Genomic DNA, 57074 nt, shown 5'->3' on the forward strand with positions numbered 1-57074 from the left:
GCCGATCTTGCCTTCAAGTTCGTCAACGCCAAGGAGCTTTCAGAAGAGGATCTAGCGGAGGCCATGGCGGCAGGAAAAACCGGCAAGGTGCTCATCTTTGAGAAACTCAAAGCCAGCGGCTTTGACGACGAAATGCTTCCGGCTAATGCAGCGAAGGCCGTGCAGGAGCAGACCAAGTTTCGGTTTTCGGTCAGTGACTTCACCAAAATGCGCCATAGAGACGACGTTGGCCCGCAAAAGGGTCAGCGGCCCTCTGCCAGTTTCGCCGACGGGTCCAAGTGCATCTACAGCACGGCGCACAAGAACCACGTCTACACCAAGGCATACGTCGCTTCCCTCATTCAAGAGCTATCCGATCCCGAGAAACATGAAAAAGCACTGGGTCGAACACCCGAGCCGCCCGGCATCTGACGCAAATGTTTGGCACTTCCATTGCGGGAACCGGTACCGGGCTGGCGCCGTTCCTTGGGGTCGCTCTGAGACGATCAGCCCTTGGCGCTGATCTCGGCGGCGAACTCCGTATTCCCGGACGGATACACACCCGGTGAGTGGCGAGAATGGAAGGGGCAACATCCGCAGAACTGCTGACGACAACTGTCCCCGCGATCAGTCCGCGACCCTCGCTCACACATGGCTAACAGCCGCACTGCATGCTCCGCCGATCGACCTCACGCGAACAACGCCGACCTGTTGGGTTGAATCTTGTACCGGAAAGTCATCTGATGCTGGCCGTCGACCGCCGATTCCCGGGTAACAACCCAGTCGAGTAGAAGAACAGCGTAGTAACCAGCGACGTTACGCAGAATGGCTGCATCGCCCACCTTGATCGTGCGACTTCTGGACGAAGAATCGAACTGACTCGCGTCCTTGACGCCCCCAAAGTTCGTAGCTTTCGGGGCCAACGCCACGGTCTGGATATCGGCCGGGTCTCGGTATACATGAACAGACCCATGCCCTGCTTCTGTCACCATGACGGTGAACGCCATATCACCGGCACCGATCACATAGTTGCCGCTGTTGTTCGTGTAGTCGAAGGTGACCTGACCGGAGGCAGCCGGTGACACGTAACGCGCAGGATCATTCCGCAGCGCGTGGGACACCTCGGGGGGTGGGACTAGGCCGAATGGGCTCGGCCCGAGCGGGGGCACTGCCTGGATCTGTCGCCCATGGATGTCGTGAATCAGCTCGGCGTAGTTCTGCTCGTGGAAAGTATCGTCCCGAAAGTCGACATACTTAGCGGCTCCCAAGAAGGTTGGCATCTCAGGACTGGAAGTCCTGTGCCTTATGACGGGTATTACGAGCTCCGAGTTAAGATCCTCCATGAGCCTAGGTGTCAGCATTTTCTTCTCATAACCCACCCCACCCTTCGGTGCATTCGCCCTTGCGATGTACTTGTCGCTGCACACGACGATGATGCGATCCGCCGAGGAAACGCCCTCCTCCATGAAGCGTGCGAGGTCCGCCCCCAGCCTCGTGTCCCAAACATCAAGGACGACATCCACTCCGTTACTCCGCAGTCGGGTAGCAAGCTGGAGCACCCATGCCTGGTGCTCATCGTCATCCCATGCATACGACATAAAAGCGCGGGGGGCAGGAGTGGTTTCGGTCATGACTATCCAATTCTGGTTCTGACTACTAGAACTCCATACTGCACTGCCGCCCCGCCTCGACTCGAACCGCCGCGGCCCTTGACCCCTTCGGCTCAGGTCTTACGGGGTTTGGGCACCCCACGCAGAACGGCCAGCTGCCACAGTGGAATCATCCTCAAGCGCTACCCTTTCCAGCACCAGGAACGGCCGCCGCGTCCCCCGGTTCCTGTATCGCTTGGGTCCACGCAAGCCGCGCCCCAAACAGATCTCTCGATCGGAACTCCATCTGCAACCGACCGGGATCTGGCTCCGCACCAGGCTCCAAGCAGTCCTCTGCCGAAACATCGAGGACCAAAGAGATGCCGCCTTCATGCGCGGCGGATGGATACCGAATCCCCCGCACGCCCTCGCGACCCCAGCGTATGCGTAGAAGATATTCGCTCATGACCTGAGTAGGAACGTAATCAATCTGATCGCGTCCTGTCTCGATTGGCTCCGACAAGCGGTCCACGAAGGAGCGGAGGAAGCCAATCTTCCACCCCTGTTCGCGCCGGTCCCGGTCGAACGGACTCGGCAAAGGCGGAATCTCAGTCAAATCGACTACTCGAAAGGGAATTGTCGAGCTGAACTTGCCGACAGAGGCGCTCCTATGCTCCGTTCGCACACTCACCTCATCAAGAACAACATCGGCGGATTCGCCCGCGTAGAACATCGGGATTCCTGCTGGGCTCATGCGGTTTCCCTGGAGGGAGGCACCTACCGGCGGTGTCCCCAGGCTCTTCGCGCTCGACGGAACATCCTGCTTCTTCGCAAATGTCCTCGTCCGGAAGAAGACCTGCCCACGGTTGTAGTTCTTGAACAAATCAAGCTCATCGATCATGTCGCCAACACGGCGCAGGGCCGTTGCCGGTTCAATCTCCCAAGGCCGACGGTTCTCGGCTTTCTCATCAACTGCTTCACGTTGGAGCCAGAAGACATACCTAGTCTCGTGCTTGATTACGCGGCAGAACTCCAGCCAAGCGGCGTCAAGCAACGCCGCAGGCCCGTAGTCGGGGTCCGTTCTGTCAACCCAGTCTCTCGACTCCATCCGAGCACGCAGCTCTTCGATAATCTCGGGACTCGCCTCGTCCTCGAACACATCGTGGAAATCCTCAAGAAGGTCCCAGGTGTCCCACGTCTCTGCTCCCACAAAGCCGCCCTCGGAGGACACATAGGGGACGGAATTCAAGGCATCGTCATAGAGGAAGTGAACACCGTCGACAAATGCATCAAGGAGTGAATCGAACGGAGCCGAGACCGCGTGTCCGCACGTAGTGCATGGACCCTCGCCTTCAATTTCCTCGGCCTCGACCACTGCTTTCAGCGCATAGTCATTGATACAAAAACTGCAGATCCGTTTCTCGCTCGACGACCAACCGCGCGCCCATTGCTCCTCCAACTGCCTTTTTGCTCCACCCATGTGATGAGCATAACGACCCCAGGAAGCCGGGTTGGCTGTCGCGACGTCATACACCGGACCATGCAGTTGTCACACTGGCTCACATCAGCGACGCTCGTCCCCACCGGCAACACTCGTATACAGGGCTCGGGACTAGACGTGCCAAACGTCCCGAGGAATGGAGCACCCTGCCCGATACGCCCGACAATGGTCAGATACACGGTTCGCCCAGACAAAGCCTCCACGACACCGCCCACTCCGACGACCATCGACGAGCCGCCCAGCCTGGAAAGGAACCTCCAAATGGCCAAGCCCGAAACCCTCCCGCAGTCCCAAAGTTGGACGCGACAAAAGCCCCATGCGGTTCGAACCTTGCCACGGCTGCGCCGCGCAGGCCACCTGGGGACACCAGCAAAGCCTTTGTCGAATCAAGCTTCCGTGCGAGACCTCGCGGCTAGACAGCGTCGCCCCACCATGCGCGGGCGCAGCCTGCCGATGTCCATCGTCGAGGGCTGAGGACTGCCAGGATCCACATGTCCGGTCTAACTCTGACGAATAGGCCATCTGCGCGGGGCAGGACAGCGAAGCCGCCGTGACCCCGCCGTCCACAAAAAGTGATTTGTGCACAGTCAGACGGCCAAAGGCCTCCTGGTCTGCGGAAGACGTGGCCCAAGTTGAGACTCGAGCTGGCTTCCGGGCCTTCCGAACACTGGGAACTCCCGAATACATAGCCAATCCCGAATTGGGGCCAGTCCGGCCGATATACTCCCCGGTCCGACGTGTTATTTCTCTGGACATGGTGACAGTTCTGTATCAGCACCTCGGCGACGCTTCCGGAGTCTTGGTGGTGACACTTCTGCCGTTCTGATGGGTGGATGAGTGGAGTTGAACATGTTGATCCTCGTGTCCGTTTAGCGATCTCGCAGTGGCCGGATGATCCGCCGCGTGATGCCGTGACATTGTTCTGTACCGAGCATGGCATCTCCCGTAAGACGTTCTTTGTGTCGTTGGGCCGGGCCCGGGCCGAGGGCCCGGGCGCGGCGTCGGAACCGCGCTCCCGCCGGCCGCGCACGAGACCGTCCAGGATCGGTGAGGCCCGGTGCGTTCTTCGGGATTCCGTTTCGGGACTCACGCGCATCTGCTCGTCATCGGGAAATTCCTTGATCAGCAGCTTCGAAATCTGATCCGGGGACCAGCGGGTGAGGAGCTTGGTTTTCACGTAGTCGTGCAGGTCCCCGGGTTCTGCCACTGACTGTCCTTCGGCCGTGCACGGGCCGCCTTGGCAGCCCGGTGGGCACCGTAAGGCCTGCCGATCGCCCTGCATGGAGGTCCGGTGGGAGCGCAGATCCGCGATCCTCTCCCGCTCCTGCGGGGAAAGGCAGCGGGCGCTGATGGGCTGCTCCAGAGCTTCCAACACCACCGCGGCGGGTGCGGGCTCCCGTCACGGAGGCCGGCAGCTCCGGCACCGCCACTGCCGTCAGCTCTGGTGCCGCTGCAAGGGGCGGAGGTTCCGCGAATGTAGTTCTCACTTCCTGTCTATACGGCAGATCCGCGGCTTGGCCCTGGGGCGCGGCCGTGTCCATGCAGCCTTTTGCAGGTCCCACACGTAGGAGCTCTGTGTGCTGGCGCCGACGGCGAGGGCGGCATCCCTCCGGCCAGCTCCTTCCCGACGCAGGCGCAGGTAGAGGCGCTGCTTTGCCGATGGGCCTCGCGTACCGACGGAGACCAGACCGGCGGCCTTGGCCCAGTTGTGGCAGGTGGAGTGGTTCAGGCCCAGTTTGCCGGGCTGCCGCGCTGACATTGCCGACTTTGCGCAGCAGACCCATGAACTCCTCATTCACCGGCGGTGTATGGCGTTGCGCAGGAGCAGGCTTCCCGGTTCTTACGGCCCGAGGTCTTCTCCTGGCAGGATTGACCTTGCCGGCCCAGTTATGCGCGGTGCTGATGTTCAATCCCAGCTCCTGGGCCGCCGCAATGATGGTGCCGGTCCGGTCCAGAACGGCATCGAAGTGATCCTTGTCCGCCTGGCTGTACTGGTGCTACGGCCTGATCCCGGCAGCGTTCGCCCACTTCTGGCAGGTACTCCTATTGATACTGAGCTCCTGAGCCGCCTCGGCGACAGTTCCCAACCACGCCACGGCGGACAGGAAATCCTGTCTTTGCGCACGGGTACGAGACTGCTGCTGACGCTTCACGGCAGCCCCAGACAAAGGCGCCGGTTCTTCCGGCAAAGGAGATTTTTCCTTAGGAGAGATTTTTTTGATGGCGATTCCATGGGTGTTGCGACTCCCGATTATTCGGGGGAGGGTGTTGCAACGTTCACTAGAACTCGCCCCAGCGGGCATTTTCGTGGCCGTCTATGGGCAGTTTTTCATGGCCGCTAACAGTAACACCAGTTCGCTGGTCAAAGTATCAACGAACCCTGGCCGGTCCCTTGCCACGGGCCGCCGGGCGCAGAGCGGAGTGGTCTCCCCTCGTCGATGGCACCTTCTCGCTTCCTTCGGCGCGCTCCGATCGTCGCACGCACTATCAACTTCAGTGAAGACTCGCACGCTAAGTGGCTTCGAGGTGATACTCTCATCAAAAAGTGAAGGAGAGAAACGAAAGTTTGCATTATACACCTGATTGTCCAACTTATGTCTAAAACACGACTTTTCTTAATCAAAAAGTTGTAATACGCTCACCATCATCTTCCGCGTCAAGGGAGACAGAATGGCCAGCATCGGCCTCGGACGATTGGAAACACATGGAGAAGCGCTGCAGCATAGTCGGTTGTGGACAGGCAGATGAGTTGACCTGGGGGATGTGCGGCAAGCACTTCCAACGCTTCCACCTACATGGACAAGTGGAACTACCTCCGGAAAAAGAACATCCAACACCCGCAACCGGCCTCAAGCATTCCTCTCCTGCTCTTGGCATAGGAGCGCAGGTGAGCACTCCCCCGAAGAAAAGATGTCGCATCGGCGGAGACGGCTGCACATCGGGCCAGTTGTACGAAGACGACGTCTGCGGTAAGCACTACAGGCGCAAGAAGGCCTATGGCACCTACGAGCTGCTGTGCTCAGTTGGGAAAGAAGAATGCGGCCCGCAGACGCGTCTCCACGGCGGGATGTGCCGACACCACCGCTTTTACGCGGACGCCCTCCCGTGCATCGAGCCGGATTGCGACGTCGTTCCAACGGTATCCACCAACAAATTCGTCGGGGGCAGGTGCCCCATGCACGATCAGCGCTTCCGGAAGGCACAGCGGGTTGCTGAGGCCGGCGAGGAAAAGTGCCGCGTCGGCGTCGACTGCGGCGCCCAGAACAAGCTCTACGAGGGTCTCTGCCGCAAGCACTGGAACCTCTGGGAAACCTACGGCTCATTCGAGATTCCAATCTGCTTGGAAGAAGACTGCGACGTAACGCCGGATACGGATCCCAGCAAGCAGTTCAAGGCAGGCCGCTGCAACATGCACTATCTCCGCTTCACCCGGGCACTGGCCCGCGCCCGCGAGCTCGGGATACGGCTATGTCCGCACTGCGGCTACGACATGTCGAAGGCACGCCGCAACTCGAAACATTGCAGCCCGAAGTGCACCCAGGATGCCAGCGCTGCTCGGAATATTGTCAACATCCGCATCCGCAGGCGCATCGGAGAGGCCCTGCGGAAAGCGCAAAAGCTGGAGAATCTCGGAAGCGTCCCCTTCACGGTCGCTGACTGGCTGGAGCTAGCTGAACGGCTCGAATACCGCTGCACCTACTGCGGTCGCGTCAGGGAGCCCGAAGACCTCCACATGGACCACATCGTTCCCCTGCACAAGACCAGCGGAGGACCCCATGCCCTCTACAACATCACACCCGCATGCTCCGCCTGCAACACCGCGAAGAAACACCGGCCCTTGTTGATTGAGTGGGCCCCGCCCCTCCTCGGAGGAAAGCCGCGCTGGGACAAGTCGGCACCCCGCGGCAAGAAGGGGAACCCTTGGGTGCCTTCGACCTGGCGGGACGCAAACGGCCTACTCCCCTCCGTTGTGACAGCCGCGCAACCCTACCCAGAACTGCTTCGGGCGATACACGTAAGCGAGGCGTTCTACGTCAAGAAGAACCTGTCTCCCTAAGAACTGCACGCTCTGGAAGCACTTTCCAGCGCACGCACGCTGAGCGACAGCAGCAGAGCAGTGGGCCTCGCTTGCGACGCCGCGGCCGCGGCCAGCGGGCGGGACCTACGGAATACCGCGACTGGATTATGGCCCTGCAAGCTTTTGACCAAGATGTCGAGTCGGTCAGACCTGTGGCCAAACCCGGACCCCGGGTCTGGCGGGAAGTCGGACAGGCCCACATCACCGGCTTGCAAAGAGGCCAAAAATAGCCCGCTTGGACTCGGAGCGAGCCCCGAACGCTTCACCAACTGCACCAGCGCAGCTACTTTTCCGAGTAACTGCGCTGGTGCCGTGGTTCATCAGGAAGCGGCAGCCGCCTGAGACGTACTTCCGGCGAGTCGCAGCCAGGTATCCACAACGGTGTCGGGGTTCAGGGAGACGGAATGAATGCCTTCATCTACCAGCCATTCGGCAAAGTCCGCGTGATCGCTGGGACCTTGGCCACAAATGCCGACGTATTTGCCGCGGGCCTGGCAAGCTTTGATCGCCATGCTCAGTAGCTTCTTTACGGCTGGGTTTCGTTCATCAAAGCCTCCGGAAACGATCGCGGAGTCCCGGTCCAGGCCCAAGGCCAGTTGCGTCATGTCATTGGAACCGATCGAGAATCCATCGAAGTGGTCAAGGAATTCGTCGGCGAGCAGGGCGTTGGACGGAACCTCGCACATCATGATGACCTCAAGGCCGTTGTCGCCGCGTTTGAGGCCGTTTTCGGCCAGCAGGTCAATGACGCCTTTGGCCTCGTCCAGGGTGCGCACGAAGGGGATCATCAACTTGACGTTCGTGAGGCCCATCTCGTTGCGGACAAAGGACAAAGCCTCGCACTCGAGATCGAAGCAGTCCCGGAAGGTAGGCTCCAGGTATCGTGAGGCGCCGCGGAACCCGATCATCGGGTTCTCTTCGTGTGGTTCGTAAGCGGGTCCGCCGATCAAGTTCGCGTATTCGTTGGACTTGAAGTCGGACATGCGGACAATGACCGGTTCAGGTGCGAAGGCCGCCGCAATGGTGGATACGCCCTCGGCCAGTCGCTTGATGTAGTAGTCGCGAGGGCCATCGTATGCCGAGATCCGCTCCCGGATCTCCGCTGCGATATCGGCAGGCTGGTCGGCGAGGTTCAGCAACGCCTTGGGATGGATACCAATCTGCCGGTTGATGATGAATTCCAGGCGGGCAAGCCCTACCCCGTGGTTGGGCAGCTGCGCGAAGGTGAACGCCTGTTCCGGGGTGCCTACATTCATCATGACCTTGACCGGCGCTTCAGGCAGTTGGGTGATTTCCGTTTCCTCAACGCTGAAATCCAAGAGCCCTTCGTAGATCATGCCGGTCTCGCCATCAGCACATGAAACGGTCACCTCGAGGCCGTTGCTGAGTGCATCTGTGGCATACCCGGTGCCGACGACGGCGGGTATGCCGAGTTCACGGGCGATGATGGCGGCGTGGCACGTGCGCCCGCCGCGGTTGGTCACGATGGCCGAGGCGCGCTTCATGATCGGTTCCCAGTCCGGGTCGGTCATATCGGCGACGAGGACGTCGCCGGTCTTGAAGGCGGCCATTTGGTCGATCGAGGTGAGGATGCGGACGCTGCCGGCGCCGATCCGCTGGCCGATGGCGCGGCCCTCAACCAGCACGCGGCCTTCGCCGTTAAGCCGGAACCGGCTCAGGCTCCCCGCAGCACGTCGGGACTGCACGGTTTCCGGGCGTGCCTGAAGGATGTAGAGTCCACCATCGATCCCGTCTTTTCCCCATTCGATGTCCATGGGGCGACCGTAGTGGTTTTCGATGGCGACGGCATGCCGGGCAAGCTGCTCGACGTCGTGGTCGCTGAGACTAAAGCGGTTCCGCAGCTCGGCTTCCACCGGTACGAAGTCAATGGTGCGGCCGACTTCAGAAGAGTCCGTGTAGGTCATTTGGAGGGCTTTCTCCCCCAGACCGCGTTTGAGAACTGCAGGCCGGCCAGCCTGCAGTGCGGGTTTGTAAACGTAGAACTCATCCGGATTAACGGCACCCTGGACGACGGCCTCGCCCAGACCGTAGGAAGATGTGACGAAGACGGCGTCCTTGAAACCGGATTCGGTGTCCATAGTGAACATGACGCCGGAAGCGCCAAGGTCTGAACGCACCATTCGCTGAACGCCGGCCGACAATGCGACGTCGGCGTGTTCGAACTTGTGGTGCACGCGATAGGCGATGGCCCGGTCGTTATAGAGGGACGCGAACACGTCCTTGATCGCGAGCAGGATGTTCTCGATGCCACGAATGTTCAGGAAGGTTTCCTGCTGCCCGGCGAACGATGCATCCGGAAGGTCTTCCGCGGTGGCGCTGGAACGGACGGCCCAGGAGAGGTCCTTGGAACCGCCGTGCTTGTCCACCAGCTTCTGGTAGGAGTCCCGGATCTGCGCCTCGAAGTCCGGCAGGAACGGCGTCTCACGCATCATGGACCGGATGTCCTGTCCGGCAGAGGCAAGGGCTGTCACGTCATCGGTGTCCAAGGCGACCAGCCGGTCGGCGATCTTCTGGTCCAGACCCGAATCAGCCAAGAAATTGCGGTACGCATCCGCGGTCGTGGCGAATCCGTCCGGGACCTGGACCCCGGCTGAGGTCAGGTTCTGAACCATCTCACCGAGCGAGGCGTTCTTTCCGCCCACCCGGTCCAGGTCCTTGAGCCCGAGTTCGGAAAACCACAGGATGTCATTCGTCATAGTTACTGCTCCTTTGCAGTTGATGGCATGCGCGGGTGCACCCAGCCCACGCGGGTAGGTGGAGGGCACATTTCTGTACACCATGGCAGGTTGTCAGTGTACTTTCCACCGGATGTGGGCCGTGACACATAAGGGTTGTACACGCTTTTCTAATGTTTCAGATTCATTCGCTGAAGGATGGTAGCGGCCATTTCCTCCACGGACACCGTCGCGGAATTCAGGTATGGGATTCTGTGGGATACATACAGTTGCTCGGCGCTGCGCAACTCGAAGCCGCACTGCCGGAGTGAAGCGTACGCTGAACCGCGACGTCGTTCGGTGCGGATCTGACTCAGGCGCAGCGGGTTGGATGAGAGGCCGAAACACTTCTCAACGAAGGGCCGGAGAGGCTTGGGAAGGCCCTCACGTTCAAAGTCTTCGTCCACCAACGGGAAGTTCGCCGCGAATATGCCGTGCTGAAGAGCCAAGTACATGGTGGTCGGGGTCTTACCGCAACGCGACGGCGCTACCAGAATAACTTGGGCCTTTTCCAGCGCCCGGAGGCTCTGCCCGTCGTCGTGTTCCATCGCGTACTCCACCGCGGCCATCCGGGACTGATACCGCTCCGCGTTGCCCAAGCCGTGGGCCCTGCCGGGTTCGCCGCTCGCCAACGAACCAAGCGCGTCCTCCAACTGCCCGAGGTGCGCCCCAATGAGGTCGACGATGATTCCCTTGCACGTCGCCAAGACATGGCGGATATCACTGCTGACCGCAGTCGAAAACACGATCGGACGCAGGCCAGCATCGGCGAGCCTGTTGATAGTACCGGCCACCGTCCTGGCCTGCTCAACGGACGTGATGAAGGGGACTGTGATGCGGTCAAAATTGTTCGCGGGGAACTGAGTCAACAGTGTGTTGCCGAGTGTTTCCGCGGTGATGCCTGTGCTGTCGGAAAGAAAATAGACAGGCCTGAGATCGTCATTGCTCATGAACGCATTCTTGCACCAAGGCGACGTGCGGTGCGGGCCGTCAACATGGCAAAGGCGTCGAGACCCACTCATCCAGGCGCCCGACCGCGGTGAGGTTGGCTTTGCTCCAAAGTCAGGTGGTAGAGCCCTGCAGGGTCGATGAACACATAGTCATCAGGAAGGCCGCAGCGCCACCCTTGCAGCAGAAATAAAAAGCAGACTTAAGTGTGCACAGGGTACACGCCATCTTTGGTCGGACAAATTCAGAAACGAGACCGGGGCCTCAGGCCAACAATTGAAGGGTGAATCCACAAAAACTTAGAAAAGTTCTTACACGTCATGTCATCAAGACAGCCCCCGCCCATGAATAGGTAAGCGGCCAGCCAGGCCGCCACACCATCACCGAAGGGAGACCCGACCAACCCCACCCCAGAGCAGGCGGAGGGCCCACCAGCCAGGGCAACTGAACCCGCCACCCACACACCTCCATAGGCCACCGCGGCGGCCAGGCCAAAGCCCGCGCCCCTAGCGTCAGAGGCACTTGTCAAGCTTTGTACACACGTTAAAGCAAAAACCCCCTCTGACGAGGGGGAATGCTGTGCCCGAGGTGGGACTCGAACCGGCTTCCAGGCCCTGCAAACAGTGGGAACTCCCGAAAACATAGCCAGTACGGCCCTATCCGACCCCGGTATGACCGAGTCCGACGGCCAAGGTGTGCACATTGTGCACACCCCGTTTTTTGGCCTTCGAACTCCCCCACCGACTGCGCATCAGTAACTCCGGGCCATCATCTGGGACCCTCTCCACCGGACCTACCGTCGAAACAGGTGTTTCTCGATCAGAGTGGCGCTGCGCTGCAAATCGATGTCACCGACGGCCACGCCCACAACAAGGTCGAAGCCCTCGTCGGTGTTGAAGTCGTGCCCGTAACCGTTGATCCACAGCAGCAGGACCATGAGCGTCCAGGCGGTGCGTTTGTTGCGGTCGATTAGCGGATGAAACCTGGCCACGGACTCGAGCAGGGCCGCGGCCTTCATGGCCAGTTGAGGATAGGCTTTCGGGCGGTAGCCGCAAGTGAGGCAACTCTGCTTCGGAGAGCGTGTGCGCCGGCGAAGCCTGGCTAGACCAGCGTTGCAGAGCGTAGGAGTTGCTCAGTGCGGGTTGAGGCGCGTTTGCCACCGTATTTCCCGAAGAGATCGATGACCGTTTGCGCCGACGCGCCGAGATCTTGGGCAGGGCGGGGACTGGCTCCCGGACCATCTGGCCTAATAGGCCAGTCCACAGCCTAGGTGTCATGGTCCTCAGATCGCGTTCCATACGCCACAGCGCTATGGCAACCCCGTGTTCGCAGCGGTTACCTGTCGTGTCGACAGTCACCACTGGGTACAGACGTCCGTCCATGTCAATCTCATTCAGGACCACCATGAGGGGGCCGAATCAGCACCACTTGAGCAAAGGTGTGCGCCGAATCGGTACCTGAGCGCCAGGAGGACCCGACGCCGAGGCGAGTGTTCACCAAACTATTGAATGGCGATGTTGCTTCGGCCACTTGACACTGCCGGTCATTCCATGGTTGGAAGACGGGTTTTGTTGTTTACTGGTGGTATCTCCATTGCCGGACGTGGAAAGAGGCAGATCACCGTGAATTCGGGCCAGCTGGTATGGATCATCGTCGTCATCGTCGTGGCACTCGTCATTGTTGGCCTGGTGGTTTTCTTCGGCCGCAAACGGAAGCTGAAAGCCGATCGGCGTAGGGCGGCCGAGATGCGCCAGCAGGCGGAGACAGATGAACTCGGCGCACGGGAGGGTGAAGCGAAAGCGGCCCGGGCGGAAGCGGACGCACAGCAGGCCGAATTGGATGCCGAACGGCTCCGTCGGGAGGCCCGCGATGGCCGGGAGGACGCCCGGACTGTTCGTGAGGGTTCACAGGAACGGGTTCGGGAAGCAGATGAACTGGATCCGACCAGTGATGCCCGCGGAGGACGGGACAGCCAGGCCGGTGAAAATCGGCCCGGCCCGGACGGCGGCACGGGCCAGCCCGACCGGCCTGCCCAGGGAACCGGGCCGGGGTAAGACATCCCGGCGATGGCCAGAGCAGCCGCATCTAGGGCGGGCCAGAGGATCCGCTGGGGCGGCCGCTCTGTTCCGCGATGGGTCAATTCCCACGAAAATGTCACCAATTGCGTTGAAGCGCCAGCACGATCCGGTATCGGAGGACGAAATGCGGGTCAGAATCGTCATCGGAATATTGGTGGTTGTCTGGCTTGCGATCGGAGTCGCTGCAGCCGCGCAGCGCGGTTATTTCTCCGGACTGCCGGCATCCTGCGCCTCGGCTGGAACTATCGCGCTGACAATCGGTGCCGGACCGCTGAACTACACGGGCCTGAACCCCAGAATCGCCTGTGACATTCCCCACCCATCGCCGTAACCCCGGGCCCGGAGCCCGGCGGCCGAGCCGCAACCGGGTCCTTGTGGAGAGCCCCCGGTGGGGGCTGGATTGCGGAATAGCCACCGGTGCCAACCCGGTCGTGAGTCATTGTTGAACATTTCAAAGAAAAGGCAGGTAACGGTTATGAACATTCTTCTCATCATCGCAGTGGTCCTTGCGATTCTGTTCTTCTTCGGAGGTGGGCTGGTTCCTTCGTTGAACTTCCTGATCTGGGTTGGCGTTATTCTGTTGATCCTCGCTGCCATTGGTTTCTTCGTAGGGCGCAGCAGAAGGACCTGAAAAACCCGGACCGCAAGAGTCTGCGAAGAATCGATTCGACTGGTCGGCCCTAACCGGCGGCAGTTCCGGACTCGCGCCCCTCACTCCCACCGGCCAAACGCCGGACGGGGCCGCATATCGGACGAATCCAACTCGACACCGTGCGGCGTCTGCCCTCCGCGACAGTTCCCGGTTGACCGTTCGACAGATTTCAGCGTCCGGGGCGCGTCAGGGCTACGCGCCGCTTTGTTCTGAAATCGTCTGCGGCCGCACGGATCTGGACCCCCCTGTGAACAGAGGCGTTCCGAATGATCTACACGGCTCCCGTCCGCATCGCGCAGATCACCCCGGGTACCGTCTGCCGACCTTCCCACGGCCGGCCCTTCGCCCGTCCGCGCTCCTGCGGCTGCCGTCCCGGGCGGGCCAGCCGTTCTCCTCAAGTCAACAGAGCAGGAGCCGGCCGCGTCGGCAGGCACCTTACATCCGCGCGAATTTGGTTTTCACCACCAGGTAAAGGCCGTAACAGATCAGACCGGCGCCGACCGCGACCAGCAGATAAACCCCGTACGGCTGATCACGCAGCGCCTTCAGCCCGCCATCCAGGCCGGTGGACTCCTGAGGGCGGGCGCTGGCGGTGGCTATGATGAACAGCAATCCCACCAAGAACAGTGCGACGCCCTCGGCTGCGTAACCGACCACGCCAAGCCCGGTCACGACGGACCGCGCGGTGCCCGGGGGCGGCAGCAGCAGATCCTTCTTGAACGATCCCTTAAGCCCGAGGACCACGAAGACGATGCCGACGACGGCGATCGCGGCGCCGATGATGATCAGCAGGAACGCACCCCCGGGTGCTTTGATGATTGAGACGGTGAAATCGCTGGTGGACTGTCCGCTGTTCTTGCTGGTTCCGCTTGCGGAGGCAGCAAACGTCAGCGCCATGAGGGCGAACACCACGGCCTTGCCGCCCGCCGAGAGTTTCTTTCCGACCTTCGTCTTGGCTTCCAACCGGCCGTAGCCGAAGACGGCGTTACCGGTTTGCCAGAGCGCCAGAGCCACACAGGCGGCGAACCCGGTCCACAGCAGCAGCAATCCTTCGGGCTGGCCGGCGAGCTGGGCGACCGCACCGCCCTGATCCGCTTGTCCGGCCTTGCCGAAGGCCAACTGGATGGCGACGGACCCTGTCAGAACGTGCAAGAGACCGCTGACGGCAAAGCCTGCCCGTGCAGCAATCACAAGAGCCCTGGAGTTCGATGCCTCCTCGACCGCGTTCGCGGCGTCCTTCAGCTCTTTCTTCATGACCGATCCTTAGTGCGAACGCACATACAGATGCAGCGGTGTGCAATACGCCTATTTTGTCATGAGAGTCCACCCTCATGCAGGCCTGGTCTGGCACTGCGAAAGACCCGGACCGGAGCCGGTTCCAACTCAGCACCGACGCGGACCTGCACTCAGCGCCGGAGAGTCACAACCAGATAGACGGGGCGAAATACAGAACCGAATCCATGCGCCGATCCTCCGGCCCGATGGCCACCGATTTCGTTCCCTCCCCATCGCTAATGCCTATCATCCATCGCACCAACGCTTCGACGGTTCTGTCCCTACAATTAACTGTCGGCCTCCACGGCATTCACGACGAGGGGGCGGCCAAGTAAGGAGAATCAGCATGGGTTTGGGTGACAAGATCCACAACGCCGCCGAGAAACTCCACGGCAAGGGCAAAGAGGCAGTCGGCGATGCCACCGGCAACGACCGGATGAAGGCCGAAGGCAAACGGCACCAAGTCAAAGCGGACCTGAAGCAGGCCGGCGAAAAAGTCAAAGACGCCTTCAAGAAACACTAAGACAAGCAGCCAGAAGGCAGGGGTGCGGTCCGGGCGGGCCGCACCCCTGCTTTCTCGTCGCAACATGTACTTTCCGACGGCCGATTGCCCTCCGATGGGCCACTGCGGGTGATGACTTGCTCCCAGGCGATGGGATCTTCACCGGACCGCTTCAGGGCCTCGACCTGGTCAGGGCACCCGGCCGTTCATCCAGTCCGCCAAAGTCCTCTGCTCCCGGATCAGAGTCGTTGGCAAAGACAGCCAGACCTTCGGCCTGGCAGGCCAAGCACCACGGGTACATTCGTCCTCGCAGGGCAACAGCCACGGCGCAAACAGGGAACGTCTGCCACGGCCCTGATCCGCCCGGCAACGGGATTGCGTCTTTTCGCGGCAAAGACACGGTGGGACCATGACTGTATGAGCGAAAATGCCGAACACCGTCCCGACCCGCCGGCTCCCGATGACACGGCAACACACGGGCAGTTTACGCACCTGGACGACTACGGAAACCCATCCACCCATCAAATGCGTATCATTGGCCGGCGCCGCACCGATGCTGAAGCCAAACTTGAGCAGCGACAGCGCGAAACCCGGACCAAACCCTCAGGCTAACGGCGCCGACGGGAGCCGGAAACCGAACATCAAACCTGGATTTGCCTTTCCACCGAATCCCTAGCGAGGGCGCGAATGGCTACCGTCAACCAATCCATTGAAGTCGATGTGCCGGTCTCTGTCGCCTACAACCAATGGACGCAGTTCGAGTCGTTCCCCGAATTCATGGACGGAGTCGAAGCGGTCGAGCAGATCGACGATACGGCACTGCACTTCACGACGAACATCAGCGGAATCAAGAACGAGTTCAACGCCCAAATCCTGGACCAGGTCCCCGACGCACTCATCAGATGGGCCAGCACCGACGGGCCCCGGAACTCCGGTGAAGTCAGGTTCGAGCCCTTGGACGTCAACCGAACGGGCGTCAACGTACATATCGAGTGGGAACCGGAGACATTGAAGGAGAAAATCGGCGCGGTCCTGCGCGCCGACGACCTTCAGGTCTCCGTGGACCTGGAGAAGTTCAAGAAGTTCATCGAACACCCCGGCCAGGAAACCGGAACCTGGCGCGGTGCCGTCTCCGGTGGTGAGGTCGAGGACGGCCGACCTGCGAGCACGGACTACCTCGACACAGGATCCGAGCCAGCCGCGGCTGTGCCCGCCACGGACGACGATACCTCTGCCAGCATCGAGAACGTCGCCCGCCCATCCGACGAACTCTGAGTATCAGCCGACAGAGCACGGCGTGAGCGGGAGATGTAACGCGGCCCGCTCAGGGCCACGCCGACGGTCCGAACCTGCTTTTGGGGTGCACCATAGCTGCGGCCGTGCTCATCAGAGGCATTGAAAGCCCGACCCTGCGCAGCCGTCAGCACAGTAAGGCGTCCCGTTCCGGCTTGGCCTCAGGTGCCCATGTCCTGGATCCGGTCCTAATACGGCCCAGGTCCGAATCTTGGCCAGGTAGTGATTCTGGCGGCGTCCACGGCGACCCGCGCGAGGTGACCGGTCCGCTCAAAAACAGCGCGTTGGCGGCGTTCCCCGGTCCCGCGCTCCCGGATGCGTTCCAGGCCTGCCTGGATGCTGAGCAAGTCGCCGTCGGCGGCCAGGGCAGGCCGCACATGATCCAACAGGGCCTCGATCACCCGCCCCGCCGGTTCCGGATGGTTAGTCAGCGGGTGCAGAAGAGTTCCGTTGATCCCCGACCGGCCCGCCCGCCAGGCCGCCATCCGCAGCACCGCAGCCGACGTCGGGACCGGGAGCCTCTTCAACTGCCAGTCCGTCGCCGACGTCTCGACCAGGGCCCGCACCAGTCCAGCCACTACAACGCTGTCTCCGGCTTCCAGACAAACGTCGGCCACCCGCACCTCTATCGTGGGGTGCTTCCGCGACAGACGGACATCGAAATACATCATCCCCTCATCCAGAGGGACCCCGGAGTCCAAAAGCTCTCCGATGAGTGCCCGGTAGCCACCAGCCGATCCGAAGATCTCCTGCGGTCCGGCGGTCGGCCAACGACTCCACGCCTGGGTTCGATAGCTTGCGAATCCACTGTCTGCCCCGTTCCAGAACGGTGAATTAGCGCTCAAGGCCGTCAGAACCGGAAGCCAGATGCGGATTCGATCCATGATGGCGACGCCTTCCTCCACGGACTCTATGCCGACGTGAACATGCAAACCGCAGGTCAGCTGCTCTCTGGCGGTCAAGACGTATCCGTCCATCATGGCCGAAAAACGCGCCGAGTCGGTCGTGTGGGTCTCCACCGGAACCGGGGATGTTGCCAGGGCAGCGACCCGGGCCCCGAAGGCTCTAGCCTCGGCGTCCGCCTGGCTGCGGGCACGACGGATACGATCCAGCAGCTCACCCAGGTCCGTACAGGGCTCGGTGAGCAGCTCGATCTGCTCCTGTTTGAACTCGGCCGTCATGGAAGGCCCGGAGCCTCCGGACCTTCGCGCCGCGGAGGCCTGCTCAAGAATCTTCCCTGCCAACGGCTCGGGACGGCCCGTGGACTCATCCACGATGAGAAGCTCCTCTTCGACCCCGACTGTGCGCACACCGTCATTATCGGCCTTGACGTGCCGCTTTGTCTGAAAGCGTCAACAACCGGGATCCAGCCATCGAGCCACGGAATGCCGGCCTCCGATGGCCGGACAAGTGAATCATTCGTGCCTGGGACTTCGTCCCCTCCGAAAGCCGGTCAGGACCTCGTCCGCCCCGGGCGGATTTCCCACCGCCGGTCATGGCCATCGAAACGGCCGAATCAGCCCACGGCCACGGAGGTCCTGGGGGAACACCACGGTCTGGAAGGTGCTCGAGTAAGCCGAAGGTCAAGGACGAGTCGAGAGTCCGCCGCCGGATCTCCGCATCCGGCAGCCGGGAAGCGACTCTTAAGTACGCCGCGGCAAGAAGAACCCGGTGACTACAAGACCTGGACCGCTTGCCACCTCGGATACCAGGCGTCAGGGGCACCGGCTCACCGGTACGGCGGACAGCAGCAGCCGGATTGTCTCGCCCGTCAAAAACCAAAGTGGCGCCGGCCAGAGACAGTGCATGCGGGACGACAGGCCTTCCTCCGGTAGCGCGGCGAAACTAGAATGAACGAACCGGTCCATGGAATTCAGATGCAGTCCGGCCAGCATGAATCCGATGTCGGTTCCAAGGAGCCAGCCATGAGCAAATACCCTCGCGAAGCATCGGCTGGTCGAAGGCGATGGCAACATCCAGGCATGCAGCCGGCGGCGCCCTAGCTCTCCATCGGCAAGCATTCCAGCGGTGGCCACACCCATGTCGAATGTGATTCAGCGGATACCCGTGGACGACGTCTCCGCAGCACGAACACCCCGCCGGTGGAAGGACCGGCACACAAGCATCATCGGCGCTTCACGCAGCTAACGACAGGAAGCCATTCATCATGACTGAACCAACTTCACCGGAGACCGACGCTTCAGATGAGGCCGCGGACGAAGACCGAGGCCAGTACACCGAGGGCGACTACGGGACCGCGGGCGAGATCCCAGACACCCCCGAAGAGGAGCGTGAAGGTGACTACACCGCAGGCGACTACCCCGAACCCGACGCCGCCATCCCGCCAGACCCGGCGGCGGCACGCGAACCGGATCAATTCCGTGAAGAGAACAAGGACGGAGCCGCAGAGAAAGCAGAAGCCGGCCCACCCAGAGCGCGACCCCTGGTGGGGCCCGCGGATGCAGAACCCGGGGTTCCTGCGCCCGGAACCTCCGAGGAGGCGGGGACGTCCGTCCCGTCGGCGGACGCCGAGCTGGACGAGACAAACACCGAGTATCCACCGGCATAGCGGTCGTTTTCCCCGGAAACCGACCGCGATGCCTCCGGATCGGTTCCACGCCGGAACCAAGACTGAGGCCAGCCGGCCGGCATGGGAGGACCTTTCCGGCAGTTTGGCCGGGCCGTCGCCTTCCTGCGCTGGGTCCGGGAGAAGACACCTGAGGGCTGGTCATGACGGTTCGGCCCGGGCGTGCAGGGTCGGACACGCGATCGTCGAGTCAGGAACCGTGCCGGATTGTCGGTTCCGTTCACCGCCGCATCCGGCGGTAGGGTTCCGCTGATTGCCGTGGCCGACCGGGCTCGGTGTCTTCGGCGGCCTCTGCCAGACTCTTGGAACTGGTCTGGGCTCATTGAATCCGCCGATGTACTCGGTCCCTATGGAGGCCGTCGGCACTGGCAGGCCGGGCGGCCATTCCTCAGATTGTGCATTCAGGGCCGGCGCCCCATAAGCATCCCGGCCTTGAAAAGGATTCGCCCGGTCAGTCGGGGACGTGCCAGCGATTGTTGACTTGGCATTGTTTGCCGCCGGTCAGGACGGTTCCTGTTCTGCACCTGTCATCGCCCGGGCCGTGGCCCCGCAATGAGATCCAGTATCCACACCACTCCTTTCACTGCGTCCCAAGCCCAGTAAATATGGACGCGGGCGGGGGTGACATGAGTAGTGAGTACGTATTTTCCGCACCAATTTGGGTCAAAGGTGGGACAGCGGTACTTGATCAACAGGACAGAGCCTATTGCCAAAGCAGCACAACGATATCAACAACCAGCACCCCGCGCGGTACCCCGATAACCGCAGGACCTACGCGATCAAGGCATGGAAATCGACCCCGAAGAGGGCCACTAGCGGCCAGAGCACAATCGCCAGCAGGCCTTCCAAAATGTTGCCGGGAATGTTCCATGCCACGAGATAGCCGTGGGTGCCAGCGACCAGCACCCCGACGGCCAGGTATATGAACCCAAACAGACCAATTCCACGTCTGCCCATTTTGCGCCTGCCAAATCCGCGTATCATCGCCCATCTCCCGCTGCGGGGTGAGAACTAAATTATAGTGGTGCCGCGGGTATTCGGGAGGCTCGGGCTCCTTCCGGTTTATTGTTCAGAGGCGCAGTTTCACGGCTTGCCCAGATGAGCGTGGTTAGGGTTGACGACGGCGCCGCGAGCGGCAGTGCTGGCAGGCGGCGCCGGGGCGTGGTGAGGCAAGAAGGATGTCAGGGCCGCGCCACAGGCAAGCCCAGGTCCACCGTGATGAGGCCCGGCGTAAGTAGAAGTCGTCACGCGCAAAGTGGCCCCTGAGGTCCCAATTGTGATCACCGGCCCCGCGGACACGCGGATTTGCCGCCCGGTCCCGGAGCTTGGTGGTGCAGGCGGATTGGCCCGCCATCCGCGATCTCACCACTCGCGCCAACAAGCCCGGTATCCCGCGGCGTCGGTCATGCCCCCACACCGTTGACGGGGCTGCGCAGATCAGCGTCTCTGCCGAGAACGCATCCATGCCCCCAGGCCTAACCCTGTGCCACCGCGCGCGGACGGACTGCTCCTACGTCGGCTCCTGCGCGCGGCCACGTGTCGTACGTCCAACAGGTTGTCGACGGATGGCCAGGCCCTCACCGGCCATCCCCACCCGTCTAATAGTTCATCCGATTTTGGAGCGTCTCGAGCCGTTCCTCGGCGTCAGCACCAATTTCTTCCAGTCGGCGTGCCAGCGCAGGATCGTCGTCGTATGCGATGACTCTGGAATAGGCCCTGTTGAACGCGGCGATGTCACGTCGAAACTCCTCCAGCGGGTCGTCATTAAGTCCCGGCGGGCAGGCATACGGATGAGCCGTCGCAATCGTGTTGGCGTATCCTGAAGGCCAGGGTTTGAAGTGCCGAATGAAGAGTGCCGCACTCGCCCGTGAATGGTTCGAGGCATCATGGACACAACACCGTCTCCCGCTGAAGGTCCGCAGCAGCGCCGGTCCCCGAACCAAGTGGTCAACAGCTACGTCATCCTCTTGAAACAGGTACGGGAAGCAGGTCTCCTGCGCCGACGTCGCGGTTTCTACATCGTGCTCTTCACCATCCTGATGGCGGCATGGGCAGGCACGTGGACAGGGTTCATCCTCCTTCAGGACACCTGGTTCCAGTTGCTGGTCGCCGCCGGCATGGGTGTGGTACTTACCCAGTTCAGCTTCCTGGCCCACGAGGCTGCGCACCGCCAGATCTTCGCCTCCCAGCGGATTAATGAATGGTCCGCCCGGTTGATCGGCACCGGTCTGGTGGGGATCAGTTACGCCATGTGGGCGCAAAAGCATACCCGTCACCACAACTACCCGAATGTGATCGATAAGGATCCCGATATCCACACCGGGGCGATCGCCTTCCATCCGCAAGCCGCGGCATCCCGGCGCGGGCTCATGGTCGCGGTCACGCGCAAGCAGGGATGGCTGCTGTTGCCGCTTTTGTTCTTCCTGGGCCTGAGCCTTCACGTTGATTCGTTGAAGTACCTGTTCCGCCGCGGAAGAGTGGACCACCGCTGGGTGGAAATACCGATCGTGGTGCTGCGTCTGCTCGTGGTCCCGGCCCTGGTGTTCTGGCTGCTGCCGTTGGGCATGGCATTCGCGTTCCTGGGCGTCCAAGTGGGTGTGTTCGGCTTCTACATGGGCGCCTCATTCGCACCAAACCACAAGGGCATGCCGATCCTGGCCGCCTCCAGCCGGGCCGATTTCCTTCACCGGCAGGTGGTCACCGGACGCAACATCAGCGGCGGCAGGCTCATGGATGCGTTGATGGGCGGACTGAACCGCCAGATCGAGCACCACCTCTTCCCGGACATGCCGCGGCCACACCTGCACCGCGCGGCCACGCTGGTCCGCTCGTGCTGCCAGGAACAGGGAATCCCCTATACGGAGACCAGCCTCGTCACCTCCTACGCGGTGGTCATCCGGTATCTCAACACAGTCGGCCTGTTTGCCGGCGGCCCGTTCGAATGCCCCGTCGTGGAGAGCAACCGGCCCCGCTGAGCAGGATCCGAACAACAAACTCCAAAGGGGTCAACCATCATGACGTCGAACCCAGCGACGCCTCAAGTGCCCGGAGAACAGCCTCAAGGTCCGGCGCCGACCAACACCACGCCTGGGACGGCAGGCACCTCGCAGCCAGTCGAGGCGGCGCCCCGGGCTGCCGCCGCACCAAAACCCCGAACAACCCGCGCCGGCGTCATTTGGGCCGCCGTCATCGTTGCCCTGCTCGCACTGATACTGCTAATCATCTTCATCCTGCAGAACCAGCAACCAGTCAACGTTCTATTCCTCGGGCTGGGAGGGTCGGTCTCCCTGGGCATGGCACTGTTCATCGCCGCCGTGGCCGGAGGAATCCTCGTGGCCGCGGCCGGTGCGGCAAGGATCATCCAACTGCGATCCAACGCCCGCAAAATACGAAGAACCCACAACAAGACCTAACCAGGGTGCCGCACGGCTGAGAAGAGAGTCGCCATGGGCTCGAGGACCCTGCCCACACAGTTCTGGAGGAACCGTAGATCGTTTGAAGTCATTTCCGGGCACGGTGGGCCGGAGCAGCGGCCGTAGGCTTGAAAGAAGGGATAGCCGTCCGCTTCGGTCACGAGGGCGCGGAGAGCAACTGCATCTTCGTCGACAGCCCAGCTCTTTGTCCCTAAGAGAGGCCAACCCCGCTGCGAAGGGCCAACGAGGAGCGCGGTGGCCCGTTCGTCATGACGGTTGAATCCATCGGACCACGGCAGCCTTGTTGGGGTTCTGTCTGCGCACCGTGGCCCCGCACTTCCTGTGCAGATTCCCGAGGGAGATACGCATGCAGACAGAGTCTGACGTGACAACGAGGCCCGCCCGGTCGGTGGCCGTGGAGGCAACCAGTACCCGTCTGGCCGATCGGGGACGTGCGATGGCCGTCGCCCTGGACCGGCTCACCCAGGAAATCATTGCCGACACCGACACCGGCACGGACCCGCGCCGTGATCCCAATGGCCTGGACGTATCGTTGCACGTCAACGCAGTGCCCACCGGCGAGGCCATCACGGTCCTCTGGCGAGGTTGAGTCCACGTCGAGGCGAACGAAAAAGAAGACGGTATCGAACACCAGCTGCAACGCTCCTAAGGTGAACGAATCGAGGCCGGATGGCTGGCGTCCTCCCTCCGCCGACCCGGCCGGCACACGGCCAACAAGCGGTCTGTCGCCCACAAGGTCCTGTCCCGCTCCAGCAGCCCCTTACGTTTAGAGACGGAGATTCTCCTGCCCCATGCCCACCAGTTCACGCCTTCGGCACCGCACTCCGCATCGCGCGGCTGCGCCCGGGAAAGAACGGAAAGAGCAGGACGTTCCCGGGCCTGCACATTACCGGACCAGCGGCAACGGACTAGAGCCCCAGCAGCAACCCCTGGGACGCCCCACATACAACCTGCCACAGGACCGACCCGGCCCCTAGGTCACTGGCGTGGCCGGCGTTAGCGCGCCTTCGGCATGTTCGCACAGCCTCCGCGAGGCCCAGGAAGAAACGCGCCAATGCCCGGTGTCACCCTTGTTCCGGGCATTGGCACAGCTACCGCCGAGAGCAGTTTTCAAAGAAACGACCCTCAAATAGACCTTATGCCACGACGCATACTGCCGCTTGAGGGTTGGCTACCTGTTTTCAACCGGAGGAACCGTTCGATACCTGCGTCGCCCCCTGCTCGCTGCGGGCACCGAATACATGACCTGCCCCGCGGGCGCGAAGTGGCGGGGCAGGGTGGGTATCTCCCCTGCCCGGGCATAGGTCGTCGGAGCCTCCTATGCTGGAGGAAGGTCCGCCCTCACCGGCACAGGCCAACACTCCGGTGCGCGGCTATGCCGGGCATGGGAGGTCAAGCCGCCCGCGCCGCAGTCCCCGTCGCGGCGAAATCATCCCCGGCCGTGAGGATGCTGAGTCTGCAGTTCGACTGGAACGGATCAATGTGCGCTGGCAGGTGATGCGACAGGGAACAGGCGCGCAACTGATCCAGAGCGTCAGATTCGACACTGGCATGGACCATATCGATTTCCACAGCCAACCCCGACATCAGCGCGTTGGCGCGTTTGACGATGACATAAAGAGCATCGATGCTCTGAGCCGTCACGCGGCCTTGGGCCCTTATCTGAGCGTGGGCGCAATCAAGGTCCACCCGGACAAGGACGTTGAGCTTGTCTGTCATGATGCTCCTACCTTCGTGAGCGGCCGCGACGCTGCGACCGCCCACGCTAGCCTAGGCATGAAATGTGACGAACGCAACAACTCCGCGCACCGACGCCTCGGTCCCACGTCGTCGAACGAACAGAACGGGCCTTGGAAGATCACCGCGGCGCGCAGACCACCCTGGCGGGCTGCGGCTTTCTGGAGGACCAGACCGCACGGATCACGTCATGCCCCATCCTTCCCGAACGACCATAAAGGACCGGAAGGTGCTTGGCTGTCGTTCTGATGCTCCATGGTCGCTGGGCGGGTCCTCCGCGCAACCAGGTGCCACGCGCCGGTCCCGATCCAAAACTTCGTTCGGCGCTTCTTCGTCGCTTATTTCCTCGCGAACTTTTGGATCGGTCCCGGTTCCCCAAGTTGCACTCCGGCCCCTCGGCCCAGCCGTGCTCCCGCTATCAGAACGCCGCCCGAATACGACAGACACGCGCGGTGTATAAGCGGGCAGTCGATGCAGACGGCCCCTTGAACAACAAGGCGGATGAGCGGTGACGTCCCAACGGACATTGCCTTTGCCAGCATCGGCCAGCAGGGTGGAGGCCATGTCCGACTCTCGGGGTCACCGGACCACCGAGCTGGCGGCAGGCCCACGCGGGGTCTGAAGACATTTGGACACGGGCCTGGGCCGCATCGAATTGCATTAGTCACTGGCTTACAGCCCGGGCTTTAGCTGCCCAACCCGCGTCTTGACCAAAAGTCCAGGCCACCAAAACCCTCACAGGTCATGTAGCCCCTTGTCGAGCCCACCATGAACAAGCAAGAACACAGAACCCTTGCCCATCCCAAGGAAAGGAAGTGCCCGGGCCCACAACCGGCCACGACAAAAAGAGCCCCCGAAGGGGCCCATAAAAGAAGACTTGTGCACAGCCAGAGGGCCAAAGGCCCCCTGACCTGCGGAAACACGTGCCCAAGGTGGGACTCGAACCGCATTCCAACCCTTGAAAAGACAGAGAACTCCCGAAAACATGCTGAGTACGGCCCAATCCGACCCCGGTATGACCGAGTCCGACGGCAAGAGTGTGCACATTGTGCACACGTTCTTTTGGGCCTTCGAACACCCCGCCGACCTCAGATCAAGAGTCATAGCCTTCAGCTTGGGATACGTCTCAACGGGCCTCCCGTCGAATCAGGTGTTTCTCGATCAGGACGGCACTGCGCTGCAAATCGATGTGACCGGCGGCCACTCCGACAACCAGGTCGGAGCCCTCTTCAGTGTAGAAGCCGTGGCGGTAACCGTTGATCCAGAGCACCAGGACCATCAGCGTCCAGGCGGTTGGCCTATTGCCGTCGATGAGCGGATGAAACCCAGCCAGGGACTTGAGCAGCGCCGCCGCCTTCATGGCCAGCTGGGGATAGGCTTCGGTGCCCATGACCGCCGTCGCGGGACGCGCCAAGGCGGAGGCGAGCAGGCCGACCTCGCGCATCTGAAACGCGTACTTCCTGTTTACCGTGCCCGGACCAACTAAGCCCGTGTATGAAGGGGAACAGCACGTCCTCGCCATCGATTCAAGGTGACAGCGAGAGCGATTTCATCTTGTACGGTCCTGCCGCCGGATATCGCCCAGCAAGTTGCCTCCGGGGAGTTCAATCGGTCCGCCTCCCCGAACGACACAAGGTGGCCTCCGGAGCACGCTGTGAGGTTGTACAAGGCTTGTCCCGGTTGTACCTTTCCACAGAGAGGGTTTCTTGCGCCAACCCTGTCACCGGAAGAGCCGGGCGGCGGGATCGAGCCCCTCACCGCCGAACTCATAGTTCGCAAGTCTTGTGGCTGCTGACCTTGGAGTCCAGGTAGCTTGCCCGCAGTTTCTTCGCCGCCCGGAGAGCCCCGGCCCGAAGCCAGGTCCGCCGCCGCGGGCCGACTGTGACGGACTTCGCCCGCGGTATGCGGTGCCCACTTGGGCCTAGCGGCTTTGGACCCTCGGCATTCAAGGCGGACAGAGCAGAGCCTTCTTACCGTTCGCTTCTTGTCCTCCTGATTCTCAGGGAATATTATCTGAGCATACTCAGTTATGAGTGCAATCACTATCCGTGGAGCAGCAGCAGGTCTCAGCGTCCACGGCGGCCGAACATCGGCTGTACGGCGGTGATGCTCTGAAACATCGAACGCAAAAGGACTAACCCATGACCCTTTCTTCACTGTGGCAACCACTGACTCTTGGCCGCCTTGACCTATCCCATCGGCTCGCGCTGGCACCCATGACCCGAAGCCGCTCCAACCCGGATGGTACGCCGGGCGACTTGGCGGCCGAGTACTACGGGCAGCGCTCCTCATTGGGATTGATCATCACCGAGGGCACGCAGCCGTCGGCAGACGGACAGGGCTATGCAAACACGCCGGGGATCTACACCCCCGAGCATGTCGAGGGCTGGCGAAGCGTCACCGGAGCAGTTCACGCCCGGGGCGGGGCGGTGTTCATCCAGCTCATGCATGCGGGCCGCATGTCCCACCCGGACAACACTCCTCACCATCGACAGCCCGTGGCGCCCTCGCCGATCCCCGCAGATCAGGATATTTTCACGCCGACCGGGCCTCAGAAGACGCCGACACCGCGAGAGCTGAGCACGGAGGATATCCAGGCCACCGTGGCTGACTTCCGCCTCGCGGCAGCTTTGGCCATTGCAGCCGGCGCCGACGGAGTTGAAATCCACGGCGCTAACGGGTATCTGCTGCACCAGTTCCTCTCCCCCAATGCCAACCACCGCACCGACGCTTACGGCGGGTCAGTAGAAAATCGGTCGCGGTTCGTGATCGAACTCGCCCGGGCCGTCGCCGATGAAATCGGCGCAGACAGGGTGGGTATCCGCCTCTCCCCCGCCATGCCGTTAGGTGGAATCAACGAGGGCGACACCGAGAGCGTGCGCGCCCAGTACCGGCACCTGATAGGGGAGCTCGCGACCCTGAACCTGGCATACCTGCACCTTCACCATGCAGGCGACGACGAACTGCTCCGCTCCCTCAGGGATATATGGCCGACCGCGGTGCTCGTGGTCCGCTACGGACGCAACCGTGAGCAGATAGCCGACGACGTCGCGGCCGGCCTTGCCGACGTTGCCCCACTGGGCCGTTTCGCACTGGCCAATCCCGACATCGTTGAGCGCCTGCGCTCAAACGCCCCCCTGAACGAGCTGGATCCCAGCACTCTCTACGGCGGCGGGGCAGCCGGATACACCGACTACCCGGCCCTTGCCCACGCCTAATCCCGCACCATCCACGCCGACCGGCGCGGACGGAAATCAACACAGGAAAGTTCGTGAAATGCACTCACTCAATGGAGCAGTCGTCCTCGTCACCGGCGCAAACGGCGGCATCGGAACCCACTTCGTCCACGGCGCCCTCGCACGCGGCGCCAGCAAGGTTTACGCCACCGCCCGCACCCCGCGCACCTGGGAGGACGAGCGCATCGTCCCGCTGACCCTCGACGTCACAGACCCGGACTCAATACGGGCCGCAGTCGAGGCTGCCGGCGACGTCACAGTGCTGATCAACAACGCCGGAGCGTCCGTTGCAACCCCGGGCATCCTTACCCACACCGACGCGGAAATCCGGACCAACGTCGAGACGAACTTCCTTGGCCCGCTGTTCCTCGCCCGCGCCTTCGCACCGATCCTGTCAGCGAAGGCCGAATCCGCAATCATCGACATCCACTCCGCCATGAGCTGGTACGCCGTCGGCGGCATTTACAGTGCCACCAAGGCCGCCCTCTGGTCGGCCACCAACTCGCTGCGCCTGGAGCTCGCCTCCGCAGGGGTACACGTGGTGGGCGTCCACGTCGGCTACGTCGACACGGCAATGGCCGCGCATGCCACCGACCCCAAGATGGACCCGGCCGATCTAGTCACCACGGTATTGGATGCCGTCGAAGCCGGCGACTACGAGGTCCTCGCCGACGAGACATCCGCCCAGCTCAAGGCCGGACTCAGCGCCCCCATCGAGGCGCTCTACCCCCAACTTGCGCCCAGCAAGTCCTAGAAACAGCAGAAGCGCCGTGGTGATGAATCAAACTCATCGCCACGGCGCTTTCTTCTACTCCTTGACATTAAACTGAGTTCAGTCATAATTGATTGTAGTCACTTTAGCCGGAAGTCGCACCACGGCGAAAGTGCCGTTGCCACCGGCGCCTACTACAAGAACATCCACCCGGAAGGAGCATCGCGGCATGCGGGCATTCGTGATCAACAAGTACAAGGAACCGCTGCGCGAAGCCGAGGTTGCTGAACCGACCGTCGGCGAACTGGACGTGCTCGTGCAGGTGCAGGCTGCCGGCCTGAACCAGCTGGACGAGAAGATCCGCCTGGGTGAGTTCAAACAGATCCTTCCCTACAAGCTCCAGTTAATCCTGGGCAACGACCTCGCCGGCACCGTCCTCCAGATCGGGACAAAGGTGCGCGGGTTCAAGCCCGGCGATGAGGTCTACGCCCGTCCCAACGAGGACCGCATCGGCACATTTGCCGAACGTATTGCCGTCGCGGAGGAAGACCTTGCGCTCAAGCCCGTCTCGGCCAGCATGGAGGAGGCCGGTTCGCTGCCGCTGGTGGCTCTTACCGCATGGCAGGCCCTCGTCGAGCAGGGCAATTTGCAGCCAGGTCAGAAAGTTCTCATTCATGCCGGCGCTGGCGGAGTCGGTTCCATCGCCATCCAGCTGGCCAAGCATCTCGGCGCGACCGTTGCAACCACCGCCAGCAGCTCCAACGCCGGGTTCGTGCGGGACCTCGGCGCTGACATCGTCATCGACTACCGCACCCAGGACTTCGAGCAGCTCCTGAGCGGATACGATCTGGTGCTGGATAGCCTCGGAGGGCAAAACCTGCAGAAATCACTGCGCATCCTCAAGCCCGGTGGGAAGGCGATTGGGATCGCCGGGCCGCCCGATCCGGCATTCGCCCGCAAAGCAGGCCTCAACCCCATACTGCGCGTGGCGATCACCGGGCTCAGCCGCAAGATCCGGAGGCAAGCCAGGAAGCTCGGCGTCAGCTATGAGTTTCTCTTCATGCGTGCCAGCGGCGACCAACTACGTCAGATCAGCGACCTCGTTGACGCCGGCGTGCTGCGCCCCATCGTAGGGAAAGTCTTCACCTTCGGCCAGGCTCCAGAGGCACTGCAATCCCTGGCCGCAGGGGGCTTCCGGGGCAAAGCAGTGCTCACAGTCACCAGCTGACCCGCCGCCAGCCACTATTCACGCAGAGAATCCAGGAGAACAACCGTCATGGACAACACCGCCCCCCGAACCAACCAGTCGTCACTTCGTACGCGAAGGCACCTGCCAGCACTATCACCGCCGGAGGCGTCAGCTACGCCTACCGCGAGCTGGGGCCCAAGGGCGGCATCCCCGTCGTGTTCTTCGTGCACCTGGCAGCCACAATGGATAACTGGGACCCCCGTATCATCGACCCCATTGCCAAGAACCGCCACGTCATTACCTTCGACCAGCCCGGCGTCGGCGCCTCCACCGGACGGGTTCCCGACAACATCGAGGCAATGGCCGACGACGCCTATACGTTCATCAAGGCCCTTGGGTTCGACAAGATCGATGTGTTTTCTTTCTCTTTGGGCGGCATGGTCGCCCAGGACCTGACCATCAAACATCCCGAGCTTGTCCGCAAGCTCGTGCTGACCGGTACTGGTCCGCGAGGCGGCAAGGACATCGATAAGGTCGTCGGCACCACCTACTGGGACATCCTCCGGGCAACCCTGACCCGGTCCGACCCCAAGGAATTCCTGTTCTTCAACCGGAACACCACCGGCAAACCCGCTGCGAAAGCGTTCATCAAACGCCTTCAGGAGCGAACTGAAAACCGTGACAAGCCAATCAGCACCCGTGCATTCCAAATGCAGCTGAAGGCAATCCAGGCGTTCGGCCGCTCCGCCCCTTCGGACCTGTCCACGCTCACGCACCCCACTCTTATCGCCAATGGCGACAACGACCGCATGGTGCCCTCCGCGCTCTCCGAAGAACTGCACCGCCGTATCAAGGGATCCGAACTGATCATCTACCCCGACTCCGGCCACGGTGGTGTCTTCCAGTACCACACCTGGTTCGCACCCGCCGTCGTCGAATTCCTCGCCCCCTGACCACCACGCTCGCGATAAGAAGGCATCAATGGCACCTCACCACCAACCACGCAACCGCCCGTGAAAAGACGCTTCTCCTCCTCGGTCCTGCTATGGGTGCGCAAGGAGCAGTCCCGCCAAACGGGCATGGACTACTGGAAAGGCCCACATTCCGGCATCATCGCCGCCACACCAGGGCTGGAGGAATACCGGCAGATCCACCTCGCCGAACACAACCCCGGCCTATGGCCCGCAACCACAGGGGTCGAGACCACCATCCCCGCGGACCGGAAGATCGACGGCATAGCGGAAGTCACCTTCCAATCCGCGCTTTCGCCGCTCAAGGGGCGCAAGCAGACCGCCTTGGCCTACAAGGACGAGGTCAACGTATTCCCCGGCAGAGACTGTCGGTGCTTGCGCGATCATCTACCTCCGCCGCCGTCCCGGTGTCCGCGCGGGCGAATTTAGGCGGCTCGTGAAGAAGGGGCTTGTTCCTGCCCTGGCTGACACTGGGATGGTGAAGGAATTGCGCACTCAGTCATTCATGCCATGGATTGAGAAGATGTGGGACACCCCCGACGTCGCCCACGACAACCCGGCGGACCAACGCTTCCACGCGTCAATCATCCTGGGATTTGCCGACTCTGCAGCCCGCGCTGCCTTCTTTGGCAGCACTGCTGTCCACAACCTCTCACATCAGCTGAAGCCAGTGGCCTCCGCCATCCATGCCTATGACGTTGAAGCAGCATTGACGTATGTCAAGCATGGGCGGATCCTCCCCCACTACGAAGAGTGAGGGCGCCGATTGGAGGGCCGGTTTCCGCGCGTCGATATACTCATTATTGAGTCGAGTCAGTTTATCTCCGGAGGAACCCATGCCCGTCACGTCCCCGCCGCTCGGACGGCGCGAGCGGAACAAACAGCAGAAGCTGGACCGCATTACCGCCGCAGCCAGTGAGCTGTTCGCCGAATACGGGGTCGAGGACGTCACCACCCAGCAGATCGCCGACAAAGCCGACATCGGCACCGGAACCCTTTTTCTCTACGCCAAAACCAAGGGAGAACTCCTCCTCCTCGTTCAGAACGCCGACTACGCCGAAGCTCTCGAGCGGGGCCGGGCGGATGCTGAAACCATCCAAGATGCCCTGGGTGCGGTGATGGCCGTCGTGCGGCCGATCGTGGAGTGCAACCGAACCCAGATCGACAACGGACGCTTCTACCTGCGGGAAATGGTCTTCGGCGACCCCACGGAGCCACAGCACAGCGCTGCTCTATCCATCGTTGGGCAAACCGAGGAGGCCATTGCCGCCATACTCGACAGGGAAGAACTGGCCGACGCGGGTGACGCCACGACGGCGGCGCGCATTGTCTCCGCGATCATGTTTGTCAGCATGGCCGCAAGCGTAAACGCTGGATTGGAAACTGAAGCACTGGTGCAGGACATCAGGACACAAATCAGCCTGCTCATACCCCGCTGACGCGGCCGGCAAACTCGATCTGGACGGCCGCCACTCGTTACGTTTGCGGTCGACGAGACAACCACTGGCCTCTGGCCATAGCACCTTGGCACACGAATCGCCCGAAATCAGCAGCACTGGTCGGCGAAGCCCCCTGCAGGAATGTCGGCGCCTTTGGGCGACGTACACCTGCTCGGTGGTTATCAGGAGAGGGCCCAGAGATCTGCGGGCCTCATCGAGGGAGCAAAAGTTGATTGACGCGAACGCGAAGAAGGAAGCCTTTCCTTGCCGCCCGCAAAGCTCTGGAGTGTTTCTCCGGCATCCCTAATCTGGCCTTCGACAGGTTCGTTGCCCCGAGCACGCCTGGCTCACCTCACGGGGCGGATGGATCGGCCAACACCGGCGTGTCTGGCGAGGCCTCGGCCCGATGATCGACTAGGTGACATTTCTGCCCTGACGACAGCGGCCGGCAGGGCAGATCAATGCGTGGGAGCGCGCCCCGAGGACCGAGACCAGGCCTCGGGACGCATTCCTGGCGCGTTGGTCTGTCAGGGGGTCGGACGTATTGCCGTGTCCGAGCTGTAGGAGGTGATCTGGGAGGCTGTCCCGCTGTCGAGCACTTTCGAGTGGGTGGTCGATGCGTCGAGAACGACGTGCTGCGAAGCGACGTCGCTGACCACGTGGTTGAGCGCGACCACGTTGGCGTCCCCTCCGGCAATCAGGATCTGGGTCGGTTGGGCGCCGGCGGGGGCGATGTTGGCGGGCGGGACGTTGTAGGCGAAGAGGTTGTCCGAGACGAGGTTGTTGTCTCCCGCGACGTGGACGACGCCGTAGAGGTCGTCGAGGCCGTTGCCGCGGCCGATGAAGGGCGGGTACCCCTCGTTGGTCCGGCGGATGTGGTTGGCCGTGATGAGGTTTTCCTTGCAGCCGTTCAGCAGGCGGAGCATGCCCGGGTAGAAGCCCTGGAGCTTGTTCGAAGTGACCGAGCACCGGTTGCAGCCGGTGAATTCGACGAGGCTGCGGCCCCGGGGGAAGAGGTTGTTGCCCGTGACGAGGAGGCCCTCGTGGTTCTCGGCCAGAAGCGTAACCCCGTCAGGACCGGCGCCCATGTGATTTCCGCTGACAATTGTCGCCTGCCCGGCCCCGGTGAGCTCGACGCAGTTGCCGCATTCGGCGATCATGTTGTCGTTGACGCGGAGCGCGTCCGCGCCGCGCACGATCAGGGCATGTTCGAGATAGACGAATCCCATGCCGGTGATGTGGAAGGAGTCGTTATCGGAGGCGACTTCGATTCCGGTCTTGCCGTTGTGGTAGCTGTTCTTGTCGGGGGTGAAACCGACTCCGTCGAGGCAGAAGTCCCGGAACACGATTCCTGAAAGACGCGGATCCCCCGCCCGCTTGACGAGGAATGCCTGGGGCGCGCTCGGAGAGGTCAGGACGCGGATGTGGCTGGCTCCGGGCTGGAGGTTCTGCCATCCGGTCGGGTTCGAGTTGTCGAGGATGCTTCGGGAGAAGAAGCCATGCCCGAAGCCTGCGATGGTCAAGTAGCTCACATCGACGACGACCTGGGTGTGCAGGTCGTAGTCGCCCGGAGGGATGATGATCGCGGCTCCGGGACGCGCGTCCGGGGACGACTGCCGCTGCTTGACGTCGGCGATGATGTCGTTGATGACCGCCCCGATGTCGGACTGCGCGGTGACGTCGGGGTGCGCCTTGATCCTCCAGGTGGTTACGTCGTACGTGTTGGGCGAATTGAGGGGTGCGCCTTGCTGGCCGTCGGCCGCATTAGCATCCTGCGTTGTTCCGAAAGTCAATGCAGCCGCAAGCGTTCCGGCGGCTCCCGCGCCGATCAGCCGGCGGCGGCTTGGATTCGCTTTTTCTAGATTCTTGCCAGTTATCACGGGTTCTCCTCTGTGAGATAAGACTGCTGCTGTTCAGAATCGGGCGCTGCCGGGTCGGCCGCCGAAGACTTGACTGTCCTTGTCATCTGCCTCGACGGCATCACGCTTTTGTTCCCGGGAAACGGCTGATGTCCCATCTGGACTTATGTCACAACTGATGTGCCAAACCGTTTGGGCTAACCAGAGATGACACTAGGAGCACGGCATGACGGCTGTCAACGCCAAAATTCAGACAGAAGTCTTTGGCACATCCGACGCGCCTACCAATGATTTGTGACCCTTGACACCCTCCGCGCCCTGCGCGTAATCTAATGCCAAGTCGTTTTGGCAAAACGGTTTTTCATCCTATCCCGTCTTCGTATTCCGTTCCCGAGAAAGGGAGTCGACAGCGATGTCCTCTCGAAAAACAATCTCCAGGCTTGCCGCTCTCGGCAGCCTTTCAACCGCGGTGATCCTGGCCGCGACCGCATGCGGCGCAGGGGGTCCGGCGACGTCCGGGGGCGCCGCCGGCAGTTCCATCAACGTCCTGGTGGAGGCAGGCGGACATGCAGAACTGCAGCCCATCGCCGACCAGTGCAAGAAGGACACCGGGGTCAACGTCAACTTCGTTGAACTCCCTTATGACGGCCTGTTCAACCGTCTCTCCAGCGAATTCTCCTCCGGCACTGTCTCCTTCGATGTTGCGGCTCTTGACTCCGTGTGGCTGCCCAGTTTCAAGGACGCCCTGCAGCCCATCGATGAGCTCTTCACGGACGAGGCAAAGAAGGACATCTTCCCTTCACTGGTCAAGGAAGCCAACGTCGATGGCCATTTCATTGGAATGCCGGCGTGGACCAACGCCGAGATAGTCCTCTACCGCAAGGACCTCTTTGAGGACGCCAAGAACAAGGCCGACTTCAAGGCCAAGTACGGTTACGACCTCGCCGCGCCGAAGACCTGGCAGCAGTACCAGGACATCTCCGCCTTCTTCACCAAAGACGGCATGTACGGCACGGACGTCAAGGGCGGCGTTGAAACCGAGTACCTCGCCCATGTGCTGCAGGCCGGATCGCCCATGGTCCTGGACGGCAACAATAACGTCGTCATTGACAATGCGGCCCACAAACAAGCGCTGGATTTCTACACCAGTCTCGTCAAGGACGCCCCGGCCGGAGCGGCCCAGGTCGACTGGGCAGCCGCGCAGAACCTCTTCAACCAGGGCAAGACAGCCATGACCCAGTTCTGGGCCCACGCGTACCGGCAGATCCCCAAGGACTCCCCCGTCTACGGGAAGGTCGGAACTGCCCCGATGATCGGCGGGTCCGCCGGTGTTGCCGGTGTTCCCGGCCCCTGGTACCTCTCGGTACCCAAGGCAACCAAGAACACGGACGCCGCGAAGAAGTTCGTCAAGTGCGCTTTCGACCACAATGATCTGGCCATCCAGTCAAGCCTTGGCCTGGCTGCGCGAGTCTCTGCCTTCCAGAAGTACCAGGACCAGCCCGGCTACGAGAGTTTCAAACCGCTGATCGAAACACTTAACGCTCCCGCGACGGCGACCCGTCCGGCAACGGCAAAGTGGCAGCAGATCGTCGACACCGTACTGGTTCCGATGCTTCAGAAGGCCGTCGCCGGCGGAGACAGCACGACCTTGCTGGCGGACGCCAAGTCCAAGATCCAGGCCCTCCTTAAGTAAGACTCCGCGGCCGGCAGCAGCCCATGGCGTTGCCGGCCGCGGCCCCAACCAGCGGAAGAGAATCCCGTGCGCATCCCTGATCGCCGCTTCGCCCTCTACCTGATGACCCCGGCGGCGTTGTTCCTCGCAGTCTTTGTTGCCTACCCGCTGTTCCGGTTGGTCACGGACAGCTTCTTCAAAATTTCCCCGATCGTCGGAGGCCCCCGTGACTTCGTGGGCCTGGACAACTACGTCCGCGCCTTCACCTCAGAAGCCTTCATCGGTGCCGGATGGCGGACCCTCGCCTACACCCTGATGGTTGTGACCCTCGAATTCACCCTGGGCCTGGGCATGGCCCTCCTGTTCACGACCCTGGGCCGGAAATCCCAGGTCTGGCGGACCATGTTCCTGTACCCGCTCATGATTGCCCCGATCGTTGCCGGTCTGCTGTGGAAGTTCCTCATGATCGACAACTTCGGCTTGCTCGGCACACTCTTGAGCCAGGCCGGCATCCTGCAGAACCCCAACCAGATCGGCTGGCTGTCCAACCCGGACATCGTGCTCTTCTCCGTGGCCGTCCCGGACATCTGGCTCACGACGTCGTTTATGTGCCTTGTGCTGTTCGCGGGCCTGCAGAACATCCCGGGAGACCTCATCGAGGCGGCCAGGCTCGACGGCGCCCGCGCACCGTCGCTGCTTTTCCGGATCATTCTTCCACTGCTCCGGCCCGTCATCGCCGTGGCGCTGGTGGTCCGCGGCATCGACGCAGCACGGGCTTTTGACACCATCCTCATCCAGACCAACGGCGGACCACAATCCGCCTCCGAAACCATGAGCCTGCTCATCTACCGGACGATGATCCGCTTCGGCGACCCAGGCCTCGCAAGCGCCATGGGCACCATCTACCTGCTGGCCATGCTCACCATCGCCTTCGTCGCCGTAACCACAATCTGGCGGCCAGGAAAGGACACCTGATGAGCTCGGCCCAGACCCCCGACGACAGCGGCATGCTGGCCGCCGCCGTCCCCGACCGGCCACGCCACGCCGGCATCGCATACCGCAATGCGCCGGCACCGCACCAAACGGAGAGCACCATGCCAAGCCGAACAGCGACTGCGCCTCAGACCACCACGGAACCGGCGTCGGCCGGCGGAGGCCGCAGGCGCCGCGGCGTCAATCGTGAAGGACTCGAAGCCGGCAAGCGCAGCACCAGGACCATCCTGTGGATCCTCCTCGCCGCGGCGCTCGTCCTCTACGGCTTCCCGTTCCTGTACCTGCTGTTCACGTCCTTCAAGACCCCGATCGACACCATTGCCGTACCGCCGACCATCCTCCCCAAGGAATGGACGCTGGATAACTACACCAACGCCCTGGGCCGCAATGGGGTGCCGGCGTCGTTCATCAACAGCATCCAGACCGCCGTCATCAGCACCCTGCTGTCGCTCGTCCTGGCCGTCCCTGCGGCCTACGGCATCACCCGCTACAAAACAGCCAGTGGCCGCGTGTTCATCATGGCCGCACTGGTCACCCGCATGGTGCCGCCCGTTGCCATCGGCATCCCGCTGGCGTCGATGATGGCCTCGGTCGGCCTGGCCGACACCCCGATAGCGCTGTCCATCGCGCACACGACCATCTCGCTGCCGCTCTCCATCTGGCTCATGTCCAGCTTCTTCGAGGCCGTCCCACAGGACTTGGAGGAAGCCGCGACAGTGGATGGCTGCAGCCGGCTCGGAGCCCTGTGGCGGGTGGTGATCCCGGTGGTCTCCGGAGGCATCGCCGTGACGGCGATCTTCGCCTTCCTTGCCTCCTGGAACGAGTTCCTGTTCGCGCTGCTCATGACCGCCGTCCGGTCCCAGACCACCCCCGTGGTCATCGCAAACTTCCAGACCCAGTTCGGACTGGACTGGGGATCCATGACAGCCCTCGCGGCCGTCTACTCGATCCCCGTCATCCTTCTCACTCTTCTCTTGCAGCGCAAGATCGTCGCAGGCATGACGCTCGGCGCCGTCAAGGGCTGAGAAACCAGAGCACAAAGGGAAGAACCTATGTCAAGCAACAACTGCTACGACGTGACTACGTGGCCCGTCGGCAATCCGTCCGAGGACGTCGGTGAAGTAATCAACAGCATCATCGCTGACATCAAGGACCGGCAGACGGCCACCGATGCGAACAATGGAGGAAAGCCAGGCGCGGTGATCTACATTCCGCCCGGAGACTACCGCCTTCGTACGCAGGTGCTGATCGACGTCAGCTTCCTCAGGATCCATGGCTCGGGACACGGCTTTACGTCGTCGAGCATCCGGTTCAACGTTCCCGAAGACGAATGGCCCGACTTGCATGAGCTGTGGCCCGGAGGGAGCCGCATTCTCGTCGACCTTCCCCCCGGCGGAGACGGGGAGAAATCCAAGGGAGCCGCGTTCTACGTTGAGCGAAGCGGAAGCCCGCGGATCAGTTCGGTCGAGTTCTCCAACTTCTGCATCGACGGGTTGCACTTCACCCCGGATGGCTCGGGGATGCATCCCGAGAACAGCTACGTCAACGGCAAGACCGGCATCTATGTCGCGAACGCCAATGACTCGTTCCGCGTCACCGGCATGGGGTTCGTCTACCTTGAGAACGCTCTCACCATCTACAACGCGGACGCGCTTTCCGTACATGACAACTTCGTCGCTGAATGCGGAAGCTGCATCGAGCTGCGCGGGTGGGGACAGGCATCGAAGATCACCGACAACCTGGTCGGAGCAGGGCCCAAGGGTCACTCGATCTATGCCGAGAACCATGGCGGGCTCCTGATAACCGCGAACAACGTCTTCCCCCGTGGCGCGAGCAGCGTCCATCTGGACGGCGTCACGCGTTCAAGCGTCACCAACAACCGTTTGCATTCGTTCTACCCTGGCATGGTGATTCTCGCAGCGAATAGTTCGGAAAACCTTGTGGCCACGAATCACTTCCTGCGTGACCATGAGCCCTGGACGCCTTTCCTGGGAGTCGATAACGGACTGGACGATCTCCGCGGACTTCTCTGTGTCAGCGGCAGCAACAACTCTGTCATCGGCAACCACTTCTCCGAGATCATCGACTCACAGAGCATCCGGCCAACAGGTGCGACGCCTGTCATCATCCGGCTGATGGCGGGGGGTGGCAACTTCGTCTCCAGCAACCACGTGGTGGCGATGGACGTTCACGCCAAGTCAAGTGACGACTGCTTTTCGGCTCAGGTGGACGCGCTGTTGACGACCGAGGCTTCGGATGCCCTCGCCGTTACAGCCGTCATGGTCGATCCCGAATCAGCCCGGAACACGATCCTTGATTCCGGAAGTGACGCCCAAGTTATCGCGGACAGGGCTGTCAACGCCTTCAGGGCCACACCCACGGTCGGTTTCCAGGCGGCACACGCACCACTTGTGGCCCAGTAGCCCGCTCAGGCCCGGCGAGACCCCCGGGGATCGCCATCGGGCCTCTGGGACGAATAGAACGTACCCAGCAAGTACCCGGACATAGAATCAGCATCAACATAAGGACGTGGGAGACCAATGAACAAGTCGGTTGGAATCAAGGACGTGGCAGCCGCAGCCGGCGTCTCGGTCACAACGGTCTCCCACGTCCTCAATGACGTTGTCTACGCCCGGGTGGGGGCGGAGACGAGGGAACGGGTCCACGAAGCGGCGCGACGTCTCGGATACGGCCCGAACCGGCTGGCGCAGGCCCTGCGCACCCAACGTTCGGGCATGATCGGGTTCATCAGCGAGGAAATCGCCACCACCCCCCACGCTGGCCGGATCATTTTGGGGGCCGAGGAGACGGCACGTGCCCGCGGGTACCGCATCATGATCATCAACTCCACCAGCACCAGCTCCCAGGATTCCAGGGAAAGTGATGTGGCGGATCTGCTGGACCGGCAGGTAGACGGCATCCTGTACGCCACCATGTATCACCGCAAACTGGTCGTCCCGAAGAACCTCGCCGGACTCCCCGCCGTCCTGGTGGACTCCGAAGACATGAGCCACACCGTTTCCTCCGTCATCCCCGACGAAATCGCCGGTGCGAGGTCGGCCGTACAAACCCTGATCGACGCCGGACACACCCGCATCGGCATGCTCAACAACACCGACGACGTCCCGGCCACCCACTCCCGGCTCAAGGCCTTCAAAGACACACTCGCAGATGCCGGGCTGCCCTATCACGAAGAACTCGTCCAATCCGAGCCTTCGGAGGTGCCCGGCGGCCACCAGGCCGCGCTGCGCCTGCTGAAAACCCCAAACCGGCCCACGGCCGTGTTCTGCTACAACGACCGCATGGCCATGGGCGCGTACCGGGCCGCCGGGGAACTTGGCCTCAGGATTCCGGACGACATTTCCATCGTCGGTTTCGACAACCAACAACTGATTGCCGAAAACATCTACCCCGCACTGACAACCGTCGCCCTTCCGCACTACGAAATGGGCGCCTGGGCCACCGAAAACCTGATCGACGCCATCGAGGGAAAAACCGACCTGCAGCTGTTCGCCGCTCACCCGACCCTTCTCCCCTGTCCCCTGGTCCTTCGCGATTCCGTCGCCTCCCCAAAACATCAGGACGCTTCGAGCAGAGCAGCACCGGACTCACCTACACGCCCCAACACCTGACCTCGAGCGCGTCCAGCATCGGACGCGCCCAACCCTCCAAGGACCCCGAATGCACAGCACCCCAGTTCCCCCATGCCCTGAAACGGATGTCGTCGTCGTCGGCGAGGCCATAATCGACATCATTGACACCGCGGCAGGGCCCGTCGAGTTTCCCGGCGGATCAGGGATGAACGTCGCGTTCGGACTCGGCCGGCTAGGCGTCAGCACCGCATTTCTCACCGCACTGGGCAGGGATGAACGCAGCAGGAGCATCCAACAACACCTGGACACCGCGGGAGTACGCCTGTTCCCGGGAGCCGAACACCTCAACCGCACATCCACAGCCAGGGCGCTTCTGGACAGCAGCGGTTCCGCAGAGTATGAATTCGACTTCGAATGGAACCTCCCCCAAATCAGCCCCGCTTTCCTCCCAAAGGTGCTGCATACGGGGTCACTGGCCTCCTTCACAGAACCCGGAGCAACCCAAGTCCGGTCCTTGCTCGAACAGTTCTCCCGCCGCTGCTTGATCACGTACGACCCCAACATCCGCCCGACACTGCTCCACAGCCACGCTGAAGCGCTCAGGACCTTCGAACACACAGTCGCCCTGGCTACCGTTGTGAAGCTCAGTTCGGACGACGCCCAGTGGCTTTACCCGCGTACGTCTCCTGACGACGTCGCGCAGCGGCTGCTTGATCTCGGGACAGAACTTGCAATCATCACCGATGGCGCATCCGGATCCTATCTGCGCTCGAATACCGCCGAGATCGAAGTGCCGGCACCACCAGTGCTCGTCAAGGACACTGTCGGCGCAGGCGACTCCTACATGTCATCGCTTATCGCCGGCCTCATCGAGGACCCCGAGGACGATTTCGGCTACGGCAAACTCATCCGCCTGGGAACCGCCGCCTCGCTCGCTGCGGCCATAACGGTCGGCCGGCACGGAGCGAACCCGCCAACGCGGGCGGAACTGATCCGATGCCTGGAACTGGCCCGGACGTCCCGAAAGAACTCCGATGACTGAAACAACGACACAGCCTGGCGGGGGCGGCGCCGAAGAAACCGCTCCCACCATGCGGCCGATACTTCACTACACAGCCAAGAACACGTGGCTGAACGACCCCAACGGACTCGTGTGGCACCAGGGCGTCTACCACCTCTTCTACCAAAACAACCCCTTCGACAACGTCTGGGGCAACATGTCCTGGGGACACGCCACCTCAACCGACCTTCTGCACTGGACCGAACACCCGGTGGCGATCGCCTGCGACGAGGAAGAAGACGTCTTTTCGGGCAGCATCGTGGTGGACCACGGCAATACGTCGGGATTCGGCACAGCAGAAGATCCGGCCCTGGTGGCCATCTACACGAGCGCCTTCAAGGAAGGCTCGGCGCACCAAGGGACACAAGCCCAGTCCCTCGCGTTCTCAACGGACGCCGGCATGACCTGGAGCAAATACGCAGGCAACCCGGTGCTTGGCCGCGGCTCGGCCCATTTCCGGGATCCCAAGGTGTTCCGCTACGAGGGACCGGCCGGTTCCTGCTGGATCATGGTGGCGGTGGAGGCCCAGCACCAGCAGGTTGTGCTGTACCGCTCGGCCGACCTCAAGGACTGGGATTACCTGAGCACCTTCGGCCCCGCCAACGCCAGCGACGGCGAATGGGAATGCCCCGACCTCTTCCCGCTCCCCGTCGACGGAGACCCGGACAACGTCAAATGGGTCCTGGTGGTCAATATCAACCCGGGAGCCGTGGCCGGCGGCTCCGGAGGGCAGTACTTCGTCGGCGACTTCGATGGGGTGCAGTTCACCGCCGACCCTGATTCGCTCGTTCCAGCGGATGCCGACAGGAACGTAGATCTCAGACACTGTCTGTGGCTCGACTGGGGACGTGACTACTACGCCGCCGTCTCCTTCAGCAATGCCCCGGAGAGCCGTCGCATCATGATCGGCTGGATGAACAACTGGGACTACGCCAACTCCTTGCCCACGTCTCCGTGGCGCTCCAGTATGTCGATTGCCCGGGAGATCGAACTCGCGATGGTGGACGGCTTGCCGCGCCTGCTGCAGCGCCCCATGCTGACATTGGACTCCGGGGAGCCGGCCCGCACCATACAGAACATGGAACTTCACGACTCCCTGTTCCAACTGCCCGACGCGGCGCCCGGATCAGCCCAGCTTATCGAGGCCGAGATCCTGCCCGGCACGGCACGGACCGTTGCTTTCAGGCTTCTCGGCGCACCGGACGGGAACGCAGCAACGGTCCTCAGCTTCGATGCCCTGACGAGCCGGCTCACCCTGGACCGCCGCAACTCCGGAAACACCGCCTTCCACGACAAGTTCGCGTCGGCCGAGTCAGCACCCGTGAAGCTCGACGACGGCGCGCTAAGGCTCCGCATAATCGTCGACCAGTGCTCGGTGGAGATCTTCGCCCAAGACGGCAGAGTTGTCCTGAGCGATCTGGTGTTCCCCCCATCCGGGAACCTCGGCACCGACGTGTGCGTCGAAGACGGCACGGCCATGGTGCGGAAACTAGCCGTCACGTCCTTATCCTAATGACAGCACCCCACCCCACTGCAGTGCCCACCCACGTCCTTGCCGGATAGAGGGCCAGCCGCCGGCAGGGGCCCACGATTGGTCTATCGCCCGTTATGGAGTTTGGTGGAGGGTGTGGGCGACGCGGTAGGAGTCGGTGCCGGGTTTCCTGGAATCTCTGATCGCCCAAGTCAAAGCAGTCACCGTACTGGGTGTACTGGTTCGCAGGAGGCTGTCCGGGGGCCCGGCAGGTCTATGACGCGGTCGACCATCCCTCATGGCAGGCTAATCCAAAGGCAAACGTCAATGACGGGGCCCGAGGCGAGGTTTTGGGGTCCGAAGTTGTCCGGGAGGCACTATCCGGCCCTGGATCAGGACTTCGCTGCAGTCGCATCGTCGCCACCTTCTTGGTTGAAGCTCCGGCAGAGATAGGAACATCAAGGACGGGCCCTGTCCCGTGTAGCGTTCGCGGACCTGAGTTCCGCCTCGAGGCGCCGGTTGTCGGCCTCCAGGACCAGGACCATCCGGATGCCGGCCAGGTTCAAGCCCAATTCCAGAAGCTCGCCGATCCGCCGCAATGTCACAAGGTCGTTCTCGCTGTACTGGCGGGTACCGCCCAGGGTCCTGCCCGGTTCCAGCAGGCCCTTGCGTTCGTAGAGGCGCAGGTTCTGCTGACCCGTTCCCACCAGTGCGGCCGCAACGGAAATCGCATACACGCCCCTCCCCCGGTCCTCCGCCTGGCTCATCGGGTACCTCCAGAATCCTTCGAAAATCAGGCTTGCCCTGACCCATATGTAGTGCTATAAGAAATATATACCAGCCACCATAGATCGGCTGGGTTGACAACAAAAAGCTGCGATCTGCAAGGAGTGAAACACCATGCTGATGCGAACGGATCCCTTCCGTGAACTCGACCGGCTCGCCGAACAGGTACTCGGCACCACAGCCCGGCCGGCGGCCATGCCGATGGACGCCTGGCGGGAAGGCGAGGACTTCGTAGTCGCCTTCGATCTGCCCGGAGTCAATGTGGACTCGGTGGACATCGACGTCGAACGCAACGTCCTGACTGTCAAGGCCGAACGCCCGGACCCCGTCGGCGAAGGCACGGAACTGATCGCCTCCGAACGGCCGCGCGGCGTCTTCAGCCGCCAGCTCATCCTCGGCGACGCGCTGGACACCGAAGGCGTCAAAGCAAACTACGACGCCGGCGTCCTGACCCTGCGCATCCCGGTGGCGGAAAAAGCAAAACCGCGCCGCATCGAAATCGAAACCACCGGAAAACAGCGCCAGGAGATCAACGCCTGACCGCCGGCGCAGCCTCCCGGACCGGGAGCACCACAGCGGCCCGCCATGTAAAGAGGGCGGTCGAGTTCACAGACCACGCCACAGCGCAGCCTGCGCACGGATGGATGAGGTCCCGAGGATGACTCCCGCAACGATGGTCCCCGGCCGAACAGGCCGGGGGCCATCCCCCTCCCCCGCCCACGAGAACACCATCTAAAACACACACCACTGCCAACTATGAGGAACAACGGCCCCGACCTTTACGGCATCCTGCATATCGTCCCCACAGCTACGGCGCGCGAGGTGACCCGCGCCTACCGCACGCTCATGCGCGGCCTGCACCCCGACACCCGGGCGGCTCGCGAACACCCCACCGGCCCCGGGCCGACGGAACCGGAGACGAAGACGCAGGAAGAGCTGCAGGAGCTCCGGGACATCATGGCCGCCTACGCCATCCTCAGCAACCCGGAAAAGCGGGCCGCCTACGACCGGGAGCACCCGCGTCCAGCCGCGAACGCCAAGCCGCAGCGCCCTGGCGCCGCCTCCGTTCGGATCCCAAGGTCGCTTCCCGCCACGTCCCTGCTGATCGGACCGGTCATCTGGGAGCCGCCCGCGGGACGGTCCGCGGGAATGCCGGTCCGGCAAAGGTCATATCCGCCAACCGGCTACACGCTGATCCTGCAGATCAGGCGCTGAGAGCCGGAAAACCACACAATCCCAAGGAGCCCCCATGAGTGCCTGGCGCCCGTACGACAGCCAGTTGATGCCCGCATTCTACGAACGCTTCGAAAAGCGGTGGGGCAAAGGAACAGCGCCGTTCCTGGACCCCGAGACCCACGAACAACCCATGCCCCGGGCCCAATGGATCAACCCGGACACCGGCGCCGCCGTCGCGGTCGTCCCCATCTGGACCGAGGACCCCCAGCACCGCTCCTTCGGAGTGTTCTACCTACCCCCGGCAGGCGATATCTGGGTCCTGCGGCCCGGCTACACGAAATACCTCGAAACCGACACTAGGAACACCGAGCAAGCCAGCCTGCGCAACGACGCCTTCCGAAAAGCCGTCGCCCACGCCAAGGAATTCATCTACGGAACCCAACCCTGAAAACCATAATCCGGAGCACACCATGACCCCTCCACAGATCAGCCAGTTCCTCCAGGACTGCATCATCAAAGACGACACGAACGACTCAGGACTCGACGCCGACGTCTTCTACGGGATCTACATCAGCTGGTGCTCCCTGCACCGCAAAATCCCCCTCCCGACCATGCCTTCCGCACTGCCCTGCGCCTCGCAGGCTTTGTTAAGGAAAAGGACGGGAAGGGCAAAAAGGGAGTCTTCCAAGGCCTGCGCATGACGGGACCAGCCGCCGTGGACTACATCCTCAACAGCAGCGCCCAAACCCCGGCGGACCCCAGGTAGAGCAGGAGGCCACCGTCCGGCCGGACCCTGTTTCCGCCTGGTGTCCGGCGCCCACGCCGTACCAGGTTTGTAGCGCTGCTGCTTCCCGGCAAGCGGCCCGCGGGTTGGGTGGGCGGTGGCAAGGAAACGCACCAATGCCCGGTGTCACCTTTGCCGGGCATTGGCGCCGCTACCGCCGAGAGCATCTTCCAGGGAATCGCCCTCGTGGACGATCGCAGGCCGCCGAACCGGCCGCGGGCTTGAGTACGCCCTACGTGTTTTAGCTGCTCGTGCGTCGGTGACCTGTCCGAAGTGATTTGGGGGTGGTCGCAGGAACCCTGGCAGTGGTGTCTGCGGGCCGCGCCCGGCCCGTCACGGGGGGAGGCAAGGGGCCCAAAGAAGATGCGTGTCACGCCATATGAGGTCCGGCGTCAACCCTCCCGGAGGGTCCACCGGGCTCTCAAAACAGGGCCCACGAGGAGGGTGTGGAAGGCCGCCGTGCGGCGTACCTTTGTTGTGGCGAGCTTCGCATATCCCCCATTTGCGCAGCCGCCTGGAACCCGTGCGTTGGAGGCGCTTCCGACTCGCGCGGGGGTTCCTGATCGCATTGCCGTTCGCGGCGTCCCGTCGGCCGACCGACCCCCTGTTGCCTACGGAGCCGTCCCACGCGCCAACACCCGGCGCGGGCGTGCCGGCGGGGCGTCGGCCGGTGGTCACCCGCGCCGGGATGGTCTGGACGGCCACCGTAGCCGCCCTCGTGCTCCTGATCCTGCTCATCGCGTTCATCGTGCAGAACCAGGACGCCGCCAGGGTCAGGTTCTTCGGCCTGGACGGAACCATCTCCCTGGGCATTGCCCTGCTCATCGCCGCGGTCGGCGGCGGGGCCCTGGTCGCCGTAGCCGGTGCAGTACGCATCATCCAGCTCCGGGCCCGCACCCGCCGCACACCAACACCGCCACGGCCCTGACACCAACCACGACACCACACCCGGCAGCGAACGGCTCCGGCTGTCCGCGCAGGGGCATGGCCGGCGCGGGCCTTGAAGGGACCGACTGCGGGCCTGCCCTGTGGGCTCTGAATTCCTAGAGTTGTCCCCATCCGCCAAGTAGCTGATGAGTAACTTGTACTGAAGGTTGTGGGAGTCGTTGGCCCGGGGCGCCGATCAAATGCTGGGCTTCGATCCTGCATCCGAATCGGCATACCTGCCGGTAACTCAGGGAATCATGCGAAGATATGGTCCGGACTTCGCGTGGTTAGAGGATCCCGTGGCAACGTTATCTCTTTGACGAGGGGCTGAACCAATGCATATCACCGCCAAAGAGCTGGCCAGGCTCATTCCGGCGGACTTCACACTCGGCGTGGCCACGGCCGCCTTCCAGATCGAAGGCGCGCTGAACGAGGATGGCCGTGGTCCGGCAGGGTGGGATGTTTTCTCGGCCCGACCCGGGGCGGTCGTCGGCGGTGACAGCCCAGAGGTTGCGTGCGACCATTACCATCGGATGCCCGAGGACGTGGCTCTGATGAAGCAATTGGGCGTGGATTCGTACCGCTCCTCCCTATCCTGGCCGCGCGTCCAGCCCAGTGGCAGCGGTCCAGCGAACCGGGCTGGACTGGACTTCTACGACCGTCTCCTGGACGAACTGCTCGCGAGCGGGATTTCCCCGATGGTCACCCTCTACCACTGGGACACGCCCTTGCCCCTGGATGACGCCGGCGGCTGGCTCAACAGGGACACCGCCTACCGACTCGGCGAGTTCGCCGCCATCGCCGCCGCTGCCTTTGGAGACAGGGTGGCCCGATGGGTGACCATCAACGAGCCTGCCACGGTCACCACGAATGGTTACACCCTCGGGCTACACTCGCCCGGGGAATCCCTACTGCTCAAGGCGCTGCCCACTGTCCACCACCAGTTGCTGGGTCACGGCCTCGCTGTCCAGGCACTGCGGGCAGCCGGCGTTCCCGGGGAGATCGGAATGAGCAACGTCTATTCGCCCATGGTTCCGAATTCCATCAATCCCCTGGACAAGCTGAGCGCGGGTTTCATGGACATCGCGCAGAACAGGCTGTACGCGGACCCGGTACTAACAGGCAAGTACCCGGACCTGATCCGTGCCGCCAAGTTCTTTGGTTCCTTCGACCACCCCGACGAGGACATGAAGGTCATCTCCCAGCCGCTGGACTTCTACGGGCTCAACTACTACATGCCAACCAGAGTCGCCGCGGGCGCCGGCGACGGCGCCATGCCCGCCAACATGGCGGAGGCCATGGGAGACGACTTGAGCGCCGCCGGTGGCGCCAGCGCTCCATTCCACCTTGAAGCTTGGCCGGAAGCGGACATCACCGCCTATGGGTGGCCCGTGAAGCCTGATTACCTGGGCGTGACCCTAAGGGAGATGGCCGAACGGTACCCCAACCTGCCCCCTGTCATCCTCACCGAGGGCGGTGCCAGTTTCGAGGACATAATCGTCCGTGACAGGCGCACGAACACCACCTTTATCCCGGACGAGCGCCGGCTGAAGTACCTATCCGACCACCTCGAAGCCGCACTGAAGGCCACAGCACCCGGCGGACCAGCCGAGGGAATAGACCTGCGCGGCTATTACGTGTGGTCGCTGATGGACAACTTCGAATGGTCCGCCGGCTACAGTCAGCCGTTCGGCCTGATCCACGTGGACTTCCAGACCCTGGCACGGACGCCCAAGGCGTCCTACTTCTGGCTTCAGGAACTCATTGAGGAACGAAACTTAGCCGCCCATGCGCGCGCCCACACCACCAAAGACACGGATCCCGGACAGCAGCCCAAACACGCCGCCGACAACTGACTTCAGATCCGGCCCTTCCAATCGCTCAGGACAATGCCTCCCGGTCCCACTGAAACACTAGACGACTCAACAACGAAAGATTCCATGGAGGCGCCCAGGAATGGCCGCCGTTGCAGCCACCGCCGGCGGTTGAAGGCCGGACGAGGCCCCATCAGACTGACATACCCAAGTCATGCAGTCCGGTCCCTACCCACCATGAAGAAGAAACAAGACCACAGACCACTCCCCATCCAGAGAACGCGAGGCAGAGGACCCCACAAAAGACCCGAAGGAACACACAAAAAGCTGATTTGTGCACAGTCAGAGAGCCAAAGGCCCCCTGACCTGCGGAAACACGTGCCCAAGGTGGGACTCGAACCGGACTCCGAGCCTTGAGAACATGGGGAAGTCCCGAAAACATACCGAGTACGGCCCGGTCCGGCCCCGGTACGGCCCAGTCCGACAGCCAAAGTGTGCACATTGTGCACACGCCGCTTTTTTCACGGAGACGAATGTCCGCTATGGCAAATGCGGCCTGTCCGACCAACCGGGCAACCGCCTCAATCGTCCTGTCCTCCCCCTTGCGACATCCAGTAATCGTTGATCGCCTGAACGGCCTGCTCTTTCGTCATCCGGGCAACATCTCGTTCATTCATTCCAACGGTGTGGGTGAGTTGCCAGACCAGCGCCAGGGGAATAGCCGAAGCGGGAGGGGCTGCCATTCCGCGGGCAGGCAAGGCACCGTCATCGACGCATGCCCAAAACTCATCCTCACTGACCTCGAGCTGGTCTTGGAGAATATGGTTCCAGATCGAACTCGAATACGTGGTGCGATCCACCGGGCGGGAAATCCGGGTCCGCAAGATCCGTCCGTCTTGCAGACTCAACCGGTAAGTCGCGTGATGGCGCACTGGTTTCCCGCGGGCATTCGTCACCAACTCCCAGCGCTCGGTTAGACAGAACTTCTCATGGTCGTCCCGTCCGCCCACGCGTCGGACGCTCATGCCACCGAGCCGGTGAGCCAGGCGGCCAATTGCTGATCGGTGCACAGATCAATGAGCTGAACCAAGGCCCAGTTCTCGCGGTGATTGGGCGCCGCGTGCAAATGGTCCTCCCAATCCTCCGCGTAGTCCCGCAAAGCATCGACAAAGTCCGCCAACGCTTCACCCAGTTCCGTGGCCTCAGCGGCAAAAGGCTGCCCCGGCATGAAGACAGCCCATGCTCCGTCCTCGTTCACGACCTGGACATTGGCGACGACCGTCAATTCCAGATAGCGGCGCAAGCTCTCTCCATTGACGACGGCGGCCGTGGCCCTGTCGGGCCGCCGTATCGTGGACAGCCCTCCCCGCTCGCTGGCATCGAGGATCGTCTTCAACGAATCCCGTGCTTGGGTAAACCCGTAGACGTGTCCACCGACTGTCTCATGTGTGGGGGTGCTCATATATCAATCATCCGCACGTACATCAGGTACGTCAAGTACGTCCACGTCGCTTTCCGTTACGTGGTCGTCACGGGGACCATTTGGTGGCTGATGCTGTCGCAGAATCACCGAAGACTGTCCATGCGGGGATGACGACGTCACGCGCTTGGCAGTTTCCGCGGATCAGGGAACCCGAGCGAGACGTACCCCGGCGCCCGCTTGTTCAGTGAAGCTGCCAGGACCGGAGTGGACTCATCATGGTAGTCGTGAACGGTCGCCACCGTTTTCCCTGGGTATGGTCGGATGATTCGGCCGGCGTATTGGACCAACCTGCCCCTGAAGGAAATGGGGGCCGCAAGGAACAAGGTATCCAGCTTCGGACAATCAAAGCCCTCGCCAATGTAGGAGCCGGTTCCCAACACCAGCAGCGGCTCTGAGTCATCGGAGTTCAAAAGAAGGTCGACGGCGGCTTGTCGCTCCTTCGCCTTCATTGCCCCAGTGAAGACCACCGGCTTCAGACCATTCGCCTCGAACCGGGACCTGAAGGAATCAAGATGGGTTTTCCAGGTGGTCAGCAAAAGAATTCGCGAGTTCTGTTCGTAAGCCACCATAACGTCGTCGTAAATTTGGTGCAGGCGATCCTCGTTGGCAATCAAGTCCTTGTAGATGGCGGAAATCCCGCCAGGCTCGCTGGGGTCCGCGCCGCCATCGTAACTGTAGGACGTCCGGTGCAGCTTCAAAGCCAGCGTGGGATCGGCAACCGCTTGCACGTCGCGTGGCAGCTGCTGCGGAGCAGGGGGCGAAATGGTGTGCGTGATCTTGCCGAGCTGGTGGTAGATCAGCGAGTCCAGTTTGTCCCTCCGGTACGGTGTCGCCGTCAACCCCAACCAGTACCGTGCCGGGATCTGGTTCATGACATGGCTGAATGCCACGGCCGGGACATGGTGGCACTCGTCCACGATGACAAAACCGTACCCGGCGGTCAGCTCAGCGACGTTGTCGCGCCGCGCGAGCGTGGGCAAGAGCGCGACGTCGATGCGTCCCGTTGTCTTTGCACGCCCTCCACCTATTTGGCCGCACTTTTCATCCATGAACTCGCGTATGCGGCTACGCCATTGGTCAGCCAGGGCCTTGCGGTCAACCAGGATCAGCGTGGATACGCCACGACGCGCCATTGCGGCACAGGCGATGACTGTCTTGCCGGTGCCGGGCGGAGCCACCAAAATGCCTTGCTCAGTGGAAGTGGCGGCATCCATTGCGCCTTGTTGCTCCCCACGGAGAAGAGCTGTGAACTCGAAACTTTGAGCGGTGCCGGATGCGCGCTGATCATCAATGCGCAGTGTGCTGCCACTCGATTCGACCAGTTGATGCAAGAGCGACAGCAAACCGCGAGGCAAAATAAGGTCGCCTTCAAGAGTTTCGTCATAGTTGCGGAGAAAACGCGGGATGTCCCAGGTCGACCGGCGCTGGCGTTGACGTTCGTAAAACTCGGGGTTAGGCATTGACGCGGCATGTTTGACTGCCGAAATCATGGCGGGCCCCAGATCCGTTGCTTTGATGGTTATACGTGAAGCGAAGGTAGCGCGAATGATGAGCGCAGGGCGGGGAACGATCTTGGACGACTGGGGCAGTTCGAGCCGGCGGACCTCTTGTCCCAACTTGACGGCAGGCAGCCTGCGGATGTGGGTGTTGACTTCCCCGGCCGAGAGTCGGTCGAGGCTGGACAGGTACGCCCATTGGTCCTCATACGGTTCGAGGGTAGTGGTGTCGAGGAACAGCGTTGTGCCGTGCTGGCGGCGCTTTCCGTTCAGCGGTGCAGCAATCAGATTGCCCATGCCCTTGCCCGAATGCACGTTTTGGGACGGAAAAAGCCTGTCATAACTTGCCAAGCTCATGCTGCCGCGCAGTCCCATTGCCTCGTGAATCAGCCCGGTGCCGAGTTGGCGCGCGGCCGAGCCCGCTACGGCCGTGCTGAAAAAGATCCAGGCATGAGCTCCGCGTCCGGATTGGGAGACTTCAAGCGCAGCCGGGATCCCGCGAAAGCGCGCAGCCTTGACGTACGCCAAGGCATCCAACATTGCGGCATCGCCGTCGAAATCCGCTGCCACCCACCAGCATGTTTCCTGCTCAGTCAAGGGATAGAGGCCAATGTGGTGCAGTCCGCGCAGATGTTCAGCCACAACGATGGGAGTAAGCGGCAGGAAATTGGCACCGGCCATGTTCGCGCCCTTGCGCCAACCGCCGGCGACGGCGGGTATCCAGCCGGATCGACCGTCCCGTGAGTTCTCCCATCGGAGTGCATAGACATCGCTGCGTGCCCGGAACAAGTCCTGGAATAGACGAACTTTTGCCTCCGGAGACGACTCCATGGTCACGGGGCCACGGTTCACAACTGCAGGAATGGCCGGCTGGTCTTGGCGGGGAGCTCTTGATTCCGGCTCGGTGAGTACCAGCAGTTTCCGCAGCCTGGCATTCTCGAGGCGCAGTTCCTCAAGTTCGCGGGTCATGGCGTTGCCTGCCACATCGGGAAACCAGGGCAGGGCACTTTGCCCGACGACATCCGGCGTGTCTTCATTCACAATTTCCATTGTGACCGGAGAAACGCCTGAATTTCGAAAACTTCCCGTGAACCGGTGGGCGGCGGCACGCGTCAGTGGCGGAGCCCGATACTGCTGGAAGGGCTCGGACATCCGGAAGAACTGGTTCGTACCGGCTCGCATCCGGCTGGTTCGCGACAACGAGCAGAATCACCCCCGTCGTCATGCTCTAGCCACGGCGACCCCAGACCACAACCACAACATGGCGCCGAGCCACGACCGCACCATGAAAGAGCAAGAACACAGACCTACCGCCCAACCGAAGGAAAGAGGCACCCGGCCACACCGAAGGCCACCAACAAAAACGGCCCCGAAGGGCCCATAAAAAGCTGATTTGTGCACAGTCAGGAGCCAAATAGGCCCCTGACCTGCGACAACATTGTGCCCGAGGTGGGGCTCGAACCGGCTTCCGAGCCCTGGAAATACTGGGAACTCCCGAAAACATGCCGAGTACGGTCCAGTCCGGCACCAGTACGGCCCAGTCCGACGGCAAGGGTGTGCACATTGTGCACACCCCATTTTTCGCTTAGAGACCGCCGCGACACTACTCCCCGCCTTGGGATCGTTGGCCTTGCTGTAAATGGTTGCTTGCAAGGCCTTGGCTGTCACTGGCCAGCCTGCGAGCACTGCCTTCAAGTGACGTACAGGGATGTCAGTGGCCGCGGTTGACCGTCGGGCGCTCTTTCAGGGTCTGGCCGATCTTCTCGACGGAGGCGAACCAGGACAGTATGTCCTGATCAATCGCGCCGATGACCGTCCGCATGTTGGCGAGCTGGGCTTCGATTCGACTGTTGATCAGAGGTTCAAGATGCGCGACACGGTTGCGCAGGCGATACACGCCCTCCACCGCCCGTTCCAGTTCATGGACCGGTCGTTTCAGGTTCGGGAAGGCCGAACTCAGTGCCTGATCCCACAACAGTTGCTTCCCGGCATCCTTACGGCCCGGCAGCATGAACCGCCACGTGCCAAGCGACATGGCCGCAAGAAGATCCTCGTGCAGCGGCTCGCGCAGGTGCTTCGGCCGCAGACGCGTTGATCTGCCCGCCCGCGCCCTGGCATCGGGAATGTCCCTGCCCACAATTCGCTCTATCAACACCGACGGGTCCAGGAGCCAGTCCGCGGAGTGGGCCTGTCCGGTTTTCGGGTTGGTCTGGGTTGCGTTCCACAGACACAGTTTTTCATCGAGGGCATTACGTAGCACGACCTCGAAAATGTGGAGTGCCTCGTATGCCGCGCCCGAGAGCCGGATGTTCCATCGGTACAGGTGAACCGCATCCTGCAGGCTTCCGGCAGCTTCAAGGTAGGGTGCAAGCCGGGCCTTGCTCAACCGCCGCAGCAGCACGGACTCGATGCTCTTTGGTTCAGACTTAGCCATGGTAGTAGACTGTAAAGGAAGACAGGGGCAGGTTCCCTGTTATGGATTACTGAGGGTCCCGCAGCCAGGAGCTGCGGGGCCCTCAGCCATTTCCCTCCAGATCCCAAAACCAGCTCAACGGATTCCACCAATCCCCCGGCGAGCAACCCAGGAATCCCCCGGCGGCTCCCGCGTGCCCTTCCAACGTAGAATCAGGCCATGGTGCGGATCGAGGAACTGACGGACACAGACACCGGAACGTTTGCCTTCCGCACATCGACAGGCTCCCTCTACCGGATCGCCCTCGGCAACTCCCCAAGCCTCACTCGCCTGCCAGCGGACCAAGGCCCAGAAGCCGCATACCGAACGGCAGGCGTGTCGGTTCTCAGGATGGACACCGAGGAGATTCCCCTGCTGGGCATCGGGAAACTCAAGGTGGGCGAAAGGGCCATCTTTTTCTTGGACGTTGTCGGTGACGGGATCACGGTCACAACGCGCGACACCAGTGAAGTCGTCAGCATCCACCTTCTAAAGAACCCCCGGCCAAACTGAGCTGCCCAACCAAGCGATCGCCCCGGGTGGACTGCATCCGGTCTCCGAATCGATGGCGGCACCGGGGATAACCCAGGCGCTGTAACCGAGCAGTTTGCTCGTAGCCGGGCGCTCCCGGGCCAGTTTCGTCCCGGAAACTGCTCGAAGTAGATGTACTCTTCCCTCACGCCTGCTTCGCTGAGCGCGTCAAACTGCATCTGACCGTGCTGATCGGTGGTCAACTATCGGGCGTATCCCAGAAGCAATCCCATGCCGCTCATGCCAAATCGAGGGTGTGTCATCGACGAACACCTTCTCCAGGCGGCAGGCCTCCAGCCCATCGGTCTGACCGTCAGGCTTCTGTGCCCTGATCGAGACGGGCGTATCCGATCGAAGCCGTGCCCAGAATGTTCCGTCGACCTGGCTGAGAGTACACAGTTCTCAGGTCGGGCAATGAGACACAACACGCCGAACTGGACGGCCGACTGTGCGGCATGCTCTACGGACGGCCGTCCGCGGAACCGAACGCCGTGCCATCGACTCCACAGCGGCCCAAGCCGAATACATCGCCGCAGTGAGGACATCGCGGAAGGACCTGCGACCCACCTAGCAATATCACGGACACCGACCGCGCATGATTCATCCGTATTGCGGCCGCGGGCGGGTTCTCCTGCGTGAGCGCGAGTCTTAGCATTGAGATGCTGGAAAGACGGTGCTGATTCAAGTCTGGCCGGGCGTTGGCGCCGAGCACGGCCGAGCCCGATGTCACCTGACCTGATCGGCGGCTTCCCATGAGCTCCAAGAACTTCGCCCTGAGGCACGCGGCCCTCGCCGTTGTCCTCGCCCTCTCGGCCTGCACCTACACCGCCCCCGACAGCACACCATCACCGACCGCCCCAGCCGCGACGGACTCGCTCGCTCGTCAGGCGAAGCTGTTCATGGACCAGGGCGCCGTGTCCGCTATGGTCCAGGTACGTTGGCCCGGCGGGGAGTGGTCCAAAGCGTACGGCGTCCGCGACCTCGACACCAAGGCCCCTGCACAGCCCACCGACCTGGCGGAAGTCGCGAGCATCACGAAGACCATGACCGCGGTCACCGTCCTCAAACTCGTCGATGACGGCCTCATCGGCCTCGACGACCCTGTGAACGACATCGTCCCCGGGTTCAAGACGCTGCTCCACCCGCCCGGGCCGATCACCGTTAGGCAACTGCTCGGCCACACTTCCGGGGTGCCCGAGTTCACGGACGTGCTCTACAAGGACGTGGACGTCCGAGCGTCCATAGGCCAACTGCTGGTTACGCCCGAGACTGCGCTCCGAGTGGCGGGTACCCAGCCGTGGGAGCCCTTCTCTGTGGGCAGCTTCAGCTACTCGAACACGGGATACATGGCCTTGGGCCTCTTGGTCGAGGCACTCCGCCACAAGCCGTTCCCTCAAGTGCTCCGCGAGGAGGTTATCGACCCGCTCGGCCTCAAGGACACCACCACCGGACGGCTGAACCTCCATGAGGCACGGCTCCTGCACGGGTACATCGCCCTCCGTGGGGAGCGGCTGGACGTAACCGACAACTCGGACACAGCCGACTCTCCGCATGCGGGCGTCACCTCGACCGTGGCCGACGTGAACACGTTCTACGCCGCCCTCTTCCAAGGCAGACTCCTCTCGGCAAAGAGTCTGGCCGAGATGAAGAAGAAGCCAAGTCTGGCGCCCTGCGCGCTCGGTGTCTGGACGACGCCGGACGGATGCATGGGCGGGACGCGGTTCGAAGGGCGCGGCGGATTTTGGGCATACTTGACGGTCGCGGTAACCTCCGAGGACGGGAAGTACGTGGCCTCCATGACCGTGGTGCCACCAGTGATCCCTTCCGACATCGAAGACCCCTCGACACAGGCCAAGCGCGATCTGTATCGGGGCCAGATGGAATCCACACTCAATGAAACGCTGGATCGCCTCTGCCAACACTGAAAAAGCAGCCCGGGCGGTCTCCGGGCGGTCGTTGGCAAACCTAATGACGCTCGCCGGGTAGGCCGGTACGGCAGCCTCGCGGTGAAGACGGTGCTCCTGCGCGCTTAGAGGGAGTAGGTGGCAATATCGGGGGCGCACAGTCAGCCACTGAGTTTCCGTGAACGCCTCGATGTTTGCCTCCGGCCCCCCGAACCGCGATCCGTTTCCGGAGGCGCGTACACCGCCAAAGGGGGCATTCGCTTCGTCGCCAACCGTTTGTTCGTTGATGTGGACAATACCGCTGGGAATACTATCGGCAAGTTCCATCGCCAAGCCCACGTCGCCCAGTATGCCCAGTGAGAGACCGTATTCCGTGTCGCTGGCCAGTGCGATCGCCTGTTCGACGGTAGCGAAAGGCACGACAGGCGCCACGGGGCCGAACACCTCTTCGGCATAGGCCGGCATTTCAGGGGTAACCCCAGCGAGAACCGTGGGCCGGTAGAACAGGCCCTCGTGGGTTCCGCCAGCGGCCAAGCGCTTAGCTTGCCGAGGCTGGTACGGCACTCCGCACCGCCAAGACCTGAGACAGGAACAAAGACCGTCAAGAATGCGTATCCCACCTATCCGTGACGGGCACAGCACCACTCGTGCGCGTTGGTGCTCATCCTTGAGCGCCCCGAAATTTGGGGATTACCCGGTAAAGAGCCCAAGTGCTGCGCGTTTCGTGTCCAAGACGTCCGGACCAGCTGCCTGCTGGAGGACACCCCCGACCTCCTGCCGCGCTCCGGATGCAGCTGGGGGTCTGCGGGCACAGCATGGAGGATTTGCTGGAGGGGCAGAACGCCCCAATCCGAGCTCTGCGACAAGCGGATCGACCACTAGAGCCGTGAGCTCATCCGCTCCCGCGAAGGGCACTCGTGCAGTGCCGCGTTCACCATGGATACCGACGCCAAGTTCGACCTCATCAGGACGCAACCTCGTACTCGTCCTCCCCCACGCGCAGCGTGGTCGGGGTGATTTCGCTGATGGGCTGCTTTCTAATGTCGACGAGGTGGACGTTGGCACGGTTGAAGGCTTCGTAGTAGCCGTCACCGACCGGAGGCCGTTTTGCGCCGTAGGGGTAGTCCTTGGGGGTCAA

At 62.3% G+C, this 57074-nt stretch carries 53 protein-coding genes and 1 pseudogene (2 of these 54 cut by a window edge); 34 read left to right on the forward strand and 20 right to left on the reverse strand.

All coding sequences use genetic code 11. The features are described 5' to 3' along the window. Nucleotides 1-411 carry the end of a DUF3644 domain-containing protein gene (locus AC3ANQ_RS13410; protein ID WP_488301507.1) on the forward strand. Its footprint begins 621 nt before the window's first position, so only the last 411 of its 1032 coding nucleotides appear in the window; its start codon lies beyond the left edge, outside the window; the stop codon is at nt 409-411. 257 nt (nt 412-668) lie between these two features. Here AC3ANQ_RS13410 and AC3ANQ_RS13415 read toward each other — a convergent pair whose 3' ends face one another. The 3 genes from AC3ANQ_RS13415 to AC3ANQ_RS13425 all read right to left on the reverse strand — a co-directional run bounded on the left by AC3ANQ_RS13415 (nt 669) and on the right by AC3ANQ_RS13425 (nt 4828). After that, entirely contained in the window at nt 669-1610 is a 942-nt protein-coding gene (locus AC3ANQ_RS13415) for a toll/interleukin-1 receptor domain-containing protein (protein WP_488301508.1), read from the reverse strand. A 154-nt stretch (nt 1611-1764) separates the two neighbouring features. Then, entirely contained in the window at nt 1765-2943 is a 1179-nt protein-coding gene (locus AC3ANQ_RS13420) for a HEPN-associated N-terminal domain-containing protein (RefSeq protein WP_488301509.1), read from the reverse strand. 1609 nt (nt 2944-4552) lie between these two features. Then, a complete protein-coding gene (locus AC3ANQ_RS13425; protein ID WP_488301510.1) occupies nt 4553-4828 on the reverse strand; it encodes a hypothetical protein in 276 nt (91 codons plus the stop codon). Nucleotides 4829-5956: 1128 nt separating this feature from the next. Here AC3ANQ_RS13425 and AC3ANQ_RS13430 point away from each other — a divergent pair. Further along, entirely contained in the window at nt 5957-7126 is a 1170-nt protein-coding gene (locus AC3ANQ_RS13430) for an HNH endonuclease (protein WP_488301511.1), read from the forward strand. Nucleotides 7127-7467: 341 nt separating this feature from the next. On the opposite strand, the gene ppsA is transcribed toward AC3ANQ_RS13430, so the two are convergent. From ppsA to AC3ANQ_RS13445, 3 genes are all read right to left on the reverse strand, one after another. Continuing rightward, a complete protein-coding gene (gene ppsA / locus AC3ANQ_RS13435) occupies nt 7468-9864 on the reverse strand; it encodes a phosphoenolpyruvate synthase (protein WP_488301512.1) in 2397 nt (798 codons plus the stop codon). A 149-nt stretch (nt 9865-10013) separates the two neighbouring features. After that, a complete protein-coding gene (locus AC3ANQ_RS13440) occupies nt 10014-10832 on the reverse strand; it encodes a pyruvate, water dikinase regulatory protein (protein ID WP_488301513.1) in 819 nt (272 codons plus the stop codon). A gap of 791 nt (nt 10833-11623) precedes the next feature. Next, entirely contained in the window at nt 11624-11854 is a 231-nt protein-coding gene (locus AC3ANQ_RS13445; RefSeq protein ID WP_488305326.1) for a type II toxin-antitoxin system death-on-curing family toxin, read from the reverse strand. Between the two features lie 598 nt (nt 11855-12452). Between AC3ANQ_RS13445 and AC3ANQ_RS13450 the strand changes: the two genes are divergently transcribed. From AC3ANQ_RS13450 to AC3ANQ_RS13460, 3 genes are all read left to right on the forward strand, one after another. Further along, entirely contained in the window at nt 12453-12884 is a 432-nt protein-coding gene (locus AC3ANQ_RS13450) for a hypothetical protein (protein WP_488301514.1), read from the forward strand. Nucleotides 12885-12981: 97 nt separating this feature from the next. Next, on the forward strand, nt 12982-13239 hold the full coding sequence (locus AC3ANQ_RS13455) for a hypothetical protein (protein WP_488301515.1): 258 nt from the start codon (nt 12982-12984) through the stop codon (nt 13237-13239). Between the two features lie 144 nt (nt 13240-13383). Beyond that, entirely contained in the window at nt 13384-13539 is a 156-nt protein-coding gene (locus AC3ANQ_RS13460; protein WP_332603613.1) for a hypothetical protein, read from the forward strand. A gap of 456 nt (nt 13540-13995) precedes the next feature. Here AC3ANQ_RS13460 and AC3ANQ_RS13465 read toward each other — a convergent pair whose 3' ends face one another. Then, entirely contained in the window at nt 13996-14814 is an 819-nt protein-coding gene (locus AC3ANQ_RS13465; RefSeq protein WP_488301516.1) for a DUF1206 domain-containing protein, read from the reverse strand. Nucleotides 14815-15181: 367 nt separating this feature from the next. On the opposite strand from AC3ANQ_RS13465, the gene AC3ANQ_RS13470 reads away from it, so the two are divergent. The 3 genes from AC3ANQ_RS13470 (at nt 15182) to AC3ANQ_RS13480 (ending at nt 16612) form a co-directional block, all read left to right on the forward strand. After that, the gene (locus AC3ANQ_RS13470; RefSeq protein WP_332603618.1) at nt 15182-15358 is read left to right on the forward strand and encodes a CsbD family protein; all 177 of its coding nucleotides are present in this window, start codon (nt 15182-15184) and stop codon (nt 15356-15358) included. A gap of 396 nt (nt 15359-15754) precedes the next feature. Beyond that, nucleotides 15755-15949 carry a hypothetical protein gene (locus AC3ANQ_RS13475; protein ID WP_488301517.1) on the forward strand — a complete coding sequence of 65 codons (195 nt, stop codon included), beginning with the start codon at nt 15755-15757 and terminating at the stop codon, nt 15947-15949. A 75-nt stretch (nt 15950-16024) separates the two neighbouring features. Continuing rightward, nucleotides 16025-16612: an SRPBCC family protein gene (locus tag AC3ANQ_RS13480; RefSeq protein ID WP_488301518.1), complete on the forward strand. Its 588-nt coding sequence runs from the start codon at nt 16025-16027 to the stop codon at nt 16610-16612. Between the two features lie 206 nt (nt 16613-16818). On the opposite strand, the gene AC3ANQ_RS13485 is transcribed toward AC3ANQ_RS13480, so the two are convergent. Beyond that, the gene (locus AC3ANQ_RS13485; protein WP_488301519.1) at nt 16819-17940 is read right to left on the reverse strand and encodes a glutamate--cysteine ligase; all 1122 of its coding nucleotides are present in this window, start codon (nt 17938-17940) and stop codon (nt 16819-16821) included. A gap of 857 nt (nt 17941-18797) precedes the next feature. Here AC3ANQ_RS13485 and AC3ANQ_RS13490 point away from each other — a divergent pair. Continuing rightward, nucleotides 18798-19199 carry a hypothetical protein gene (locus tag AC3ANQ_RS13490; RefSeq protein WP_488301520.1) on the forward strand — a complete coding sequence of 134 codons (402 nt, stop codon included), beginning with the start codon at nt 18798-18800 and terminating at the stop codon, nt 19197-19199. 789 nt (nt 19200-19988) lie between these two features. Here AC3ANQ_RS13490 and AC3ANQ_RS13495 read toward each other — a convergent pair. After that, nucleotides 19989-20174, reverse strand: coding sequence for a hypothetical protein (locus AC3ANQ_RS13495; RefSeq protein ID WP_488301521.1), 186 nt, complete (start codon nt 20172-20174; stop codon nt 19989-19991). Nucleotides 20175-21103: 929 nt separating this feature from the next. Between AC3ANQ_RS13495 and AC3ANQ_RS13500 the strand changes: the two genes are divergently transcribed. From AC3ANQ_RS13500 to AC3ANQ_RS13510, 3 genes are all read left to right on the forward strand, one after another. Beyond that, the gene (locus AC3ANQ_RS13500) at nt 21104-22192 is read left to right on the forward strand and encodes a fatty acid desaturase family protein (RefSeq protein ID WP_488301522.1); all 1089 of its coding nucleotides are present in this window, start codon (nt 21104-21106) and stop codon (nt 22190-22192) included. A 39-nt stretch (nt 22193-22231) separates the two neighbouring features. Beyond that, nucleotides 22232-22630: a LapA family protein gene (locus AC3ANQ_RS13505; protein WP_488301523.1), complete on the forward strand. Its 399-nt coding sequence runs from the start codon at nt 22232-22234 to the stop codon at nt 22628-22630. A 367-nt stretch (nt 22631-22997) separates the two neighbouring features. After that, the gene (locus tag AC3ANQ_RS13510) at nt 22998-23240 is read left to right on the forward strand and encodes a hypothetical protein (RefSeq protein WP_488301524.1); all 243 of its coding nucleotides are present in this window, start codon (nt 22998-23000) and stop codon (nt 23238-23240) included. A gap of 803 nt (nt 23241-24043) precedes the next feature. Here the strand turns inward: AC3ANQ_RS13510 and AC3ANQ_RS13515 are convergent. After that, a complete protein-coding gene (locus tag AC3ANQ_RS13515; protein ID WP_488301525.1) occupies nt 24044-24370 on the reverse strand; it encodes a hypothetical protein in 327 nt (108 codons plus the stop codon). A gap of 1144 nt (nt 24371-25514) precedes the next feature. Further along, nucleotides 25515-25832: a type II toxin-antitoxin system death-on-curing family toxin gene (locus tag AC3ANQ_RS13520; RefSeq protein ID WP_488301526.1), complete on the reverse strand. Its 318-nt coding sequence runs from the start codon at nt 25830-25832 to the stop codon at nt 25515-25517. 697 nt (nt 25833-26529) lie between these two features. On the opposite strand from AC3ANQ_RS13520, the gene AC3ANQ_RS13525 reads away from it, so the two are divergent. The 7 genes from AC3ANQ_RS13525 (at nt 26530) to AC3ANQ_RS13555 (ending at nt 31935) form a co-directional block, all read left to right on the forward strand. Further along, the gene (locus tag AC3ANQ_RS13525) at nt 26530-27606 is read left to right on the forward strand and encodes an alkene reductase (protein WP_488301527.1); all 1077 of its coding nucleotides are present in this window, start codon (nt 26530-26532) and stop codon (nt 27604-27606) included. 58 nt (nt 27607-27664) lie between these two features. Continuing rightward, a complete protein-coding gene (locus AC3ANQ_RS13530) occupies nt 27665-28378 on the forward strand; it encodes an SDR family oxidoreductase (protein WP_488301528.1) in 714 nt (237 codons plus the stop codon). A 187-nt stretch (nt 28379-28565) separates the two neighbouring features. Continuing rightward, the gene (locus tag AC3ANQ_RS13535; protein ID WP_488301529.1) at nt 28566-29564 is read left to right on the forward strand and encodes an NADP-dependent oxidoreductase; all 999 of its coding nucleotides are present in this window, start codon (nt 28566-28568) and stop codon (nt 29562-29564) included. Nucleotides 29565-29767: 203 nt separating this feature from the next. Next, the gene (locus tag AC3ANQ_RS13540; RefSeq protein WP_488301530.1) at nt 29768-30478 is read left to right on the forward strand and encodes an alpha/beta fold hydrolase; all 711 of its coding nucleotides are present in this window, start codon (nt 29768-29770) and stop codon (nt 30476-30478) included. Between the two features lie 60 nt (nt 30479-30538). Then, nucleotides 30539-30925 (forward strand): hypothetical protein, encoded by a 387-nt coding sequence (locus AC3ANQ_RS13545; RefSeq protein ID WP_488301531.1) that lies wholly within the window; start codon nt 30539-30541, stop codon nt 30923-30925. Nucleotides 30926-30932: 7 nt separating this feature from the next. After that, nucleotides 30933-31253: a hypothetical protein gene (locus AC3ANQ_RS13550; protein ID WP_488301532.1), complete on the forward strand. Its 321-nt coding sequence runs from the start codon at nt 30933-30935 to the stop codon at nt 31251-31253. A 79-nt stretch (nt 31254-31332) separates the two neighbouring features. After that, complete coding sequence (locus AC3ANQ_RS13555; RefSeq protein WP_488301533.1) at nt 31333-31935, forward strand: TetR/AcrR family transcriptional regulator; 603 nt, start codon at nt 31333-31335, stop codon at nt 31933-31935. Between the two features lie 527 nt (nt 31936-32462). On the opposite strand, the gene AC3ANQ_RS13560 is transcribed toward AC3ANQ_RS13555, so the two are convergent. Further along, a complete protein-coding gene (locus tag AC3ANQ_RS13560; protein ID WP_488305327.1) occupies nt 32463-33812 on the reverse strand; it encodes a NosD domain-containing protein in 1350 nt (449 codons plus the stop codon). Between the two features lie 394 nt (nt 33813-34206). Between AC3ANQ_RS13560 and AC3ANQ_RS13565 the strand changes: the two genes are divergently transcribed. From AC3ANQ_RS13565 to AC3ANQ_RS13595, 7 genes are all read left to right on the forward strand, one after another. Then, a complete protein-coding gene (locus AC3ANQ_RS13565) occupies nt 34207-35487 on the forward strand; it encodes an ABC transporter substrate-binding protein (RefSeq protein ID WP_488301534.1) in 1281 nt (426 codons plus the stop codon). 66 nt (nt 35488-35553) lie between these two features. Then, the gene (locus AC3ANQ_RS13570) at nt 35554-36441 is read left to right on the forward strand and encodes a carbohydrate ABC transporter permease (RefSeq protein ID WP_488301535.1); all 888 of its coding nucleotides are present in this window, start codon (nt 35554-35556) and stop codon (nt 36439-36441) included. A 119-nt stretch (nt 36442-36560) separates the two neighbouring features. Next, the gene (locus AC3ANQ_RS13575) at nt 36561-37484 is read left to right on the forward strand and encodes a carbohydrate ABC transporter permease (RefSeq protein WP_488305328.1); all 924 of its coding nucleotides are present in this window, start codon (nt 36561-36563) and stop codon (nt 37482-37484) included. Between the two features lie 27 nt (nt 37485-37511). Continuing rightward, complete coding sequence (locus AC3ANQ_RS13580) at nt 37512-38882, forward strand: right-handed parallel beta-helix repeat-containing protein (RefSeq protein ID WP_488301536.1); 1371 nt, start codon at nt 37512-37514, stop codon at nt 38880-38882. Between the two features lie 117 nt (nt 38883-38999). Next, nucleotides 39000-40091 (forward strand): LacI family DNA-binding transcriptional regulator, encoded by a 1092-nt coding sequence (locus tag AC3ANQ_RS13585; protein ID WP_488301537.1) that lies wholly within the window; start codon nt 39000-39002, stop codon nt 40089-40091. Nucleotides 40092-40140: 49 nt separating this feature from the next. Then, nucleotides 40141-41094, forward strand: coding sequence for a carbohydrate kinase family protein (locus AC3ANQ_RS13590; RefSeq protein ID WP_488301538.1), 954 nt, complete (start codon nt 40141-40143; stop codon nt 41092-41094). Then, the gene (locus AC3ANQ_RS13595; RefSeq protein ID WP_488301539.1) at nt 41087-42625 is read left to right on the forward strand and encodes a glycoside hydrolase family 32 protein; all 1539 of its coding nucleotides are present in this window, start codon (nt 41087-41089) and stop codon (nt 42623-42625) included. Before AC3ANQ_RS13590 ends, AC3ANQ_RS13595 begins: the two co-directional genes overlap by 8 nt. 416 nt (nt 42626-43041) lie before the next feature. Here AC3ANQ_RS13595 and AC3ANQ_RS13600 read toward each other — a convergent pair whose 3' ends face one another. After that, nucleotides 43042-43350 (reverse strand): MerR family transcriptional regulator, encoded by a 309-nt coding sequence (locus AC3ANQ_RS13600; RefSeq protein ID WP_488301540.1) that lies wholly within the window; start codon nt 43348-43350, stop codon nt 43042-43044. 133 nt (nt 43351-43483) lie between these two features. On the opposite strand from AC3ANQ_RS13600, the gene AC3ANQ_RS13605 reads away from it, so the two are divergent. The 6 genes from AC3ANQ_RS13605 to AC3ANQ_RS13630 all read left to right on the forward strand — a co-directional run bounded on the left by AC3ANQ_RS13605 (nt 43484) and on the right by AC3ANQ_RS13630 (nt 48112). Next, nucleotides 43484-43909, forward strand: a complete 426-nt coding sequence (locus AC3ANQ_RS13605; RefSeq protein WP_488301541.1) for an Hsp20/alpha crystallin family protein — start codon at nt 43484-43486, stop codon at nt 43907-43909. A 216-nt stretch (nt 43910-44125) separates the two neighbouring features. Then, nucleotides 44126-44584, forward strand: a complete 459-nt coding sequence (locus AC3ANQ_RS13610; RefSeq protein ID WP_488301542.1) for a J domain-containing protein — start codon at nt 44126-44128, stop codon at nt 44582-44584. A gap of 34 nt (nt 44585-44618) precedes the next feature. Beyond that, nucleotides 44619-44993, forward strand: coding sequence for a hypothetical protein (locus AC3ANQ_RS13615; protein ID WP_390282350.1), 375 nt, complete (start codon nt 44619-44621; stop codon nt 44991-44993). Nucleotides 44994-45015: 22 nt separating this feature from the next. After that, nucleotides 45016-45246 (forward strand): hypothetical protein, encoded by a 231-nt coding sequence (locus tag AC3ANQ_RS13620; RefSeq protein ID WP_488301543.1) that lies wholly within the window; start codon nt 45016-45018, stop codon nt 45244-45246. Nucleotides 45247-45999: 753 nt separating this feature from the next. Next, entirely contained in the window at nt 46000-46257 is a 258-nt protein-coding gene (locus AC3ANQ_RS13625) for a lipopolysaccharide assembly protein LapA domain-containing protein (RefSeq protein ID WP_488301544.1), read from the forward strand. A gap of 334 nt (nt 46258-46591) precedes the next feature. Next, nucleotides 46592-48112, forward strand: coding sequence for a GH1 family beta-glucosidase (locus AC3ANQ_RS13630; RefSeq protein WP_488301545.1), 1521 nt, complete (start codon nt 46592-46594; stop codon nt 48110-48112). Between the two features lie 539 nt (nt 48113-48651). On the opposite strand, the gene AC3ANQ_RS13635 is transcribed toward AC3ANQ_RS13630, so the two are convergent. The 4 genes from AC3ANQ_RS13635 to AC3ANQ_RS13650 form a co-directional block, all read right to left on the reverse strand. Beyond that, nucleotides 48652-49095, reverse strand: coding sequence for a cytotoxic translational repressor of toxin-antitoxin stability system (locus tag AC3ANQ_RS13635; protein ID WP_488301546.1), 444 nt, complete (start codon nt 49093-49095; stop codon nt 48652-48654). Then, nucleotides 49092-49532, reverse strand: coding sequence for a hypothetical protein (locus tag AC3ANQ_RS13640; RefSeq protein WP_059389068.1), 441 nt, complete (start codon nt 49530-49532; stop codon nt 49092-49094). Before AC3ANQ_RS13640 ends, AC3ANQ_RS13635 begins: the two co-directional genes overlap by 4 nt. A gap of 137 nt (nt 49533-49669) precedes the next feature. Then, nucleotides 49670-52090, reverse strand: coding sequence for a TOTE conflict system archaeo-eukaryotic primase domain-containing protein (locus AC3ANQ_RS13645; RefSeq protein ID WP_488301547.1), 2421 nt, complete (start codon nt 52088-52090; stop codon nt 49670-49672). A gap of 670 nt (nt 52091-52760) precedes the next feature. Then, nucleotides 52761-53483, reverse strand: a complete 723-nt coding sequence (locus AC3ANQ_RS13650) for a hypothetical protein (protein WP_488301548.1) — start codon at nt 53481-53483, stop codon at nt 52761-52763. A 198-nt stretch (nt 53484-53681) separates the two neighbouring features. Here AC3ANQ_RS13650 and AC3ANQ_RS13655 point away from each other — a divergent pair, with 198 nt between their 5' ends. After that, nucleotides 53682-54014 carry a hypothetical protein gene (locus AC3ANQ_RS13655; RefSeq protein WP_488301549.1) on the forward strand — a complete coding sequence of 111 codons (333 nt, stop codon included), beginning with the start codon at nt 53682-53684 and terminating at the stop codon, nt 54012-54014. Between the two features lie 770 nt (nt 54015-54784). Further along, nucleotides 54785-55957, forward strand: a complete 1173-nt coding sequence (locus AC3ANQ_RS13660) for a serine hydrolase domain-containing protein (RefSeq protein WP_488301550.1) — start codon at nt 54785-54787, stop codon at nt 55955-55957. A 204-nt stretch (nt 55958-56161) separates the two neighbouring features. Here AC3ANQ_RS13660 and AC3ANQ_RS13665 read toward each other — a convergent pair. From AC3ANQ_RS13665 to AC3ANQ_RS13675, 3 genes and pseudogenes are all read right to left on the reverse strand, one after another. Continuing rightward, a pseudogene (locus tag AC3ANQ_RS13665) lies at nt 56162-56581 on the reverse strand (aldehyde dehydrogenase family protein); the annotation flags it as partial. 45 nt (nt 56582-56626) lie between these two features. Continuing rightward, nucleotides 56627-56911 (reverse strand): dihydroxyacetone kinase subunit DhaK, encoded by a 285-nt coding sequence (locus AC3ANQ_RS13670; protein WP_488301551.1) that lies wholly within the window; start codon nt 56909-56911, stop codon nt 56627-56629. Continuing rightward, on the reverse strand, nt 56901-57074 hold the 3' portion of the coding sequence (locus AC3ANQ_RS13675; protein WP_488301552.1) for a hypothetical protein. The gene runs 27 nt beyond the window's last position; the window shows 174 of its 201 coding nt (coding positions 28-201); its start codon lies off the right edge, out of view; the stop codon is at nt 56901-56903. The genes AC3ANQ_RS13670 and AC3ANQ_RS13675 overlap by 11 nt, the downstream gene beginning before the upstream one ends.

The organism is Arthrobacter sp. DMZ02-1R, from assembly GCF_057747935.1.

Excerpts from the sequence above, each read along its gene's own strand:
- AC3ANQ_RS13415 (WP_488301508.1), bottom strand. The coding sequence starts at position 1,610 with ATGACCGAAACCACTCCTGCCCCCCGCGCTTTTATGTCGTATGCATGG.
- AC3ANQ_RS13425 (WP_488301510.1), bottom strand. The coding sequence starts at position 4,828 with ATGTCAGCGCGGCAGCCCGGCAAACTGGGCCTGAACCACTCCACCTGC.
- ppsA (WP_488301512.1), bottom strand. The coding sequence starts at position 9,864 with ATGACGAATGACATCCTGTGGTTTTCCGAACTCGGGCTCAAGGACCTG.
- AC3ANQ_RS13440 (WP_488301513.1), bottom strand. The coding sequence starts at position 10,832 with ATGAGCAATGACGATCTCAGGCCTGTCTATTTTCTTTCCGACAGCACA.
- AC3ANQ_RS13455 (WP_488301515.1), top strand. The coding sequence starts at position 12,982 with ATGTCACCAATTGCGTTGAAGCGCCAGCACGATCCGGTATCGGAGGAC.
- AC3ANQ_RS13460 (WP_332603613.1), top strand. The coding sequence starts at position 13,384 with ATGAACATTCTTCTCATCATCGCAGTGGTCCTTGCGATTCTGTTCTTC.
- AC3ANQ_RS13465 (WP_488301516.1), bottom strand. The coding sequence starts at position 14,814 with ATGAAGAAAGAGCTGAAGGACGCCGCGAACGCGGTCGAGGAGGCATCG.
- AC3ANQ_RS13470 (WP_332603618.1), top strand. The coding sequence starts at position 15,182 with ATGGGTTTGGGTGACAAGATCCACAACGCCGCCGAGAAACTCCACGGC.
- AC3ANQ_RS13475 (WP_488301517.1), top strand. The coding sequence starts at position 15,755 with ATGAGCGAAAATGCCGAACACCGTCCCGACCCGCCGGCTCCCGATGAC.
- AC3ANQ_RS13480 (WP_488301518.1), top strand. The coding sequence starts at position 16,025 with ATGGCTACCGTCAACCAATCCATTGAAGTCGATGTGCCGGTCTCTGTC.
- AC3ANQ_RS13490 (WP_488301520.1), top strand. The coding sequence starts at position 18,798 with ATGACTGAACCAACTTCACCGGAGACCGACGCTTCAGATGAGGCCGCG.
- AC3ANQ_RS13495 (WP_488301521.1), bottom strand. The coding sequence starts at position 20,174 with ATGGGCAGACGTGGAATTGGTCTGTTTGGGTTCATATACCTGGCCGTC.
- AC3ANQ_RS13500 (WP_488301522.1), top strand. The coding sequence starts at position 21,104 with ATGGACACAACACCGTCTCCCGCTGAAGGTCCGCAGCAGCGCCGGTCC.
- AC3ANQ_RS13505 (WP_488301523.1), top strand. The coding sequence starts at position 22,232 with ATGACGTCGAACCCAGCGACGCCTCAAGTGCCCGGAGAACAGCCTCAA.
- AC3ANQ_RS13510 (WP_488301524.1), top strand. The coding sequence starts at position 22,998 with ATGCAGACAGAGTCTGACGTGACAACGAGGCCCGCCCGGTCGGTGGCC.
- AC3ANQ_RS13515 (WP_488301525.1), bottom strand. The coding sequence starts at position 24,370 with ATGACAGACAAGCTCAACGTCCTTGTCCGGGTGGACCTTGATTGCGCC.
- AC3ANQ_RS13520 (WP_488301526.1), bottom strand. The coding sequence starts at position 25,832 with ATGCGCGAGGTCGGCCTGCTCGCCTCCGCCTTGGCGCGTCCCGCGACG.
- AC3ANQ_RS13525 (WP_488301527.1), top strand. The coding sequence starts at position 26,530 with ATGACCCTTTCTTCACTGTGGCAACCACTGACTCTTGGCCGCCTTGAC.
- AC3ANQ_RS13530 (WP_488301528.1), top strand. The coding sequence starts at position 27,665 with ATGCACTCACTCAATGGAGCAGTCGTCCTCGTCACCGGCGCAAACGGC.
- AC3ANQ_RS13535 (WP_488301529.1), top strand. The coding sequence starts at position 28,566 with ATGCGGGCATTCGTGATCAACAAGTACAAGGAACCGCTGCGCGAAGCC.
- AC3ANQ_RS13540 (WP_488301530.1), top strand. The coding sequence starts at position 29,768 with ATGGATAACTGGGACCCCCGTATCATCGACCCCATTGCCAAGAACCGC.
- AC3ANQ_RS13555 (WP_488301533.1), top strand. The coding sequence starts at position 31,333 with ATGCCCGTCACGTCCCCGCCGCTCGGACGGCGCGAGCGGAACAAACAG.
- AC3ANQ_RS13565 (WP_488301534.1), top strand. The coding sequence starts at position 34,207 with ATGTCCTCTCGAAAAACAATCTCCAGGCTTGCCGCTCTCGGCAGCCTT.
- AC3ANQ_RS13575 (WP_488305328.1), top strand. The coding sequence starts at position 36,561 with ATGCCAAGCCGAACAGCGACTGCGCCTCAGACCACCACGGAACCGGCG.
- AC3ANQ_RS13580 (WP_488301536.1), top strand. The coding sequence starts at position 37,512 with ATGTCAAGCAACAACTGCTACGACGTGACTACGTGGCCCGTCGGCAAT.
- AC3ANQ_RS13585 (WP_488301537.1), top strand. The coding sequence starts at position 39,000 with ATGAACAAGTCGGTTGGAATCAAGGACGTGGCAGCCGCAGCCGGCGTC.
- AC3ANQ_RS13590 (WP_488301538.1), top strand. The coding sequence starts at position 40,141 with ATGCACAGCACCCCAGTTCCCCCATGCCCTGAAACGGATGTCGTCGTC.
- AC3ANQ_RS13595 (WP_488301539.1), top strand. The coding sequence starts at position 41,087 with ATGACTGAAACAACGACACAGCCTGGCGGGGGCGGCGCCGAAGAAACC.
- AC3ANQ_RS13600 (WP_488301540.1), bottom strand. The coding sequence starts at position 43,350 with ATGAGCCAGGCGGAGGACCGGGGGAGGGGCGTGTATGCGATTTCCGTT.
- AC3ANQ_RS13605 (WP_488301541.1), top strand. The coding sequence starts at position 43,484 with ATGCTGATGCGAACGGATCCCTTCCGTGAACTCGACCGGCTCGCCGAA.
- AC3ANQ_RS13610 (WP_488301542.1), top strand. The coding sequence starts at position 44,126 with ATGAGGAACAACGGCCCCGACCTTTACGGCATCCTGCATATCGTCCCC.
- AC3ANQ_RS13615 (WP_390282350.1), top strand. The coding sequence starts at position 44,619 with ATGAGTGCCTGGCGCCCGTACGACAGCCAGTTGATGCCCGCATTCTAC.
- AC3ANQ_RS13620 (WP_488301543.1), top strand. The coding sequence starts at position 45,016 with ATGACCCCTCCACAGATCAGCCAGTTCCTCCAGGACTGCATCATCAAA.
- AC3ANQ_RS13630 (WP_488301545.1), top strand. The coding sequence starts at position 46,592 with ATGCATATCACCGCCAAAGAGCTGGCCAGGCTCATTCCGGCGGACTTC.
- AC3ANQ_RS13635 (WP_488301546.1), bottom strand. The coding sequence starts at position 49,095 with ATGAGCGTCCGACGCGTGGGCGGACGGGACGACCATGAGAAGTTCTGT.
- AC3ANQ_RS13640 (WP_059389068.1), bottom strand. The coding sequence starts at position 49,532 with ATGAGCACCCCCACACATGAGACAGTCGGTGGACACGTCTACGGGTTT.
- AC3ANQ_RS13650 (WP_488301548.1), bottom strand. The coding sequence starts at position 53,483 with ATGGCTAAGTCTGAACCAAAGAGCATCGAGTCCGTGCTGCTGCGGCGG.
- AC3ANQ_RS13655 (WP_488301549.1), top strand. The coding sequence starts at position 53,682 with ATGGTGCGGATCGAGGAACTGACGGACACAGACACCGGAACGTTTGCC.
- AC3ANQ_RS13660 (WP_488301550.1), top strand. The coding sequence starts at position 54,785 with ATGAGCTCCAAGAACTTCGCCCTGAGGCACGCGGCCCTCGCCGTTGTC.